Source organism: Litorilinea aerophila (assembly GCF_006569185.2).
Lineage (GTDB): Bacteria > Chloroflexota > Anaerolineae > Caldilineales > Caldilineaceae > Litorilinea > Litorilinea aerophila.
Genome location: NZ_VIGC02000026.1, coordinates 1 through 57,671 on the forward strand (window position 1 = coordinate 1; position 57,671 = coordinate 57,671).

At 65.1% G+C, this 57,671-nt stretch carries 46 protein-coding genes, 1 pseudogene, 1 CRISPR repeat array and 1 riboswitch (1 of these 49 running past the window's edge); of the genes and pseudogenes, 15 read left to right on the top strand and 32 right to left on the bottom strand.

The annotated features are described in order from the left end of the window. Positions 1-283, bottom strand: a pseudogene (locus FKZ61_RS17660) (IS1634 family transposase); the annotation flags it as partial. A gap of 96 nt (positions 284-379) precedes the next feature. On the opposite strand from FKZ61_RS17660, the gene FKZ61_RS17665 reads away from it, so the two are divergent. From FKZ61_RS17665 to FKZ61_RS17675, 3 genes are all read left to right on the top strand, one after another. After that, positions 380-1,393: an ABC transporter ATP-binding protein gene (locus tag FKZ61_RS17665; protein ID WP_141611464.1), complete on the top strand. Its 1,014-nt coding sequence runs from the start codon at positions 380-382 to the stop codon at positions 1,391-1,393. 124 nt (positions 1,394-1,517) lie between these two features. Next, positions 1,518-2,549, top strand: coding sequence for an ABC transporter ATP-binding protein (locus FKZ61_RS17670; RefSeq protein WP_141611538.1), 1,032 nt, complete (start codon positions 1,518-1,520; stop codon positions 2,547-2,549). A gap of 26 nt (positions 2,550-2,575) precedes the next feature. After that, the gene (locus FKZ61_RS17675; RefSeq protein WP_141611465.1) at positions 2,576-2,791 is read left to right on the top strand and encodes a hypothetical protein; all 216 of its coding nucleotides are present in this window, start codon (positions 2,576-2,578) and stop codon (positions 2,789-2,791) included. A 40-nt stretch (positions 2,792-2,831) separates the two neighbouring features. On the opposite strand, the gene FKZ61_RS17680 is transcribed toward FKZ61_RS17675, so the two are convergent. The 8 genes from FKZ61_RS17680 to FKZ61_RS17715 all read right to left on the bottom strand — a co-directional run bounded on the left by FKZ61_RS17680 (position 2,832) and on the right by FKZ61_RS17715 (position 9,790). Continuing rightward, complete coding sequence (locus FKZ61_RS17680; protein WP_141611466.1) at positions 2,832-3,998, bottom strand: nucleotidyltransferase domain-containing protein; 1,167 nt, start codon at positions 3,996-3,998, stop codon at positions 2,832-2,834. Continuing rightward, complete coding sequence (locus FKZ61_RS17685) at positions 3,961-4,383, bottom strand: lasso peptide biosynthesis B2 protein (RefSeq protein WP_170199928.1); 423 nt, start codon at positions 4,381-4,383, stop codon at positions 3,961-3,963. Before FKZ61_RS17685 ends, FKZ61_RS17680 begins: the two co-directional genes overlap by 38 nt. Before the next feature lie 73 nt (positions 4,384-4,456). After that, positions 4,457-6,337, bottom strand: coding sequence for an ABC transporter ATP-binding protein (locus FKZ61_RS17690; protein WP_141611468.1), 1,881 nt, complete (start codon positions 6,335-6,337; stop codon positions 4,457-4,459). Next, positions 6,334-7,338: a phosphoenolpyruvate carboxykinase (ATP) gene (locus tag FKZ61_RS17695; protein WP_141611469.1), complete on the bottom strand. Its 1,005-nt coding sequence runs from the start codon at positions 7,336-7,338 to the stop codon at positions 6,334-6,336. The genes FKZ61_RS17690 and FKZ61_RS17695 overlap by 4 nt, the downstream gene beginning before the upstream one ends. 146 nt (positions 7,339-7,484) lie before the next feature. Next, complete coding sequence (locus FKZ61_RS17700) at positions 7,485-7,595, bottom strand: lasso RiPP family leader peptide-containing protein (RefSeq protein WP_141611470.1); 111 nt, start codon at positions 7,593-7,595, stop codon at positions 7,485-7,487. Between the two features lie 121 nt (positions 7,596-7,716). Further along, a complete protein-coding gene (locus tag FKZ61_RS17705) occupies positions 7,717-7,998 on the bottom strand; it encodes a lasso peptide biosynthesis PqqD family chaperone (RefSeq protein ID WP_170199930.1) in 282 nt (93 codons plus the stop codon). A 329-nt stretch (positions 7,999-8,327) separates the two neighbouring features. Next, positions 8,328-9,182, bottom strand: a complete 855-nt coding sequence (locus FKZ61_RS17710; RefSeq protein ID WP_141611472.1) for an aminoglycoside adenylyltransferase domain-containing protein — start codon at positions 9,180-9,182, stop codon at positions 8,328-8,330. Beyond that, entirely contained in the window at positions 9,167-9,790 is a 624-nt protein-coding gene (locus FKZ61_RS17715) for a uridine kinase family protein (RefSeq protein WP_141611473.1), read from the bottom strand. The genes FKZ61_RS17710 and FKZ61_RS17715 overlap by 16 nt, the downstream gene beginning before the upstream one ends. Between FKZ61_RS17715 and FKZ61_RS17720 the strand changes: the two genes are divergently transcribed. Further along, positions 9,780-12,446 carry a CSLREA domain-containing protein gene (locus FKZ61_RS17720; RefSeq protein WP_141611474.1) on the top strand — a complete coding sequence of 889 codons (2,667 nt, stop codon included), beginning with the start codon at positions 9,780-9,782 and terminating at the stop codon, positions 12,444-12,446. The two genes, FKZ61_RS17715 and FKZ61_RS17720, sit on opposite strands and share 11 nt — an antisense overlap. Positions 12,447-12,786: 340 nt before the next feature. After that, positions 12,787-13,650, top strand: a complete 864-nt coding sequence (locus FKZ61_RS17725; protein ID WP_141611475.1) for a tetratricopeptide repeat protein — start codon at positions 12,787-12,789, stop codon at positions 13,648-13,650. Positions 13,651-13,653: 3 nt separating this feature from the next. Here FKZ61_RS17725 and FKZ61_RS17730 read toward each other — a convergent pair whose 3' ends face one another. The 6 genes from FKZ61_RS17730 to FKZ61_RS17755 form a co-directional block, all read right to left on the bottom strand. Next, positions 13,654-15,996: a hypothetical protein gene (locus FKZ61_RS17730; protein ID WP_141611476.1), complete on the bottom strand. Its 2,343-nt coding sequence runs from the start codon at positions 15,994-15,996 to the stop codon at positions 13,654-13,656. A gap of 11 nt (positions 15,997-16,007) precedes the next feature. Beyond that, positions 16,008-16,916, bottom strand: coding sequence for an ABC transporter permease (locus FKZ61_RS17735; RefSeq protein ID WP_141611477.1), 909 nt, complete (start codon positions 16,914-16,916; stop codon positions 16,008-16,010). A 54-nt stretch (positions 16,917-16,970) separates the two neighbouring features. Beyond that, a complete protein-coding gene (locus FKZ61_RS17740; protein WP_141611478.1) occupies positions 16,971-17,876 on the bottom strand; it encodes a DUF1028 domain-containing protein in 906 nt (301 codons plus the stop codon). A gap of 18 nt (positions 17,877-17,894) precedes the next feature. Then, positions 17,895-18,842: an ABC transporter permease gene (locus FKZ61_RS17745; RefSeq protein ID WP_141611479.1), complete on the bottom strand. Its 948-nt coding sequence runs from the start codon at positions 18,840-18,842 to the stop codon at positions 17,895-17,897. Between the two features lie 76 nt (positions 18,843-18,918). Next, entirely contained in the window at positions 18,919-20,538 is a 1,620-nt protein-coding gene (locus FKZ61_RS17750; protein WP_141611480.1) for an ABC transporter substrate-binding protein, read from the bottom strand. Positions 20,539-20,893: 355 nt separating this feature from the next. Further along, positions 20,894-22,339: a trypsin-like serine peptidase gene (locus FKZ61_RS17755; protein ID WP_141611481.1), complete on the bottom strand. Its 1,446-nt coding sequence runs from the start codon at positions 22,337-22,339 to the stop codon at positions 20,894-20,896. Positions 22,340-22,832: 493 nt separating this feature from the next. Beyond that, positions 22,833-22,998: riboswitch (FMN riboswitch) on the top strand. Between the two features lie 312 nt (positions 22,999-23,310). Here FKZ61_RS17755 and ribD point away from each other — a divergent pair. The 4 genes from ribD to ribH all read left to right on the top strand — a co-directional run bounded on the left by ribD (position 23,311) and on the right by ribH (position 27,085). Next, entirely contained in the window at positions 23,311-24,555 is a 1,245-nt protein-coding gene (gene ribD, locus FKZ61_RS17760; RefSeq protein WP_141611482.1) for a bifunctional diaminohydroxyphosphoribosylaminopyrimidine deaminase/5-amino-6-(5-phosphoribosylamino)uracil reductase RibD, read from the top strand. A 38-nt stretch (positions 24,556-24,593) separates the two neighbouring features. Continuing rightward, the gene (locus FKZ61_RS17765; RefSeq protein WP_141611483.1) at positions 24,594-25,217 is read left to right on the top strand and encodes a riboflavin synthase; all 624 of its coding nucleotides are present in this window, start codon (positions 24,594-24,596) and stop codon (positions 25,215-25,217) included. Between the two features lie 82 nt (positions 25,218-25,299). Continuing rightward, entirely contained in the window at positions 25,300-26,571 is a 1,272-nt protein-coding gene (locus FKZ61_RS17770) for a bifunctional 3,4-dihydroxy-2-butanone-4-phosphate synthase/GTP cyclohydrolase II (protein WP_141611484.1), read from the top strand. A gap of 40 nt (positions 26,572-26,611) precedes the next feature. After that, positions 26,612-27,085, top strand: a complete 474-nt coding sequence (gene ribH, locus FKZ61_RS17775; protein WP_141611485.1) for a 6,7-dimethyl-8-ribityllumazine synthase — start codon at positions 26,612-26,614, stop codon at positions 27,083-27,085. A gap of 306 nt (positions 27,086-27,391) precedes the next feature. Next, a CRISPR array of direct repeats spans positions 27,392-29,558; the repeat unit is 29 nt; unit sequence CGGTTCACCCCCACGCGTGTGGGGAATAC. A gap of 1 nt (position 29,559) precedes the next feature. On the opposite strand, the gene cas2e is transcribed toward ribH, so the two are convergent. The 8 genes from cas2e to cas3 form a co-directional block, all read right to left on the bottom strand. Next, positions 29,560-29,853, bottom strand: a complete 294-nt coding sequence (cas2e, locus tag FKZ61_RS24505; protein WP_141611486.1) for a type I-E CRISPR-associated endoribonuclease Cas2e — start codon at positions 29,851-29,853, stop codon at positions 29,560-29,562. After that, complete coding sequence (gene cas1e, locus FKZ61_RS17780; protein WP_141611487.1) at positions 29,834-30,796, bottom strand: type I-E CRISPR-associated endonuclease Cas1e; 963 nt, start codon at positions 30,794-30,796, stop codon at positions 29,834-29,836. Before cas1e ends, cas2e begins: the two co-directional genes overlap by 20 nt. A gap of 276 nt (positions 30,797-31,072) precedes the next feature. Beyond that, the gene (gene cas6e / locus FKZ61_RS17785; RefSeq protein ID WP_141611488.1) at positions 31,073-31,720 is read right to left on the bottom strand and encodes a type I-E CRISPR-associated protein Cas6/Cse3/CasE; all 648 of its coding nucleotides are present in this window, start codon (positions 31,718-31,720) and stop codon (positions 31,073-31,075) included. 36 nt (positions 31,721-31,756) lie between these two features. Then, a complete protein-coding gene (gene cas5e / locus FKZ61_RS17790; RefSeq protein ID WP_141611489.1) occupies positions 31,757-32,440 on the bottom strand; it encodes a type I-E CRISPR-associated protein Cas5/CasD in 684 nt (227 codons plus the stop codon). After that, a complete protein-coding gene (cas7e, locus tag FKZ61_RS17795; protein ID WP_141611490.1) occupies positions 32,437-33,570 on the bottom strand; it encodes a type I-E CRISPR-associated protein Cas7/Cse4/CasC in 1,134 nt (377 codons plus the stop codon). Before cas7e ends, cas5e begins: the two co-directional genes overlap by 4 nt. A 301-nt stretch (positions 33,571-33,871) precedes the next feature. After that, positions 33,872-34,387: a type I-E CRISPR-associated protein Cse2/CasB gene (gene casB / locus FKZ61_RS17800; protein ID WP_170199932.1), complete on the bottom strand. Its 516-nt coding sequence runs from the start codon at positions 34,385-34,387 to the stop codon at positions 33,872-33,874. 170 nt (positions 34,388-34,557) lie between these two features. Further along, positions 34,558-36,066: a type I-E CRISPR-associated protein Cse1/CasA gene (gene casA / locus FKZ61_RS17805; protein ID WP_141611492.1), complete on the bottom strand. Its 1,509-nt coding sequence runs from the start codon at positions 36,064-36,066 to the stop codon at positions 34,558-34,560. A gap of 59 nt (positions 36,067-36,125) precedes the next feature. Beyond that, complete coding sequence (gene cas3 / locus FKZ61_RS17810; protein WP_141611493.1) at positions 36,126-39,800, bottom strand: CRISPR-associated helicase Cas3'; 3,675 nt, start codon at positions 39,798-39,800, stop codon at positions 36,126-36,128. Between the two features lie 518 nt (positions 39,801-40,318). On the opposite strand from cas3, the gene FKZ61_RS17815 reads away from it, so the two are divergent. From FKZ61_RS17815 to FKZ61_RS17830, 4 genes are all read left to right on the top strand, one after another. After that, a complete protein-coding gene (locus FKZ61_RS17815; protein ID WP_141611494.1) occupies positions 40,319-41,659 on the top strand; it encodes an amylo-alpha-1,6-glucosidase in 1,341 nt (446 codons plus the stop codon). A gap of 455 nt (positions 41,660-42,114) precedes the next feature. Beyond that, the gene (locus FKZ61_RS17820) at positions 42,115-43,083 is read left to right on the top strand and encodes a carbohydrate ABC transporter permease (protein ID WP_141611495.1); all 969 of its coding nucleotides are present in this window, start codon (positions 42,115-42,117) and stop codon (positions 43,081-43,083) included. After that, complete coding sequence (locus tag FKZ61_RS17825; protein WP_141611496.1) at positions 43,083-43,988, top strand: carbohydrate ABC transporter permease; 906 nt, start codon at positions 43,083-43,085, stop codon at positions 43,986-43,988. The genes FKZ61_RS17820 and FKZ61_RS17825 overlap by 1 nt, the downstream gene beginning before the upstream one ends. Before the next feature lie 156 nt (positions 43,989-44,144). After that, the gene (locus tag FKZ61_RS17830) at positions 44,145-45,512 is read left to right on the top strand and encodes an ABC transporter substrate-binding protein (protein ID WP_141611539.1); all 1,368 of its coding nucleotides are present in this window, start codon (positions 44,145-44,147) and stop codon (positions 45,510-45,512) included. A gap of 103 nt (positions 45,513-45,615) precedes the next feature. Here FKZ61_RS17830 and FKZ61_RS17835 read toward each other — a convergent pair whose 3' ends face one another. The 9 genes from FKZ61_RS17835 to FKZ61_RS17875 form a co-directional block, all read right to left on the bottom strand. Further along, positions 45,616-46,236: a LysE family transporter gene (locus FKZ61_RS17835; RefSeq protein ID WP_141611497.1), complete on the bottom strand. Its 621-nt coding sequence runs from the start codon at positions 46,234-46,236 to the stop codon at positions 45,616-45,618. Between the two features lie 26 nt (positions 46,237-46,262). Then, the gene (locus FKZ61_RS17840) at positions 46,263-47,354 is read right to left on the bottom strand and encodes an alanine racemase (protein ID WP_141611498.1); all 1,092 of its coding nucleotides are present in this window, start codon (positions 47,352-47,354) and stop codon (positions 46,263-46,265) included. Between the two features lie 118 nt (positions 47,355-47,472). After that, positions 47,473-48,381 (bottom strand): CehA/McbA family metallohydrolase, encoded by a 909-nt coding sequence (locus FKZ61_RS17845; RefSeq protein WP_141611499.1) that lies wholly within the window; start codon positions 48,379-48,381, stop codon positions 47,473-47,475. Between the two features lie 40 nt (positions 48,382-48,421). After that, on the bottom strand, positions 48,422-49,519 hold the full coding sequence (locus FKZ61_RS17850) for a dipeptidase (protein ID WP_141611500.1): 1,098 nt from the start codon (positions 49,517-49,519) through the stop codon (positions 48,422-48,424). 133 nt (positions 49,520-49,652) lie between these two features. Then, positions 49,653-50,714, bottom strand: a complete 1,062-nt coding sequence (locus FKZ61_RS17855) for an endonuclease/exonuclease/phosphatase family protein (protein WP_141611501.1) — start codon at positions 50,712-50,714, stop codon at positions 49,653-49,655. Between the two features lie 32 nt (positions 50,715-50,746). Further along, positions 50,747-51,169: a pyridoxamine 5'-phosphate oxidase family protein gene (locus FKZ61_RS17860; protein ID WP_141611502.1), complete on the bottom strand. Its 423-nt coding sequence runs from the start codon at positions 51,167-51,169 to the stop codon at positions 50,747-50,749. 47 nt (positions 51,170-51,216) lie between these two features. After that, positions 51,217-52,710, bottom strand: a complete 1,494-nt coding sequence (locus tag FKZ61_RS17865) for a M81 family metallopeptidase (RefSeq protein ID WP_141611503.1) — start codon at positions 52,708-52,710, stop codon at positions 51,217-51,219. A gap of 61 nt (positions 52,711-52,771) precedes the next feature. Continuing rightward, a complete protein-coding gene (locus FKZ61_RS17870; protein WP_170199934.1) occupies positions 52,772-54,784 on the bottom strand; it encodes a metallophosphoesterase in 2,013 nt (670 codons plus the stop codon). Further along, entirely contained in the window at positions 54,781-55,578 is a 798-nt protein-coding gene (locus FKZ61_RS17875) for a sulfite exporter TauE/SafE family protein (protein ID WP_229964307.1), read from the bottom strand. The genes FKZ61_RS17870 and FKZ61_RS17875 overlap by 4 nt, the downstream gene beginning before the upstream one ends. Before the next feature lie 310 nt (positions 55,579-55,888). Between FKZ61_RS17875 and FKZ61_RS17880 the strand changes: the two genes are divergently transcribed. Together FKZ61_RS17880 and FKZ61_RS17885 are read left to right on the top strand one after the other, a co-directional pair. Continuing rightward, positions 55,889-56,419 (top strand): HAD family hydrolase, encoded by a 531-nt coding sequence (locus FKZ61_RS17880; RefSeq protein WP_141611506.1) that lies wholly within the window; start codon positions 55,889-55,891, stop codon positions 56,417-56,419. Next, on the top strand, positions 56,416-57,671 hold the 5' portion of the coding sequence (locus tag FKZ61_RS17885) for a glycerophosphodiester phosphodiesterase family protein (protein ID WP_141611507.1). Its footprint extends 373 nt past the window's final position; 1,256 of the gene's 1,629 nt are visible here — the first part of the coding sequence; its start codon is at positions 56,416-56,418; the stop codon falls past the right edge of the window. Before FKZ61_RS17880 ends, FKZ61_RS17885 begins: the two co-directional genes overlap by 4 nt.

Below are 57,671 nucleotides of genomic sequence, written 5' to 3' on the forward strand. Positions count from 1 at the left end.
CGTCGCTGAAGTCCAGGGCCCGCACCTCCTGGTCGCTGCAGCGGCTCAGCGTCTCCAAACGCTTCTCCGCCCAGTCCTGGACGTGGTTCAAGCGGTGGTCACCTTCCGAAAGGATATGGCCCAGCCATATGGTGGCCGTCCACCCCAGGCTGAGCCCCTGCCAGTTGCCGTGGGTGGGGAAGAATTCGTCCAGCAGGAATGGCACCCCCATCCGTTCCATCTGGACCAGCAGCAAGGGAATATCATCTACTCGTTCATTCGTTACTATCAGTCTCTCGCTCATGGCGAGAGTTTACTACAATCTGCTAAACCCATCTAGATTTGAGCGAACCATGAGTTAAAGGCTGTGAAGATTGAAGATTGAAGATTTAGGGAGAATGTGAGCTTGCGCCCGGATCAAAACGATACGCTTCTGCGGGTGGACAATCTGCAGCTTCACTTCCGGACCAGCCGTGGCGTGGTCCAGGCGGTGGATGGGGTGAGCTTTGAGTTGCGGCGTAACGAGGCCATGGTCATCCTGGGGGAATCGGGGTGCGGCAAGACATCCCTGGCCCGGGCCCTGTTGCGGCTGTTGCCCCGCAACGTGGAACGCTTCAGCGGCAGCATCACCCTGAACGGCCAGGAGCTGATGGGGCTGAGCGACGAAGAGTTCCGCCAGCAGGTGCGCTGGCTGAAGATCTCCTTCGTCCCCCAGGCGGCCATGAACGCCCTGAACCCGGTGCTGAAGGTGGGGGACCAGGTGGCCGAGCCCCTCATGGAGCACCTGCGCCTGGGCCGCCAGGAAGCCCTGCGCCGGGCCGCCGAGGCCTTCACCAGCGTGGGCGTCCCGGCCGATTTTCTCCACCGCTACGCCTTCGAGCTGAGCGGCGGCATGCGCCAGCGGGTGGCCATTGCCATGGCCCTGGTCACCAATCCGGACCTCATCGTGCTGGACGAGCCGACCTCGGCCCTGGACGTGCTGACCCAGGCCAACATCATGAATGTGCTCAAGCGCATCAAGCAGGAGTACACCACCAGCTACATCCTCATCACCCACGATATCGGCACCTCCAGCGAGCTGGCGGACCGGGTGGCCACCATGTACGCGGGCCAGATCGTGGAGTTGAACGACGCCGCCCATTTCTTCAGCCGGCCCTACCATCCCTACGCCCAGGGGCTCATGGCCAGCGTGCCCCGGCTGCGCCAGAAGCAGGACCCGGTCTTCATCCCCGGCCAGCCCCCCAGCCTGCTCCAGCCACCGGCTGGCTGCCGCTTCGCCGCACGCTGCCCGGCCCGCTTCGAGCCCTGCGACCAGGAGCCGCCCCTCTACGAGCCGGGCGCGCGGCAACAGGTCAAGTGCTGGCTCTATGCGGAAGAGCGCCAGCCCGTCCCCCTGTATGCCACGCCCACATGAACCAACCAGGCCCATCCCGACAGGGGACGCCCGCCGCTGTGTATCCGCCAGGAAACCCGGCTGAACAGCGCCCCTGGGGTAGACGAGTCAACAGATCGAGGAAATGACAGACGCCATGACCACCATGCCAGGGTCCACGCCAACGACCGCCATCCATCCCAATGAAGGGCCGCCGGCCGCGCGACAGCCGCTGCTCTCGGTGCAGGATGTACACACCTGGTTCGAGCTGCGGCGCTGGGGTTTTGGCCACGCGGGCTATGTGCGTGCGGTGGATGGCGTGAGCTTCGAGCTGGACGCGGGGGAGACCATCGCCATCGTGGGTGAGAGCGGCTGCGGCAAATCCAGCCTCATGAAAACCATCCTGGGGCTTCATCGCCCGACGAAGGGGGATATCTTCTTCGATGGCCGCAGCCTCAACAGCCTGGACCGGGCCGGCTGGCGCTGGTACCGATCCCAGGTGGGCTATGTCCAGCAGGACCCCTTTGGCGCGCTGCCGCCCTTCATGTCCGTGCGCCGTATCCTGGAGGAGCCCCTGATCGTCAATGGCATCACCGAACAGGCGGAGCGACGCCGGCGGGTGGCCGAGGTGATGGAGGAGGTACGCCTGTTGCCGGTGGGCGATTTTGTGAACAAATTTCCCCACCAGCTCAGCGGCGGGCAGCAACAGCGGGTGGTCATTGCCCGGGCCATGATCCTGCGGCCCCGGCTCATTGTGGCCGATGAGCCGGTCTCCATGTTGGATGCGTCGGTGCGGGTGGAGATCTTGCGGCTGATGGAGAGCCTGCAGGTGGCCCACAACATTGCGGTCATCTACATCACCCACGACCTCTCCACGGTCCGCTATTTCTCCCAGCGCATTTTCGTGATGTATGCAGGCCAGCTGGTGGAGCACGCGGCGGTGGATGACCTGCTGGCTGCGCCCCAACACCCATACACCCAGGCGTTGCTGGCGGCCATTCCGGACCCTGATCCTCACAACGCCACCGTGCTGCGGGAAGTGCCGCCAGGCGAGCCGCCCAGCCTGGTGCGACCGCCCCGGGGCTGCCGCTTTCACCCCCGCTGTCCCCACGTCATCGCCGGCCTGTGCGAGGTACAGGATCCCCCGTACTTTGAGCCGAGGCCCCAGCACTACACCAAGTGCTGGCTGTACGCATGATCGGAATGAAGATAAGGAGGGGCGCCATGGCACCCTTCAACCCAGTGCACTGGATGGTGACAGGCGGTGTCCTGTTGGTGGTAGGCGTGGTCCTTCCCCTGCTGATGGTGCTCCAGGTGCTGGAACCTACCTTCCTGCTGGCCTTCCTGAGTTTCGCCGCCTCCACCGGCGGCTTCCTGGCGGGGATTGCCGGCCTGGCCGCCCATGGCATGGGCCGCCGCGGCCCGCGCGATCCGTTCTGAGAGCCCCCTCACCTGGATGGCGCCATCGCCGCGGTTCCGCTTACAGGGAAGCGTGACGGACCGTCCTGGCCCAATCGGCCACGGCCCCGGGCGCCACCTTTCTCGCCAGGTGTAACAGGTAGCGTCCCCGATCGGCCAGCCGCTCCATGACCCGCACCTGGAAGGCAACGGCGGCTGGATGCAACAGATCCTCGTCCTGGCCCGCACCGTCCAGCAGGCCGGCCATTACCGGCCGGGCCAGGGAGCCCAAATCGGCCCGGCTTCCCATCTGATGCTCCACGGGTCGGGGCAAAGGCACCTGGAACAGGCTATGGGCCAGGAAGATCCCCAAACAGAGGCGGCGTTGGGTGCCCAATGCCCTGGCCCGGGCCATCAATTTGGACCAATCCAGATCCGGGCGGGCTTCAAGCAGGTGCGCCAGGTCACAGATCCAGGAAAGCCGCTGCCAGCGGTGTTTGGCCCCGTGGACGCAAAGGAACCAGAGCAGGTTTTCCAGGGAAAAGGTGAGAAGCACCTCATTCCCCAAGGACACAGCGTCCAGGTCTTCCCACAGGAACTGGGGGCTGGCCGGGAAGACATAGCGGGGCAGGGGCCGCCAATGCAGCTCCACCAGGACCTGGCGAGCCGGCTGCCAGAGCACCAGCTGATAGGCCCACGAGGAGCGGGAGACCAGATGGCAGACCCGCTTCATCTGAAGTGGCCGTTCCCCAGTGGCCACGGCGGCCGGCCGCAGAATCTGGTAGCCGGCCGCAAGGAGCACGTCCAGCGCCTGTAGCACATCCTGATCCCGCACCAGCAGATCCAGGTCCCCAAAGGGGCGCAGGGAAAGGTCGCCGTATAGACTTGTGGCCAGCACAGGCCCCTTGTAGGGGAGCACCTGAATGTTGCGTTGCTGGAACCGGGCCAGCAATTGCAGCAATTCCCGGGTCAGGTGGAGGCTGCTCTGGATGCTGACGTGCATCTGTTCGTCCAGCCAGCGGCGCACCGCCGCCGGCACGGCCTGGGGAGCTGCCGTTTGCAAGCCGCGAGAAAGCAACGGAACCACATGGTGGTGCTGGGCAAGATGGCAGAGAAGGGACCAATCGACGGCATCCTGCAGGCAGGCGCGAATACACGCTGCCTGCTGCTCGACCGGTCCTGGACGAGCACAGGACAGCAGGAGTCGCATCTCACCGTTCTGCTTGAAAGGCACCCCGGATGCCGACATATCCCTCCCTGTCTACCGAAGACAGCAATACGTAACGCCCCAGATCGGGCAGGTCGCCCACCAGCACACCGCTGTCATCCGCCACCCAGGCATGGGCTTCGAAGCGCCCATCCTCCCTCCGAGCCACGCCGATGTGGAACCGGGCGGCGTGTCCATAGAGCGAAAGCAGAAAATGGGCAGCCAGGGCCTGGGGCAGGCAGGTGCTGCCGGGCAAGTAGCGAGCAGCCAGGCGGATGGCTTCGGCGATGCGAGTTGGCGGTGGCGGCGGCTGGGGGAGAAAGCGGCCAAAGCGGCCAGCCAGAGCGGCCAATCCCCCCTGGACGCGATCCAGGGGGAGGCGGCGAAGGGCTACCCGCACACCGGCCAGCGCCAGCAGTGCCAGCACCAGAAGCAGCTGCTCCCTCCGGGGCAGTGTGAAAAAGCGACGAAGCCGGATCCCCGCCACCGCTGCCTCCTTCCTAAATCCCCGCAACCATGTCCAGGGCACCAGGACCGGCCGGCTTCAGGTCGGAGACGCCCTGCATCTGCTGCCGCCAGGAGCGGGCATAGCGGCCGCCCTGGGCCAGCAACTGGTCGTGGCTGCCCGATTCGACCACCTGGCCGGCTTCCATCACGTGGATCATGTCGGCGTACATGGCGGTGGTAAAGCGGTGGGTGATCATCAGAACCGTGCGGCCAGCCGCCAAGCGGCGAAAACGTTGCAGCCAGTCGTGCTCGGCCCAGGGATCCATGGCACTGGTGGGCTCGTCCAGGACGAGGATGGGGGCGAGGCGCCAGTAGGCCCGGGCCAGGGCCAGTCGCTGCCACTCACCGCCGCTGAGCTCGCACCCCTCCTTAAACCAGCGCCCCAGCAACGTTTCATAGCCATGGGGCAACCCGGCGATGAACGAGTCTGCGCCGGCGGCGCGGGCAGCCGCCTGGACGGCCGGGAAGCCATTCACAGCCAGCCGATCGCCCAGGACAATGTTCTCCCGGGCGGTATCCTGATATCGGATCGGCTCCTGAAAAAGAACGGTGATCTGGCGTCGCAGCTCCTGCAGGCGGAAGCAACGCAGATCCACATCGTCCAGCAGGATGCGGCCTGGATCGGGATCGTAGAAGCGGCAGAGCAGGCGGATGAGGGTGCTCTTGCCCGCACCGTTGGCCCCCACGATGGCGACAATCTGGCCGGCCGGTATTTCCAGGTGAAAGTTCTTCAGGGCAGCGCGCGCACTGCCCGGGTAGCGAAACGTCACGCCGTCGAAGCGAATCCCTTGGCGCAGGGGGGTCGGAACGGCGACCGGCTTCTCCGGGTCGGCCACAGCCGGTTTCAGTGCCAGGAAGGAGAACAGGTCACTCAAAAACAGGCTGTTGCTGTAAATGTCGCCCAGGCTCTCAAAGAGGGTTCCCATCAGGCGCTGGCCCTGTTGAAAGGCCTGGGCGAAGAGGGCCAGATCCCCCAGGCTGAAGAGGCCCTGCATCACTTTCCAGAGCATCCAGGCCAGGGCACCGCCCATGATCAGGAGGGAACCCGTTCCGGCCACCGCCTCGGCCTTGCCCTGATCCCAAGCCAGCCGGATCCGCTCGTTTCGCAGTTGCCGGCGGAGGGATTGAAACCGGGACTGGAAGTGGGGTCCCAGATCGAACATGCGCAGCTCGGCCGCCGGCTCTCGATCCGTCAGCAGCCAGTTGTAGTACCAGGTTCGTCGCTCGTTCTCGGTATTCTTCAGGCGCCAACAATGGAAGCGATAACGATGCTCCAACAGGACATAGAGGGCTGGCAGGCTGCTGGCCACCAGCGCCACGGGCAGGCCAACGCCGTAGGGGAGCAACACGGCAGCCATGGCCACCAGGGTCAGGCCATTTTGCAACACGGCCCCCAGGCTTTCCAGCAGGATGAGGGGCCGTTCCAGGGCATGATACTGGGCCCGGTAGAGGCGATCGTAATATTCGGCCCGCTCATAGAAGGAGAGATCCACCGCCATGGACTGGTCATGGATCAGCGCGCTGACGTGATCGGTGACCAGCTCGGCCTGGGCCGTTCGCACGAAGTCCGCCCCATAGGCCAGGAGTCGGGTCAACAGCAACACCCCAACCAGCCCCCCAGCCAGGGGAAGGACCGTTCCGTAGGCCATCCAGCCGGCCTGGTTCTCCAAAGCCAGCACCAGGTTGTCCACCAGAGCCCGGGTCAGATAGACCGTCGCTACCGGCAAGATCCCCTGGAGGATCAACAGCCCGATCCAGGCCAGGGTCCAGGGGCGGGCCGCAGTCCAAACCATGCCCAGGGTGCGGAGCAGATAGGGCCATTGGGCCAGCGCAAGGGCCAGCCTGGCACGCGCCAGGGCCAGATGATCTCTCATGGTGGGCTTGGCCGGTCCTGAAGTCGGCGGGAAGGGGTCGGCACGGGAAACCGATGGATGCTGCCGGTCTCCATATGCTGCTCAATGGCACGTTGAACCACAGGGAGAAGGGTATGTTCCCGGGGATAGGCCAGGAAGAAGAAGGGGATCCGATTGACCAGCCTGGCGTATCGGTGGAATGCAGCGGCCAGCCAGTCCCGGTCCGTCACATCCAATTGAAAGGCGTGGCGAATAACCTCCAGCATGGCCTCGTTGGCCGCCATGGGGCGGATGGTGACCTCCTGGCCGGCCGTGGAATCTCCTGGGGGGAGCAGGACGTAGACACGACTTAGCGGGGTCGCGGGCAGGGGGCCGGCGCGCTCCAGGAGTACCCGTTTTTTCTCAGTGTAGTGGGCCAGGGGCATGGGCGTCGCGCGCCCGTCCATCAGCGCGTCAATGCTCTCCGGCCAGAGGCGCACGCCGGGGTAGCTGAAGTGCACCTGAAACTGCCCCTCTGCCTCTTTCAGAAGCAGGCAGTCATCCGTCAGCACTGGATGGCCGGCCAACCCCAAACGGGTCACCAGGGTAGACTTCCCCATGCCTGTCCTGCCCACGAAGGCAACAGCCCGGCCGGAGATGGCACAGGCGGCCCCATGAAGCACCAGCTGCCCCTGATGGGCCAGCACCAGGGGAATCACCTGGTTCAACAGGAGATGACGTAACGTCTCCGGCGGGCAGTCTGAGTCGGGATAACAGCGGATGACCCGCGCGTCGGCGGACAGGGTGAACCGCGCCAGATCCGAGAAGTGAAGCAGATACCCATCTGCCAGTCTCCCGAAGGCCAGCCAGACGCTGCCATCCGGGTCATACCACTCGTTCAGACGCTGGGCTGGACTGGCCAAATCCGGCGGGTTGTTGCCCAGCTCCACGCGGAAGAGGGGCGAAGTGTCATCCCCGGGGATGAGTTCTCGCAGGGGAAAGGTGCAATAAAAAGTGTAACCACAAATTTGATAGGCAAACATGGGGGACGATCTCACAAGCCTGGCGATGGGCCGGGGATGCTCCTTCGGGAGCTATCCCCGGCCCATTTGTCGACCACACTGTGCCCGGACACCGGCAGGCACCGGCATCTACGCACACGACACGGCTTTCCCTGTATAGACGGCTATTACTTCTTTTTCTTCTTGCGGCCCCGGGCGGTGCTGGCCTGGGTTACCTCCCGTACTGCCCCGTATTCCTTGAGCAGCGGTGCCGCATAGGGCTTCTTAGATGGCTCCATCGTTTCTCACTCCTTTCTGGGGGGACACCCAATGGGGATCAGGAACTACCACAGCGAGATACTACAACCAATGCTCTACAACAAACCCTTGAATACAGGGAAAGGCCGTGTCAAAACCATGTCACAACGGAGGCTGGGCCAGGACCTGGATCAGATCTTTTTGGGCCAACTGCCTCAAAAAAGAGAGGAGATCCTGCTCGCATTGCTCTGGCGCCACGTCATACTCGGCACAGAGGCGATCCCGGATCTCGGCTACAGTCCGGGGCTCCTGGAGGAGATTCCAGATGGTTACGCCAACGCCGCCCAGGCCGTAGTAGGAACCTGTCTGGAAACCCAAAACGACCACTTCATCGCCGAATTGGGCTGCAATCTGATCCTTGGTGGCCACGACCCAGGAGGCCAATGAGAGCGAATCCGTAGAGTCGGTTAAATGCATCGGTTACTCCGGTCATTGTTCAGTCGAAGGCTGGACACCCAATCGGGAAATAGCAAAATAGCGCAAAGTCTATTGGTATACCGATGACGAGGTCAAAGTAGACTTACCGCTGCATAGGGCTACGGCGTTAAGGTGGCCCTTACCCATTTGAATTGTTACGGAATCAGCAGAAAGTCGGGTGGCAAGTTTGCTACAGCCGACAGGATCTACCTGGGTAATGAGGTCTGTTGCACATGCAGAGGAGGCGGCGATGGGTGCTTCTGACCATGCTCCTATTATAAGCTGATGGGGCCATCCTATTCCTTACAATTTTCTGTCTTTTTCACAGACAGGCCCGGCAGCCTGGCAGTTAATCCTTGTCCTGCCCCCCCCTGCTGAAAGCGCCCCACCCACAGCACAAAACGGCGGACTTCCCCGTTGGGGGAGAGATCCACCCGCTCGTCTGTGCGCCACGCCTGGGCACGCTGCACCAGCGCCCGCCAGTGCCGGGGCAGGTGTTGCAAGGCCCACTGCACAGCCTGGGGCTTGCTGGCCAGGCCCCCTGTTTCCAATGCATACAGGATGCGACACATGGTTTCAACCACGTAGGCCTTGTGCTTCAGGGGGAGGAACCAGTCCGGATCCCCTTCATCCTCGGCCCACGTCACCCAATCCCCCAGCCGCTCGGCCACTGCCTGCCGCAACGTCTGGGGCGCAATCGGATCGATGAGAGTGCGGGGATCCGGCCCCCACAGGATGCGGCCATGCTCCCGCACGGTCCACCGCTCCAGGATCCAGTTGGAACGATGCTCCTGCCACATCAGCCGCTCCCCCTCGCCCTGCCCCAGGGTGGGATGGCATAGGCTCGGCCGAAATACCCGCACGGCCTCCTGATCCACATACGCGATTTCCAGCCGCCGGGCAAAGGGGTTGGGTAATTCGGCCAGCCCTTCGTGCAGGCGGACCAGCCGTTGAAACGCTGGTTCATCCACCGGCGCCCCGGTCACCGCCAGCACGTCCACATCGCTGGTGGCCTCATCAAAATCCCCATAGGCCAGGGAGCCCCGCAGGTAGACACCCACCAGGTTGTCGGACAGCGCGTCCTGGATGCCCACCAGCAGCGCGCGCAACAGGTCATGGACCGACGGCGGCACCTTCACTTCGATATCCATGGCCCCTCCCCGCTGTTGTTCACCACCAGATCGAAGGAATCCCGGGGCCGCACCTGGGTGAAATAGTAATGTTCCAGGGCATCCCAACGGGCATGCCACTGGCGCAGAAACCCGGCCTCCTCCCGGCGGGCCAGGCGGGCATGCCGCTCCGCCACCGGCACATCCACCAGGATGGCCAGAGCCACCAGGTCGGCCAGGGCCGGGCCGGCCGAGTACGCCCCCTCGACCACGATGATCTCCGCCGGCGGGCAGCGCCGGGGCGTCTGCGCCAGGCCGTAGGTGCCGTCGGGGCGCAGGCCCCCGGCGAAGTCAAAGGGGTGCCACACGGCTTCCTGGCCGGCCAGCAGGGGCACCAGCACCTGCCGGCGGAGCCGTTCCCAATGGAAGACCCGTTCCAGCTTCTCTGCCACGGTAAAGGTGTCCCAACAGGCATCCGGGATATGGCCGGAGAAAAAGTCATCCAGGGGGATCAGGGCCAGGTCCAGTTCCCGCCGGAGTCGGCCGGCCAGGGTAGACTTGCCCGCGCCGCTGCCGCCGTCCAGGGCGACCACCAGGGGCCGGCTGTCTCGGTGGGAGACCGCCAGGCGCGCCTGGCGGATGGCCGCCACCAACGCATCCCATTGTGTGATGAATCTAGTGAACTCCATAAAACCCCTTCAGCATTTTCGGCAAAAATTCGACAGCAATTTGGCTGGCGAGTTAATAATCTGCCGGCCTATCCTGGAATGGGCCAGCACCGATTCCAAAGATGTGGTTTCGTTATCTGAATGCTTTGACCCAATGTGGAAATCGAACCGTTCAAATTCAAAATCGAGAGGGGGAACCATGAAGACGAAGGCCAAACAGATCCATATCCTTCTCATTCTTGTCGCCCTGTTAGTCGGCGATCTGGCTCAACAACCGGCTCAGGCGGCAACTGGCACGTCAATCGCAGTCAACACATTCCGGGATGAAATTAACGACAATGCGCAATGCTCCTTACGAGAAGCCATCTTGGCGGCCAACACGAACACGCCCATTGGTGGTTGCCCGGCCGGCCATCCCACCCTGGCGGACACCATTGAACTCTCGCCAGGGACCTACACCCTGACCATTTCAGGAGCTGACGAAGATGATGCCCACACAGGTGATTTAGATATTCGCGGCACTCTCAATCTGGTTGTCCAGGATGCAGGCCAGGCGACCATCCAGGGAGCAGAAGGTTGGAATGATCGTATCTTTCACATCCTTTCTGGCAGAGTCACCCTCTCCCACGTAATCATCCAGCATGGCCATAGGGAAGACTTCAACTCCAGTGACCCCAGTGCCGATGATGGCGGTGGCATTCTCAACGAAGGCGTCCTGACCCTGAATGATGCCATAGTCGTCAACAATGCAGCCAGAAATGGTGGAGGCCTCTACAACCATGGCCGGTTGGTCCTGAATCGAAGTATCATCAAAGACAACCAAACAACGAGCAACACCGGTGGCACCGGCGGAGGGGGCATTTTCAACGAAGGAACCCTGGTCCTCAACGATAGCCAAGTCTCCACAAATTCAGCAAGAACGAGCGGTGGCGGAATCTACAACCTTTCAGGGACAGTGACCCTCAATGCCAGCGCCGTTATCAGTAACACTGCTATCACCTTTAGTGGAGGGGGTCTGGTGAATGAGGTAGGGGCTGGAGCGATGGTGTTAAACCACAGCCTTGTAAGCGGCAACAGCTCTAGATTCGACGGCGCCGGCATCTTCAATCGCGCAACGCTAAAATTGAGCCATAGCACCGTCACAGAAAACCAGACCCAGCTGATCGGTGTTGACAGTGGAGGTGGGGGCATCTTTAATAGCGGCACGTGCACCCTTGACACCAGCACCCTCAGCCAGAACCATGCGGTGTTCGGCGGCGGACTCTATAACGTAATCTGGTACGTAGACTCTCATCATGGCCTCCTATGCCAGAACCATGCGGTGTTCGGCGGCGGACTCTATAACTCTGGCCAGTGCACTATTCTGGAGAGTGCCATACGAGACAACGAAGCAGTCTTTGGTGGCGGTGGTATTGAGAACTACATTGAGAAGTCTCTGACTGTAGAGAGAAGCACCATCAGCAACAATACAGCCGGCGGTAACGGTGGTGGCATAGACAATTTCTTTGGCCACAGCAGTTTGTTCAACAGCACAGTAAGCGGCAACCGGGCAGGCTTAAACGGCGGTGGTATTCACAACAATGGAGTCGTGCTGGCCAATCAACAATTAGTGACCAGTACAACCACCCTGAGCTTTGTAACCATTACCGACAACACCGCTGATGCAGACGAGGATGAGCACGGCGACGGGGGCGGAATCTTCAACGTCGCCCACAGTCTCGGTAATCAGGGAGTGGTTAGATTGCACCAGGCGATTCTGGCGGGTAATCATGACCGCAGCGCTGCTGACAAACACCCGGACTGCTCCGGCCCCATCGATTCGCTGGGGTTCAACCTGGTTGGAAACGACACCGGCTGCAGCGGGTTCAGCGGCCTTTTCACCATGCCTGGGGATATTGTGGGCACCGGCAGCAGCCCTATCGATCCTAAATTGGGGCCTCTCCAGGATAATGGTGGCCCGACCCTCACCCACGCCTTGCTGGCTGGTAGCCCTGCTATCGAAAACGGCAATAACACCACCTGCCCCGCCAGTGATCAACGGGGTTTCCCACGGCCGACCAATGCTTTCGAAGACAGTCTGGCCCGGGCCCGATGCGATATCGGCAGCTTTGAAATCAGCAGACGGGTAAGCCTGGGTGGCGTCGGCACCAGTGAACTAACGCCCATCGCCGGCACTACACTGCCAGATGTACGCTTGACCTTCACCTTGACCTGGACCCATCCGGTACAATGGCGGAAACTGGATGTTTTGGATCTGCAGGTGGGCGAGGGCCTGGAAACGGTCCTCTGGGTCCGGTTTACGGAAAGCCAGGACGATAGCGGCAATGATGCCAGCACGTTCAGCCTGATTGACGGGCATGGCAACGTTATCGGGAGCGGAAGCGCTGGCGAAGACACGGTACTGGAAACAGAAACAGCCCGGTTACACCTGGAGGAAAGCTTCTTCCAGGCTGCCGGAGTTCAAGATCCGACCGTCATCGTCCATTTCACAGTCAGCTTCAAACAGTTGGCGGCCGGCCATCACTATCCAGTTTTCCTGTCTGCAACAGACGATGACGGCAATAGCCAGGAAGCTGAAATGGCGGGCATGTGGGGCGTAGGGTCATTTGTCTACCTGCCCTGGACCAGCCAACCTTAAAAGTTCGCCACTCGAATCAAGATCTACACAGCAGCCCCCTCGGGGCGCACACCGAAGGGGGCATTCCAGGGCGCATTCGACATCCATGGAATGCCCCCTTTTCCCCCGCCCCATTTCATCTAACCAGAGACTCCTCTTGTCTCTTCTCTAAAAGTTCTATGTGCCTCTGCGTCTCCGCTAGCTAGGTTTTAAAACAGGATTGACACCGCACCCATTTTTGGCCATACTGGTACAGTCTGGCGTCAATACCACAGCAGAAATTCGGCGGCACTACCTCTGGCGGATACCATCGGCGAATTTCTGCCGGGATTTACCACCTTCCCACCAGGAGAGAAAACCCATGCAACCGCCCCATCCCAACCCGCCCCCCGAAGCCGAGGAAGCCGACCTCCGCCAACAGCTCCACCTCCTGGAGGCCCACGTCGCCCGCAACGACGCCGAAATCGACACGCTCCAAATCCAGGCTGCCCGCGCGGCACGCCCCTGGTACCGGGACGCCTCCATCCTCATCGCGCTGATGGCCCTCCTCTTTTCCTTCGGGACCACGGGCGTCTCCTACTACATGACCGCCCAGCAGGCGATTCAAAACAACCGGGCCGAACTGCGCACCTTTCTCCAACGCCTGAGCGCCCTGCCCCGGGAAAACGCGGAGCTGGCCGCTTACCCCGACCGCCTGATCGCCGCCCAGCTCTCCAGCATGATCAACGCCGAGGCCACCCTGTTGGCCAGCCAGGCGGTCGAAGTGATGAACCGCCTGCCGGCCAGCTACGTTTCGGCCAACGAATACAACCTGGTGGCCGGCATCCTCTTCAGTACCGGCGAATTCGAGCTGGCCGGCCAGCTGCTGGAACGGGCCCTGACCATCACCAAAAGCCCCAACGAAGAACGGGCCACCCTCCGGGCCTACGGCAACCTGCTCTTTGCCTCCGGCAACGCGGAAAAGGGCCGAGAGATGTACCGCAAAGCGCTGGAAGTCTCCCGCCTCTATCCCTCCCAGGTGCGCTACTACACCGACTGGAGCGATGCCTACACAGAGATGTTATGGGCAGGGGCCGAGTTGAGCCAGAAGCACTGCGGAGAAGCCCGGGAACACATACAGCAGGCCTTTCAACTGGCCCAACAACTGACCCCGGGCGCCGGCCGGGATGAGCTGATGGGCCAGCTGCAGCAGGCCAACCTGCTGGTGGAAGCCTGTACCCCCTGAAGGTCAGGCCCCGCCCTGCTTCGCCGTGGGACAGGATGTCCCCCGGGTGACCCGGGCCGTGTACCAGGCCGTGGCCGCAGCCAGGAGATACGCCACCAGAGCGGCCCACAACACCCCCGTGAAACCGGTGCGCAAAGCCAGGGCCACCCCGCCCACCGACGCCACCACGGTCAGGACGCCGTTTACCGCCCAGGCCAGGGCCACCTGGGAGCGTCCCAGCCGCCCTGCCACCCGCAGGCCCAGGGGAAAGGGCATGCCCATCAACAGGGCCAGGGGCAGCAGGGCCATCACCACCACCCCCAGGCGCACGCCCAAATCGGCCTGGAAGAAGGTCCGGCTGAGCCACGGCCAGCCCAGCAGCCAGGCCAGCCCGGCCACGGCCACCCCCAACACCGGCAGCACCGGCAGGGAGTCCCCGCGCCACCAACGCCCAGCCAACCCACTGCCCAGCCCGCCGCCCATCAGCAGGACGCCCAGCACCGCGGTCACCGCCAGGGTCGGGTGGCCCAGGAAGAGGCGGGTCTGCTGGATCAGGGCCACCTCCAGGGCCATGAAGCCCAGCCCCACCGCCGCGAAGTAGCCCGGCAGCCAGCGGGCCGCCCGGGGCCGGACCCGCCGCTGGATCACCCCCACGCCCACAGCCCCCACGGCCAACACGAATCCCAAAATCCAGAGCAGGGGCCGCAGACCACGGGGCACCCCCCGCTCGAACTGGTAGAAAAACGGCCGGTCATCCGTGGTGGGCGATATGTCGCTCTCGGCCGCGGCCACCAACTGATCGAAGGTGACGACGCCGGCCTCCACCTGGAGCAGGGGCGCCTCGGCATAGATCTGGGGCAGATAGAGGGGCAAGAACCCCACCTGGCGGGCCACCGCCGTCAGGGCGCTCAGTTGCTGGCGGGTGAAGGGCGACCGGCGCACCAACAGCAGGGGAATGGGCGGTTCCCCATCCGGGTCCAGGAAGACGGCGATGTGTCCCAGGGCCTGCCGCTCGGTGAGCCCTTCTTGCTCCAGGGCCGCCACCGCGGTGATCAGGGCGCGGCTCAGGGTGAGCTCGTCGTAGAGCTTGATGGCCAGCTGGCCGTCGGGCTCCAGATGCGCCAGGTAGTCGGTAAACGCCTCCAGGGTGTAGGTGCTGTTCTCCACCAGGGCGTAGCCGGTCCGCTCCGCAGCCAGGGTCACCACCTGGGAGAGGAAGATCAGGTCGTAACGGGTCGCCTCCCGCCGGAGGACGCTCCGGCCCTCATCCACCAGCACCCGCACCGACGGCCGGCGATAGAGGTCGCCATTGTAGGCGGCAAAGCGGTTGACCAGCGTCACACTGGCCGGGTTTACCTCCACGGCCACCATCTCCCGGGCCTGGCTCTGGAGGCCAAACCAGATGTCCAGGCCGCCGCCCGGCCCGATGATGAAGACCCGCTCGGGTTGTTCCGTCGCGAAGGGAAAGAGCCCAATGTCGGACCAGAGGTAGTCGTTGTCCTTGGCCGGCGGCATCACCGACGGCGCGGCGCCGTCCAGGTACAGCCGATACGGGCCGCCGTCGCCAGGCGCCACCAGATCGGTCCGGGCGAAGGCATCCCAAACGGTGGCCACTATGCGGCCGCCGCCGGCCAGTCCCTCCACGATGGGCTTCCCCGACCCCAGGGAGGCCATGTCCGGGCGCAGCCAGCCCATGGCCAGGTTGCTCCCCACCAGCAGCAGGGCTGTGGCCAGGCCTGCTGTGGCCAGCCGCACCCCGTGCCCCCCTGGGAGCCCGCCGGCCATCCACCAGGCCGCCGCGGTCAACACGCCTGCAGCCAGCAGCGCGCCGTTCAAGGCCCCCAGGGCATTCAGGGTGGGGACCAGAAGCAGGGCGCCCAGGCCGGCGCCTGCCAGATCGGCCAGGTAGAGGCGCGGGCTGGCCTCGGACGCGGCGGCGAAGAGGCTGGCCAGGGCCAGGCCCATCCAGATGTAGGGCAGGGCCACCAGCCCGACCAGCACAAAACCCAGAGACAGGCCCGCGGTCCACACGGAAAGGGCAACGACGCCCAGCGCGGAAAGGCCGGCCAGGGCCATGTAGCGGGGTACGTGGCGAAGCCGTCCCCAGGCAGGGCGCCACGCCACCCCGGCCGCCCCCAGGCCAATGCCCAGGACCGCCAGGGAGAGCACCCCGAAGACATAGGGCGGATAGTAGAGGGTGGAGAGCAGGCGGGTCAGGGCCAGCTCCAGGAGGATGCCACCGGAGGAAAACAGGCCCAGGGCCACCAGCACACCCGGCGAGGCCGCAACCCGGGGCCGTGTCCGCAGGCCGTCCACGCTGCGCGGCGGCAGAGCATCCGACGCTGCGGCCATCTGTCCGTCGTCCATGGCCGGCACGCTCACAGATTCTTGAGACGGGGATCCAGGACGTCCCGCAGGCCGTCCCCCAGGAAGTTGAAGCCCATGACGCTGAGCATGATGGCCAGGCCGGGGAAGATGCCCATCCAGGGGGATTGCTGGAAGTAGGCCCGGCCCTCGGACAGCATCCGGCCCCAGCTGGGATCGGGCGGCTGGGTGCCCAGGCCGAAGAAGCTCAGCGCCGCCTCGGCCAGGATGGCAAAGCTGAGGCTCAGGCTGGTCTCCACAATGAGGGGAGCCAGCGCGTTGGGCAGAATGTGGCGAAAGAGGATGCGGGCGTCCCGCGCGCCGATGGCCCGGGCGGCTTCCACAAACTCCTCGTTGCGCACGGCCAGCACCGTCCCCCGGGCAATGCGGGCGAAGATGGGGATATAGACCACGCCGATGGCCACCATGGCGTTCAGGATGCCTTTCCCCAACGCAGCCAGGATGGCGATGGCCAGCAGGATGGCCGGAAAGGCAAAGAGGATGTCCATGGCCCGCATGATGACCTCATCCACCACCCGGCCCGCATACCCCGCCACCAGCCCCAGGAGGGTCCCCACCGTGGCGGCGATCCCCACCGCGATCATCCCCACCTGCAAGGAAACCCGGGCCCCCACCATGATGCGGCTGAGGATATCCCGGCCGAAGTCATCCGCACCCAGGGGGTGGCGCAGGGTGGGAGGTGAAAACCGGACCGAAAAGTCCATCTGGTTGGGATCGTAGGGGGCCAGATAGGGCCCAAAGAGCGCGGTCAACACCAACAGGGCCACCAGGGTTGCGCCCACCATGCCCGTGCGATGGCGCCGCAGCCGGTGGATGGTATCCTGCCAGAAGCCACGGGGGGCCGTCCGCCGGGTCGCTCCTTCCTGGCCCAGGGCCGGGGCCACTACCGCCGGTTCCGCCATCCCATCTCCTTCCTGCTGTAAAATCAAAGACTTTGCCGCTGTCGTTCTTCCCGTTCAAGGTTCCAGGGCATCCAGCAGCCGCTGACCCAGGCCCGGGTAGCCGCAGTGGTCCACCTGGGCCTCCCGGCGCAGGTACTCCCGCCACATGGGATCCTGCCGGATGAGCTCCCCCAGCAGGGTCAGCGCCTCCTGCTCCCGGCCCAACCGACCGGCCAGGTGCATGGCCCGCAAGAATTGGAGATAGCCTTCCCCAGGGGCCAGGGTCGCGATCTCCTCCAGCCATGCTTCCACCTGGGCCTTCTCCCCGGGCGCACCTGGCTCCTGGGTGGAACGGGCCACGGCCCGCTCCGCGCTGTAGGCCCGGTGAAGCCGGAGGAGACGATGCAACTCCTGCACCGGCCGGGGGTGGTGGTCCACCCGCAGATCCACCAGAGGGAAGGGATTGGGCGCAGCGTCCACCACCAACAGGGCGGCCGTTTGCTGGCCCCGGATGTCCCCGCCCTCGGCCTGGGCTGCGTCCAGCGCAGCCAACAGGCGCTCGGCCAGGTCGCCCCGAGCTTCCTGGTAGGCGACGGCCATGGCCTCCCAGACGGTATCCCGGGCCATCATGTTGGCCTGGGTACAGAAGCCTGGGCCCACGTGACTGCCGGCCTCGGGCATGCACCGGCGTCCGGTGTGGGTGGCCACCCGGCCTGCCCGGTCCACCAGGGAGACCTGGCGGAATTCCCGCTGGGGGTCGGCCGCCAGCAGGGCTGCCAGGGCCTGGGGCGCGGTCATGCCCCCCCGCAGCAGGGCCAACCCCAGGGTACCATAGCGGCGTTCGGCCAGGGCCTGGGTGGCCACCGCGCCCACCCCCCCTTCTGCCCAGGGGACCCAGGTGCCCACGGCCAGGTTGCAGGTCTGGACGGCCACCCCCATCTGGCCGGTGTCCAAATCGCGGGCAACGATGGAGTAGGTCATGGCAGGCTCCCCATTCCCCTATGCGTATTCGATGCGGGGATCCAGGAAGAAATAGATGAGATCCACCGCCAGGTTGACCAGCGCCAGGACCACAGCCATGGTGAGCACCGTGCCCTGGAGCAGGGGATAGTCCCGATCCAGGACTGCGTCCAGGGCTAACCGGCCCAGGCCCGGCCAGGCGAAGACTACCTCCACCACGACCACGGCGCTGAAGAGGGCCGTGAGCTGGAGGCCCAGGATGGTGACGATGGTGATCAGGGCATTGCGCAGGCCATGGCGCAGGATGACCACCCGCTCCCCTAGCCCTTTGGCCCGGGCCGTGCGGATGTAATCCTCGTTGAGGACTTCCAGCATGGCGCTGCGCACAAATCGGGTCTGGATGGAGCCGCTGATCACCCCGGCCGTCAGGGCCGGCAGCACCAGGTGGGCCAGCCAGTCGCCGAAGTCCACCGAGATGGGCGTGTAGCCGCTGGGCGGCAGCCAGCCCAGGGTGAGGGAGAAGAGGATCACCAGCAGAATGCCCAGCCAGAAGTCAGGGATGGAGACCCCCACCTGACTGAACAGGGAGGTGATCACGTCCAGCCGGCTGCCGGGCCGCAGGGCGGAGACGATGCCCGCGGGCAGGCCGATGAGCATGCCGATGAACAGAGCCGCGGCGGCCAGCTGCAGGGTCGCCGGCAGCCGCTGGAGGATCTGGGGCAGCACGGCCTGGCCGGTGATCAGGCTGCGCCCCAGATCCCCCTGCAGGGCGTGCCACAGCCAGCTCCCGTACTGCACCAGGAACGGCCGGTTCAGCCCCAGGCGCTCCCGGAGGGCAGCCACGTTCTCCTCATTGGCCTGCACCCCCAGGATCACCCGGGCGGGATCGCCCGGCACCAGGTGGATGATGAGAAAAACCGCAAAGGTGACTCCCAACAGCACCACCACCGTCAGCAACAGGCGTTGAATCAGATATCGGGTATTCATCTCCCCACGCCCCGCAGATGCCCTACCACTTCAACCACCAATCTTCAATCTTCAACCTTCAACCTTCCCCCACCTCCTACTGGTCCAACCACACCGTCCAGAAGTTGTTGGCCTGGTCCGGCCGCACGGTGAAGCCCTTCACGTAGGGACGATAGGCCCGGATCTCCTGCTTGTTGTACATGTAGACGTAGGGCGCATCATCCACCAGGATCTTGTTGGCCTGCTCGTAGATCTTGTAGCGCTCTTCAAAATCGCTGATGGAGCGTCCCTCCTCCACCAGCCGGTCGAACTCGGGGTTGCTGTAGCCGGTGAAGTTGAAGATCAGGCCGGTGTGGTGCTGGAGGTAGTAGTACTGGTCGGCGTCGATGAGGCCATTCCAGTTGCAGATGTAGGCGTCGTACTGGAAGTTGCCTTCCTTCTCCAGCCATTCACTCCACTCCAGGGCGTTGATAGTGGCGGTGATGCCCGCCTCAGCCAGCTGCTGCTGCAGGACCTGGGCGGCGCGGACCGTCTCCTGGTACTGGGTGGTGGGCATCAGCTCCAGCTCGATGCCGTCCGGGTAGCCGGCCTCGGCCAGGAGCTGGCGGGCCTTCTCCACGTCCCGGTCATAGGGCGCGTAGTCAAAGTACCAGGGGCTGCCCGGGCCGGTGGGGCCCTGGATGGGAACACACAGGCCGAAGAAGCCGGCCTCGCAGAGCTGCTGGCGGTCGATGGCGTAGGCGATGGCCTGGCGCACCCGCACATCGTCGAAGGGCGCGCGGGTCAGGTTGATGCCGATGTAGTCGTAGGAGAGCTGGGGCGCCCGGGCCACCACGATCTCCGGATCCTGCTCCAACAGGGCCACGTTTTGGGGCGCGACACTCAGCACCCAGTCCACCTCGCCGCCCCGCAGGGCCGTCTCCCGCACGGTGTCATCCGGGATGGGCTGGATGATGATCTCATCCAGGCAGGGGTAGCCCTCCTGCCAGTAGTGCTCGTTGCGCTGGAGGACCAGCCGGGTGGTGCCTTCCAGTTCGGTGATCTTGAAGGGGCCGGTGCCGATGGGAATGGTGACGTTGCCGTCTTCGTCCACGCTCTCCGGCGCCATGATGCCGGACGACTTGTCAAAGCCGATGGACTGGGGGAAGATGCCGAAGGGCTCGGGATGGGTGACGGAGACGGTGTAGTCGTCCACCACTTCGATGACCGTATCAGGCGGGCCCACCCGGGCCGCGTTGCCCGAACCGGTGGCCGGGTCGATGAGGCGCTCCCAACTCCACTTGACATCCTCGGCGGTCATCTCCCGCCCGTTGCTGAACTTCACCCCCTGGCGCAGGTGCAGGGTCCAGGTCCTGCCGTCCTCGGAGCGCTCCCAGGATTCGGCGAGCCAGGGGATGAGCTGGAGGTCGTTGTCGTAGAAAGTCAGCCCTTCCAGGACGTTGTTGAGGATCTGGTAGCTGGAATAAGAGCTGGTGGTGTGGGGATCCAGGCCGGCCCACTCGTTCTGGAAGGCTGCCCGCAGGGTGCCACCTGTTTTGGGGCACTCGCCGCCCATGATGGGCATGGCCTCCTCTGGGGCAGCGGCGGCTTCCGTCGCCGCGGGGGGTTCTGTGGCGGCCGCCTCCTCGGCGGTCGGTGCAGCCGCCGGGCCGGCACAGGCGGCCAGCAGAAGCAACAAAATCAGCCAGGTCAAGGTTCGTTTGTGGGTCTTCATCATGGGCTATTTTCCTCTCTGGTGAAGCATTCCGCCGATTTCGAAACTCGTGTCCTCAGCACACGAAACGACCGGACGGCCGCGGCGCACTGAATGAACTCCATGGTTGCGTCGCCTGCTTCGTCGATACAGCCTCCTTTCTGTTTCCCGGTTCTGTTTCCCGGTCTTTCTGTTTCCCTGTGTACGGGGGGAATGGGCCGGGGAAAGGGCCAGCCAGTTACGCCGGCTGCCTGGGAGCATGGAGCCTCAGGCAGCCGGGAAAGTCCATTCGCGCGGCCCGTGAGGGGGAACCACTGGGGCTATTATGGTCAGAGCCCCTGGGGTTTGTCAAGCCACCCCAATCGGCCCCGGCCTTCAGTCACGGGAAGACCTCGCGTAACCAGCTGATCACCGTCAGGTCACCGGGCGTGGTGCGTCTGGCAACGCTTGGGTAAAAGTCAAACACGCCGCAGACGGGCGAATTGCCGCCGCCGTCGCACTCCGACGCCACGTGGACGGCATCCACCACAGGAACGAGTTTACCGAGGCTGTTGTCGAAGAAGTATTGATAGATGGGGCTGCCGCTGTGGCCACCGCTGGTGTCGCAGGCATGGTTGAAAATGCGATTCCAACCGTCCGGCCCCTGGAAACGGAACGTACCCGGGTAGCAGTTGGCGGTGTCGCCGTAAAGGCGCCGGGGCTGGCAGTTCACCGGCACATCGGGCCGCATGCCGCCGCAGGCAGGGTAGCCGCGATTGTACTGGTTGTTCGCCTTCAATATTATGGCAGGAAGCGCCACATAGCCCATCCAGCCTGTCTGGTCACCTAACCGGTCGGGAATCACGATCAAACCCCAGTCCCATTGCCGGGCATTGGTAGTGGCAGGATTGCGCCACTGGGGATGGGTGAAATACCACGCGGTCTGCCCCGGCGCCGGGTTAGGCGAGATGGTCGAAGAACCGTAGGGGAGATTGTTGCCATCGCGACCGGGGCTCACGGTAAAGGTGAACCAGTTGTTCGTTCCCCGCCGGTTGATACAGTGGGCCGCCGTAATCAGGTGACGAGGACCGATCAGGGTCCCGGTGCAGTTGTTGCTGAAGTGGGAAATCGTGCGCCAGGGCCAGGCAGTCGTAGGCGTGCGGATGACGCGCGTGTCGATGCCGTTGCTGCGCGCAGCCGCCTGCACAGACCCGCTCTCTGCGCCGGAAGCCTGGCTTGCCATGGTCTGAATGAGGGGCAGGAAGATCCGGCGCAGATCTTCACGGGCCGATGGATCGTCGAGCCCCTCGGTGGCACTGGTCAGCCCGGCCTCGATGCGACAGCGGTGGATCTCTTCCAGCATGGTTCGATGCATGCTGATGGCGAACTCATGGCGGGTCGCCGTGTTGAAGACGTGCAGCACGGCGTCCTGCACAGGGACGGTGTCCGCAGGCCGCTCGACCGGGTCGGTTTCGCCGGGGTCATCGGGAACGGGGTCGATGGGCTCGTCCGCCGGATCCTCGATCAGCGCACCGGTTGCAACATATTGTACGGAGAGAAAGCGGTTGATGAACACCGGCGCCGACGGTGGCGGATCGGAGGAAATGACCTCGCGCAATGTCTCCAGATCGTAGGGATCGTTCGGGAGGCAGGGGTCGGATGTGTCCAGAAGCCCGGAGGTATCGTCATGGGACAGCGGTGCCCCAGTCGCCAAGGCGCTGGCCACCGGCCTGAGTATCGTGAACAGAAGGACGCCAACCATGACGAGCAACCAGAGGCGCCGCAGCCGAGACGCCCCTGCACCAACAGAAACCACGCCAACGTTGACCAAAGTGGGTGCCTGCATCTTGATGCTCCTTTCTGGTGCTGAAATCCTGCACTATCTCTGTAGATTGGATTCGATCCACAGATTCCGCAGATGAACACAGTCTTGGACTTGGGCCGATGATTGAAATCATCGGCTGGCACACCACAAGTGCGTTGAAACGCACTCCACGGGGCGGTTGGCACCTGGCTTCAATCCGTTTGGGACGGATTTCCTGCCCCGGCAAGCCATTTCCATGCTTCGTCATCGGGTGGATGGATCACGGTTGAATGTGGTCCTACCCATCTGTGTCATTGAAGTAGGGGGGAGCCGAGACAACCATCCAGAATAGAGAGCGTTGGAATCCCGTGTTGAGAGAGGCTTTCAGGATACTGTCAGGATACTCCTGAAAGGGTGTTGGATCAAATAGCCGTGCGCACACCCCGGATGTATCGTAGAACACAGATGAACCTTTTTCATCAGCCCTGGTTTGACAGGAAAGGGAAAACTCGATAGAGTGGCTACCAATTGAATACCGTACCTTCGGGGCAGGGTGAGGAAGCCCGCAGGCTTCCAATTCCCGACCGGCAGTGATCCAGCCCTGGCTGGCTAGCCTGCGAGCGGAGGCAGTCCATCTGCCGATGCAGGAGTGCGGTGCGATTCCGCCGCCGACGGTATAGTCCGGATGGGAGAAGGTGCAACGGTGGGTGCAGCCCGGTGGATGCGCCGCGCCGTTCATGCGGCTGGTCCGTTTCGCGCCGGCCGGACGATGGGTCCGGCGGGCGGTTTGGGTATGCCCAAAAGCAGCAGACGGTTCGCCAGCCCCCACAGCCTCGGAGTTTTCCTCCGAGGTTTTTTTGTGGCGTGAGCGCGCGGCAGCCGGCTGCGTGCGTCCGTGCATGGCCCATGCCTGAAACCGGCCCCGTGGTACTGCCACGGGGCCTTTTGATTGGTCCCCACGACTACAAGCGGGGCCGGGCCATCCTGGCCCCGGCAGGAGAGGAAACCAGCGCATGTCTGAACCGGTCATCTCCGAATCGATAGAAGCCGAGACCCCGATCGCCCTCCCCTACCCCTGGGGCGATCCGGGCCAGCCAGACAACCCGTCCCCCATGGGCCGGGCCCTTTCCCTGGCAGCCCTGGCCCGGGGCCACTGCCACCCCAACCCCATGGTGGGCTGCGTCCTGATGCAAGGGGACGCCACCGTGGGCGAGGGCTGGCATCGGGCCAGGGGTACGGCCCACGCAGAGGCCGTGGCCCTGGCCGCAGCCGGTCCCGCCGCCCGGGGCGCCACCGCCTACGTCACCCTGGAGCCGTGCAACCACTGGGGCCACACGCCCCCCTGTGCCCAGGCCCTGATCCAGGCCGGGGTGGCCCGGGTGGTGGTGGCCATGGCCGACCCCAACCCCCTGGCCCGTGGCGGCGCAGCCACCCTGCGGCAGGCCGGCATTCAGGTGGATGTGGCCCATCCAGACTCCCAGGAAGCCCGCTGGGCCCGGCAGCTCAACGAGCGCTGGCTCACTTTTCTGCAGGCGAAGCGCCCCTTTGTGCACCTCAAAGTGGCCATGAGCCTGGACGCCCGGGTGGCCACCCATACCGGCGCCAGCCGCTGGATCACCGGCCCGGCTGCCCGCCGCCTGGGCCATGCCTGGCGGGATAGCCACGAGGCCATCCTGGTGGGGGCCAACACTGTGCGCCAGGACAACCCCAGCCTGACCTGCCGCCTCACCCCCGAAGAGCTGCCCGGCCCCCTGCCCATCCGCCAGCCCCTGCGGGTGATTCTGGCCGGGGAACGCCCCCTCCCTGCCACGGCCCGGGTCTTCCAGGACGGCGGTCCCACCCTGGTGATCACCGGGGAGGCCCACTACCGCCGCCACCGCCAGGCGCTGGCCACAGTCGGCCCCCAGGTGGAGGTGGTGGCTGTGGCCAGCACTCGCGCCACCGGCTATCCCGATCCCGAAGCCGTGCTCCATTGCCTGCACGAAAGGGATGTGGTGGGGCTGCTGGTGGAGGGCGGCCCCACCGTAGCCGCCACCTTCCTGGACGCCGGGCTGGTGGACCGGATCAGCGCCTTCGTCGCGCCCATCCTGCTGGGGCCCCAGGGCCTGCCCGCCTTTGCCCAGGCCGATGTGGCGGACCCGGCCGCAGCCTGGCGCCTGACAGAGGTGGAAACCCGGGCCGTGGGCCGAGACATCCTGCTCAGCGGACGGGTGAAGGCGTCGCCCAGGACGCTCCAGGCCGGTGCGGCCGCGCCTTGAGCCTGGAGACCGGACATCCATTCCAGGAGGTTCTCACCATGTTTACCGGAATCGTGGAAGAAGTCGGCACCGTGCTCCAGCTCCAGCGCCGGGGACAGGACGCGGTGCTCACCATCCAGGCCCGCCAGGTGCTGGAGGGCACCCGGCCAGGCGACAGCATCGCGGTCAACGGCGTCTGCCTCACGGTCATCGACCTGGGCCCGGCCCGTTTCAGCGTGGACCTGAGCCAGGAGACCCTGGCCCGGTCCACCCTGGGCCGCCTGCTCCGGGGCGCCCCGGTCAACCTGGAGCGGGCCCTGGCCGTGGGCGGGCGCCTGGGGGGACACTTCGTCCAGGGCCACGTGGACGGCACCGGCGTGGTCCAGCGGGTGACCGGCGCAGGACGGGGCAAAGTCATCCGCATCCAGGCGCCGGCGGAGGTGCTGCGCTACATCGTCCACAAAGGCTTCATCGCCGTGGACGGCATGAGCCTCACCGCGGTGGACCCCGACGGCGGCGGCTTTCAGGTGGCCTTCATCCCCCACACCCTGGCCCACAGTGTGGCCCAGTTCTACCGGCCGGGCACCCGGGTCAACCTGGAGGCCGATATCCTGGCCAAGTATGCGGAGCGGCTGCTGGCCGGGCAGGAAACCGAAGACCTGGCTGCAAAGATGTTGACATAAACACATGACTCTCCTGCAAGAAGGGCATTTTTAAACGCAAAGGCGCCAAGAGTGGAGGTTAAGACAAAGTTTGAGGATGAACATGAACCAGTGGCATACGAACCAGAGCAGCGCCCTGCGGGCCGGGGAAGCCGGCCAGGTCGACTTCCCCCGCAGCACCGTCGCCCAGGCGGTGGAGGCTTTCCGGGCCGGGCGCATGGTCATCGTGGTGGATGATGCGGCCCGGGAAAATGAAGGAGATGTGATGGTGGCCGCGGAGCGGGTCACGCCGGGGGCCATCAACTTCATGGCCCGCCACGCCCGGGGGCTGATCTGCGTGGCCCTGCCCCCGGAACGGCTGCAGGCGCTCCAGCTTCCGCCCATGGTGGCAGACAACCAGACCCACCACGGCACGGCCTTCACCGTGAGCGTGGAGGCGGCCCACGGCGTCACCACCGGCATCAGCGCCGCCGACCGGGCCCGCACCATCCAGGTGCTGATGGACCCCCACAGCACGCCGGCAGACCTGGTGCGGCCGGGGCACGTCTTCCCCCTGGCCGCCCGGCCGGGCGGTGTGCTGGTCCGCCCTGGCCACACAGAGGCCGGCGTGGATCTGGCCCGGATGGCCGGCCTGCGTCCCGGCGCGGTGATCTGCGAGGTGATGAACGACGACGGCACCATGGCCCGCCTGCCGGATCTGGTGCGCTTTGCCGACCGCCACGGGCTGCCCCTCATCACCATCGCGGATCTGGCGGAATATCGGTTGCGGACCGAGCAGGTGGTGCAGCCGGTGGCCCAGGCCGGGCTGCCCACCCACTACGGTGACTTCCGGCTGCACCTCTTCCACGACCCTACCGGCGACCAGCAACACGTGGCCCTGGTGTTGGGAAGCTGGCAGCCCCACGAGCCGGTGCTGGTGCGGGTGCACAGCGAGTGCCTGACGGGTGACGTCTTCGGCAGTCAGCGGTGCGACTGCGGCGAGCAGTTGCAGCAGGCCCTGGCCCAGATGGGGGCCCTGGGGCGGGGGGTGCTCCTCTACATGCGCCAGGAGGGCCGGGGCATTGGCCTGGCCAACAAGATTCGGGCATATGCCCTGCAGGAAACGGGCCTGGACACGGTGGAGGCCAACGAGCACCTGGGCTTTCCGGCGGACCTGCGCCACTATGGCATCGCCGCGCAGATCCTGCGGGCGGTGGGGGTGCGCCGGGTGCGCCTCCTGACCAATAACCCGGCCAAGATCCAGGCCCTGGGCCGCTACGGGCTGGAGGTGGTGGAGCGGGTGCCCCTGGTGGTGCCGCCGGGCCGCCACAACCGGCACTACCTGCAGACCAAGCGGAGCAAACTGGGCCACCTGCTGGGAAGCCAGGAACGGTGAAAGAGACGCCAATCCATGAAACCACAGAAGGGAGCCAGAGATGGGCAACAGCTACACCGGCCACTACGTGGCTACAGGCCACCGCTACGTCATCGTGGTGAGCCGCTGGAACGAATTCATCACCGCCAAGCTGCTGGAGGGCGCGCGGGACACCCTGGTGCGCCATGGGGTGGAGCCGGCTCAGATCGATGAAATCTGGGTGCCGGGCAGCTTCGAAATTCCGGCCGTGGCCCTCAAGGCGGTGCGCAGCGGCCGCTACGACGGGGTCATCTGCCTGGGCTGCCTGATCCGGGGTGGCACCATCCACTTTGACCTGATTGCGGCCGAGGTGGCCAAGGGGGTGGCCCAGGTGGGCCTGCAACAGGGCGACGTCCCTGTGACCTTCGGCGTCCTCACCACCGAGAACATCGAACAGGCCATCGAGCGGGCGGGGAGCAAGGCCGGCAACAAGGGGGCCGAGGCGGCCCTGGCCGCCATCGAGATGGTGAACCTGTACCGGGCGTTGGCGACCTGAGGGAAAAAAGCCCCCTGTCCGGCCAGGAGACCGGACCTACGACGGGATGTGAACCCGCCTATGCACCCGCCGCTCTCCACCTGGGACACGGCGACGGACGACGGGGCGTAGGTCACCCATCCTTGCGTGACAGCGGGGCAGGGCCCCTGTCCGGCCAGGAGACCGGACCTGCGACGGGATGTGAACCCGCCCATGCACCCGCCGCCCTCCCCCGGGATACGGCGGCGGACGACAGGACGTAGGTCACCCATCCTTGCGTGACAGCGGGGCAGGGCCCTTCCATGGTTAATGGAATGGGACCGACATCGGTTCACCCCCACGCGTGTGGGGAATACGTGTCCTGCATGTACTGAAGCATCTGCTCAATCGGTTCACCCCCACGCGTGTGGGGAATACGTGCCGTTCAGCCAGGCCGTGGCAGCCTTTTTCGGTTCACCCCCACGCGTGTGGGGAATGCGTCATTGTGGAACGTGCGTTCGCTAACCTGGATGGTTCACCCCCACGCGTGTGGGGAATGCGTATCCTGCATGTACTGGAGCACCTGCTCAATCGGTTCACCCCCACGCGTGTGGGGAATGCGGTGAGGGGCCGGGAGAGATCGGGGCCGGTGCTGGTTCACCCCCACGCGTGTGGGGAATGCATGCGCTTCCAGGGCCATGCGCCGCAGCTCCGCGGTTCACCCCCACGCGTGTGGGGAATGCATCAACAAATGGAACCGAATGGCCCGGGAATTCGGTTCACCCCCACGCGTGTGGGGAATGCAAGCGCGCCAGTGGCTGCCACAATTGCGCCTGCTGGTTCACCCCCACGCGTGTGGGGAATACTGGCCCGCACCGCGCCATTGCGATGCAGGCCACGGTTCACCCCCACGCGTGTGGGGAATGCGTCCCGGCTCCGTCGCATGGAGCCGAATGCGACGGTTCACCCCCACGCGTGTGGGGAATGCCCTGTTTGTGTTTCTTCGCCACGCCGACGCCGCGGTTCACCCCCACGCGTGTGGGGAATGCTCTCAATATCGATCCTGCTGCGCGCCTATCGCCGGTTCACCCCCACGCGTGTGGGGAATACATAACTGCGCTTATGTTGTAGATTGTAGCACACGGTTCACCCCCACGCGTGTGGGGAATACCAAGGCCACCAACGTGGAGGGCGAGACGGACGCGGTTCACCCCCACGCGTGTGGGGAATACTTGTAACGGCGTCGCGCTGCCAAATCTAGCCCCGGTTCACCCCCACGCGTGTGGGGAATACCGGCACGTTTTTGACCAACAGAACGGTCCCTTCGGTTCACCCCCACGCGTGTGGGGAATACAAGGAGCTGTAGATGCCGAAGACCTACCTGGACGGTTCACCCCCACGCGTGTGGGGAATACATTTCTCGTCGTGGCTAAGCGAGAGCAGCCGCGGTTCACCCCCACGCGTGTGGGGAATACTGGAGATCATCAACCATGAGGAAGCCCAGCCGCGGTTCACCCCCACGCGTGTGGGGAATACTCGCCATCGAACCAGAATTGGTAGCGGTCCAACGGTTCACCCCCACGCGTGTGGGGAATACGTCAATTCGCCGGATGGGCCGCGGCACAACAGCGGTTCACCCCCACGCGTGTGGGGAATACGCCTTCTCCGTGGTCTTCAGCTTCCCACGCACCGGTTCACCCCCACGCGTGTGGGGAATACTGAGTGAATGGACCCATTCCCTATTGCCTTGGCTTCGGTTCACCCCCACGCGTGTGGGGAATACTATCCGGCCGGGGGCGCCGCGGCAGCATCCGCGGTTCACCCCCACGCGTGTGGGGAATACGACTTCCAGCGCCTGGGCAATCTTGTGCGCCACGGTTCACCCCCACGCGTGTGGGGAATACGATCCCTGTGTCGGTGTCATACCAGCCCCCCAGCGGTTCACCCCCACGCGTGTGGGGAATACGACAAGGTGGTAGCATCTGACCTGGGGTACTTCGGTTCACCCCCACGCGTGTGGGGAATACGCCTTGCCCATGGCAGCCACCGTCGATACCGGCGGTTCACCCCCACGCGTGTGGGGAATACGACACCTCCGCCGTTTCCGGCGGCGACACCGCTGGTTCACCCCCACGCGTGTGGGGAATACGATACCGGCAACAAGAGGCCGCCGTCGCCTGTCGGTTCACCCCCACGCGTGTGGGGAATACGCGGATGCCGTTACCGCTGATGACCGGTATCTCGGTTCACCCCCACGCGTGTGGGGAATACGACACCTACGGCGAAATTATGAGCACTGGGGGCGGTTCACCCCCACGCGTGTGGGGAATACACCTTCACGTACTCCCTATCCCTTTCGGCCCGCGGTTCACCCCCACGCGTGTGGGGAATACCAGGTCATCGCAGAACTGAATTGGCGGGACATCGGTTCACCCCCACGCGTGTGGGGAATACTTGTTCTTGCGCCGCCTGTTTGCTTCCCGCCACGGTTCACCCCCACGCGTGTGGGGAATACTCTATTTGCGCGAGTTTTGCACAGGTTTCACGCACACCAATTGCAAACCTTCAAAATCCACGATGGCCCGCCGGGTGTCCCCGTAGGTCCGTATTGTAAACCGCTGCTCGTTGTTTGTCGACCACGCCTGCAGAATGCCCCCTGTGTCCCGACGCCGACAGCACTTCTCCCACAGGCGATCCCGCACCATGCCCGACACGTGCCCGATGAATACCCCCGGGTGGGGCTCGATGAGCCAGCGGCTCAGTTCACCCCGCAACGAGGCAGGCACCCGCTCAAGAATCATCACCACCATAGTTCACGCCCCCCGCCACGGTGTCGTCTTCCTCTTCCGGTGCCCACAGCTCGCCCGGCAGGGCCGGGTCCGCATCCACATCCACGGTCAGATCTGCCTGCCCCCGGGTCATGGGCCGGGTCAGGTTTAACAACTGGTCGATGTCGTCTAAAATGCGCCCCAACAGCCGCTCCCGGTGAAAGAGATCCCGACAGGCATGGCGCACCCGAGTCTCCACCTGCATGGGCGATTCGGCCGTCAGCCGGAAGGCCAGGGGCACCGTCAGCCGGGTTTTGTACAGGTCGGCCACGTCGTAGACAAAGGAGAGCATCTTGCCCGTGTGGATGAAGCCCAGGCCGGGCGAGTAGCCGGCCGACACGATGGCCGCATGGCAGAGGCCGTTGAGGCAGGCGTTGGCCGCGGACAGGGCCCGGTTGATGGGGTCCGCCGCATACCAGCGCCCCCGGTCGTAGGCCCGCCCCATCCAGAAGACGCCATAGCGCCGGCTGGCCTCCGCGTAGGCCCGGCGCACCCGCGCCCCCTCCATGCCCCGGATCTGTTGCAGGGTCAGGGCAGGGTCCAGCTCTTCTTCAAAACGAAACTGATACATGCGACGGACGACTTCCAGCCGGCGGGCGGGGTCGCTCACCAGTTCCGCCTGGCGGATCAGGCGATACCCCTTGCGGGTCTCGCCCACCCCCTGGGCGTAGAAACGCACCCCTTCTTCGCCACACCAGTTGACCAGACAGCCGTTGTCCGCCAGCGTCTTGATGGCCTCGTGGGTGATGGAGGTGCCCGGCCCCAACATGAGCACGGCCAGGGAAGCCACCGGGATCAGGACCCGGCCCTCCTGGTTGATGAATTCCACAGCCCGGGCCCGGCGGTCGATGCGGCCGTGCTCCAGGTACAGGTAGCTGAGCCCGTCCCGCAGTTTGGGCAGCTCGTGGAGATCTTGGATGCGCATGGTTGTTCCTTTCTACTTCCGGATCATCAGCCTGGGTCTTCTGACCTGGGGGAGTTCGAAGTTCGACTTCCCGGTGTGTCCCATTTGGGGAAAAGGCATGTGCCCTGGCGACCGCGCCATCCACACCGCCGGTCCCGTTTCCATACGGGACAGCCCCCGTGCGGTTTGGACACCGCACCTACGTCACCGACAGCCGCCGGTCCCGTTTCCATGCGAGACAACCCCTGTGCGGCCAGGAAGTCGAACTTCGAACGCAGCCCACAGTCGGGCCACCCCTCAGCGGGGCGGCGCCAGGGAGAGGAGGCCAAAGCCAAAGGCCTTGCCACTGCCGATGCCCTGGTGGACGGCCGCCAGGAAGCGCTCCGGCTCCAGCACCTTCAGCACCCCGTCGAAGCAGACGCTGAGGAACTTGAGCTGACGCCGGTGGTCATCGGTCCGCCGTTGGGCCGTGGGGATGGCCGTGAGCACCTGGAAGCCGTGCTGTTCCCCCTTGCGGTGGAGCCAGGCCAGTTGCTCCTCCGGCCGGTAGAGGCCCACCCGCTTGCCCTTGTCCGGGCCGGCCTGCTTTCCCAGGCGTTTGGTGGGGTTGGCCAGCAGCCGGAAGGCCAGCATCTGGCCGGGACGAAAGGCCAGCTCCACTTCCTTCACCCCGGGATTCACCTCCCCAGGGGGCAGCAGATCCGGCGGCAGCAGATACGACCCGGCGGCCAGGTGAGACCAGTCCGGCCCGGTCTGGGACTGGACCAGCAGGGTGGGCAGGCCGGTGCGCGGGTGGACGTCCAGGCGGAAGAGGACCCGCTCCCTGGTCTGGGAGAGATCCTCAGCGAAGGCCCGCAATACCGTCCGGTGCATCTCGTAGGGGTGGGCGATCTCCGCCTGCACCTGGCGGCTGCGGGGGTTGAGTATCAGGCGTGAGAGATACATGGGCGTTCCTCCACGTTGAACAGGGTCGGCCATCGCCTAAGCCCGGTCTGTGTCCGGGGGTTCGGCGTCGTCCGGCCCGGCGGGCGGCGGGTCGATGAAGGTGACCCGCACCCGCCGGGGCGCGAAGCGACGCTGGGCGAAGGAGATGGGCTGATCGGGTCGCACTTCGCTACCGTTGGGATCCTCCAACACCAGGCGCATCTGGGGCCGCTCTCCACGCCGGGGTGAAGCGAGCCGGGGGTACCGGGCCAGGGTCTCCAGCAAGTCTTCACCCGGCCGCAGGCCGTCGGCCAGCCAGGGAGGTCGACCGGGCACGAAGGCCTTGCGCCCCAGGTAGAGGGGCCAGTGGGGGTCCCGCAGGGCCTGGTGCAGGCGGCGCAGCAGGGCGTCATCTTCCCCTTCCAGCCCCACCAGGAAACAGGCGTCGGCCAGATAGTAGCGGGTGGAGAGCTCCGTCTCCTTGATGCCACCCTTGGCCCGGTAGACGTTCTGGGCGGTGTGGTAGTCAACGGCCAGCCGCCCCTCCCGGTCCACCCGCACACCCATGCGCAGCGCGGCCAGGTCCGCCACGGGCGCGATGCGGGGGCGCCCCAGCGCGGCGCAGAGCAGGCCCACCACTCCACTCTTGGAGGGTTCCAGGCCGGTGTCTCGCACGGTGAAGCGGCTCTGGACACCCCAGGACTGCATGGGGCCGCAGAGACGCAGCAACAGCACGCTCATGATGCCTCCTCGGCGGCGGGCAGCCCGGCCAGGACCCGCCCGATCCAGGCCTCCAGGTTGGGCGTGCGGTGTTGACCCAGGCCGTTGAGGGGCAGGTCGGGGTCCAGATCCAGCGCCGCCACCTGGCGGATGGTGTCGCCGCCGTAGACGGTGACCAGCCGATCCCAGTACTGCCCCAGGGCCTCCACCGACGGGGCCACGTAGCCGGTCCCGGCGCGGGGATAGACGGGGCGCTCGAAGGCGTTGGCCAGGTTCCAGCCCATGCCGTCCTCCCGGACCACGGCCAGGAGGAAGCTGGGCGGGTTGTGGGCGGCGAAGCTGTTCTGCTTGCCCGTGGGCACCGCGGCCACGGCCGCCCGCAGGAAGCCCTCCACCGTGCGCCGGGCCAGGGCCACATCGCCGTCCAGGTTCTTCAGGAGCTGTTCCCAGTCCAGGCGGGCGTAGCGGTAGAAGCAGGCGCTGTCGTAGCCGATGAAGCCCATCATGCCGGCGCCTGCGGTGTCGTCCGGGTTCAGCTCGTCCACCGCGGTGTAGAAGTCCATCTCCATGCTGACCCGATGGGTGGAGATGGCATGGGCCACCTGGCAGGCGGCGTCCAGGTTGAGGGAGGGATTACTGGCCAGCATGCGGCCGAAGAGGGCGATGTCCGGCGCGCTGGTGCGGCCTCGGAATGCCCTTTCCAGCTCTTTGGCCATCTCCTTGATAGCGCGGCTGCGCTCCTTGTCCGTCACCGCCATCAAGGCCTCCCATTGGGCCAGCACCCCGTCCACCATCTGCTGCAGCTCTTCCGGGCTGATGAAGACCAGGACCTGGGTCTTGCCGCTCTTCTCCAGCTTGCTGAGGAGTTCACTCACCAGTTCGGCCAGCACCGGCTCCGCCTCTGCCGGCTGGGCCCGGTTCACGGGCCACATTTTCAGCATCTGCTCCACCAGCCGCTTGGTGCGCACGCCTTTGGGCGTGGCCACGGTCCGCTCGAAGACGGGCGCCTCCCGGATGGCCCGCTTGAGGCACTGGGAGGAGATGCGGGCCCGGCGCACGCCGCCGAATTCGCAGTCCTTGGGGCTGCCGGTGTCATCCCGGTTGAGGTTGGAGGGGACGAAGTTCTGGATCATGTGCAGTTCGATGAACATGGTTTGCTCCTTCCATTGGATTGGTTCTGCTGGACAAAAGATAACTTCGCTGAAGAAACCACAGCGCTCACAGATGAACGCAGGCACCACGAACGCTGTACACCCTGATGGACAAAAATCAGGGCGCAGATGCATGCAGGCTTCCGCACGCAAATTTCTTTGCTTCTTTGCGCCCTGGCGTCTTTGCGTTGGATTTATAGAGCAGATTTGGCCAGATTGCTCCCTGGGAATTCTCCGCGCCCACTGCGGCATTGGGTTACGCAGCAGGATCAGCAGCAGGATCAAAGGTGATTGCCAAACGCTATTCTGCCTGTGTTTCCTGTTCTGCCGCCTCCGGCCGCCGCTGCCAGAAGGCCCGGGCCCAATTCCGCTGAACGTAGCCGGAGGGATGATCCCAGTAGCGGATATCGCGGAAGAGCGTATGCCAGTTCACGGGTACTTCCTTGCTGCGCAGGAAGCCCACGGCCTGGCGCAGGAAGACGGGCAGGTCTTCCCGGTGCGCGGCCAGGAGGGCGGTGAAGCGCCGTTCGATGGCCGTGTCGTCGCCGTCGGGTGTGCGGGCGCGGGCGAAATGGTCACCCATGTTGCCGGTGCCGCCCGGCGCGGGGTGATAGGCGAAGAGGGCGGCCACCAGGAAGTAGGCATCCTCCTGTTGGCGGGAGGCGCCTTCGGGCAGCCACGGCACCACGTAGGGGAACATGCTGTGGGCGGTGCCCGGGGCGCCCAGGCCGCGCCGCAGGGCGGCCAGCGCGCCCCGGTCCTCTTGATCCCGGAGGGATTCCAGGTAGGTGATGAATGGAACTTGGCCTTCGCTCATGGGGTTCTCCTTTCTTCGAGCGACAGTCGAATGCCCGATTCCGCTTCCATGCGGGGTCATTCTTTACATCTCGTCCGTGCGGTTTGGAAACCGCACCGGCACCACCGTAGGTCCCGTTTCCATACGGGACACCTATGCCCGCCCACATCCGTGCGGTTTGGAAACCGCACCTACATGGCGGGCAATGTCTTGGCCAGGCCCGCGGCCAACTGCCCCTGGGCCTGGACCCAGGCCCGGAGGCTGCGGGGGGTGTTGTCCAGGCTGTCGGCCACGTGGTTGAACGCGGACCAGGCGGCGTTCAACAGGCGCTGGCGCCACTCCCCCAGGGCCGCCACCCGGTCACTGGGCAACGTCTCCATGGTCAGGCGGAAGGGGGTCTCCAACTGCGCCCAGTAGATGCGCCCCACGCCCCAACTCTCCAGCAGGGGCCGCCAGTCGTCCCGGTGGGCCTCCTGGTCCTCCGCCGGCGCCACCAACTCCCTGGCCAGGGTGGCCGTGGCGCCCCATAACTGGCTGGCCGTGCCTTCGGCCATGGCCAGGGCTGTGGCCAGATCCTCCACCAATTCCTGCTGGCGCAGGTAGTCGGTGGGCAGGGGCAGGCGTTCATGGCGGAAGAAGACCATCTTGGCCTTGTCGTTCAGCAACCCCAGGGCCTGCAGCCGGTAGCTCCGGTGGCGCTCCAGGTAACCAGACAGATCCAGCCGGGCCAGCCACCCCAACACCTGCGGAGGCCGGTGTTCGCTGCTGTGCAGGCGGAAGAGGGCAGCGCTGTCCCGCCAGAGGGAACGGGCTTCCGAAAAGCTCAAGGGCCGGGGGCCCCGTTTTTCATCCCGGAAGTAATGCATCATGGGATCCAGCACGCTGTCGTTCAACACCAGGGCCGGGGACATGGTCATCTGCTGCACCACCACCTGCCCCCCTTCCACCCGGGGCAGGAGCAGCACCCGCCGGTTCAACCAGGTCAGGTAGTCCAGGTAGCCCAGGGGTGTGTCCCGCGCCGGCAGCAAGGGATCGTCGGCCTCCCAGATAGGCCGGTCCTCGCCCTGGTGCGCCATGATCTGCTCGTCCGGATAGGGCAGCAGGTTAAGGGTCAGGGTCTCGTGCAGGGTATCCCCCAGAGCCAGAAAGAGGATGCCATCCACACACGGCCCACCGGTGAAGTAGAGCTTCATCTGGGGGTTACAGGGGCCGGAGAGTCCATAATTCACCACCGCCAGCAGTCGGCGGGCGGCCTCGGCCGGCGTCAGGGAGATGGGGAGGTCGTCCACGTGGTGGTCGAAGAGGGTGGCGTTGTTGCCCGAGGCCGCCTCGTGGATCATGGCGGTCACGCTGCGGGGCTCCATCCGCGGGTCGGCCATCTGGTAGAAGGGCCGCTCCGGGTGGAAGAGGTCGAAGCGATCGTGCCACCGCTCCAGGTAGTCCACGATGGCAGCCGCGTCCCAGCCCGCCTGCCACAGGCGATGCCACGCGCGGCTGTCCGCCGGGCCGTTGTGGATGCGGTGGAGCAGGGCCAGGAGCAGGCGGTAGAGGGAAGCGATCACCAGGGGCGATTCACCGCCGATCTCCCGGATCGTCCTGGCCTCCAGGAGCAGCTCTCGCAGGCCCAGTTCCGCGGCTGAGCCGTCCTGGCGGATGACCGGGATCCAGGGCTGGTCGATGAGGTTGAAGCTCGGTTGCATGGTGCCTCCTTAGTTGGTCCGTTGGTTGAAATGGCGCTGAGAAAGGGTCGGTCCACGATTTACGCCGGTTCCTGGCGCAGGATTTCCAACCCCAGGGTACGGTCCAGGCGGAGCCGGTAGGGCAGGCCTTCCACCTGGGCTTCCCCTGCTTCGAAGATGACGACATGATGGTTGCGCAGCAAGGGATGATTCTGCCACCCCGTCGGCGGCCGACCTGTGTCCAGGAAGTGGCGCACCAGCCCCTGGTGGCTCACCTGCACCGTGTGCATGGCCAGGGCCCGGACCAGGGTGCTGTCCGGCTCTTCGTCCAATTCCACCTGGGGACCGCTGCCGTCTGGCTCCGTGTAGAGGCCACCGTTGACCCGGTGCAGGCAGACCAGGGAAAGGGTGGGCGGACCCAGGCGGGTCAGGGCCTGGAAGGCGTCGTGGATGGCAGGGTTCTCCTCCTGCAGATCGTCGCTGCCTCGCCACAGCAGATCCGGGTGGTCCGGCGGTGGAACCAGCCGTCGGGTGGCTTCGAAGTGGGCTTTCCGCTCCCGTTCCTCCATCTTCATTCGGGCTCGCTCCAGGGGCTCCACCCAAGCAGGCGGCGGGGCCGGGAGATCCTCGGGCCCGTCCCCGTAGACCGCCTCGATCAGGCCGGCGGTGTCCTGGGGAGTGGCGATGTGGCGGCGCTCCTGCAGGGCCAGATACGAGCGGAACAGGACGTACGGTTCGTAGACATAGCCGTCGTTTTCCCACGCCGGTACACCGGCCTGGTCTACGTCGACGGCCACATGGAGGGTGGGCTGGGCCAGGGACTCCGGCCGGCCGTCCCGTTCGTGGCGGTGCAGCCGGCCCATGCGCTGGAGCAGGAGGTCCACCGGCGCCAGGTCGCTGATCATCACGTCGAAATCCAGGTCCAGGCTCTGTTCGATGACCTGGGTGGCCACCACCACGGCCCGCTGGGGTCGCTGGCCATCCTTGCCGAAACGGCCCACCACGGCCCGTTCGGTCTCATCCCGCCAGGCCAGGGGCGTGCGGGCATGGAAGAGGAGGAGCTCCTGCTCGTCCAGGAAGCCGGCCGCCTGGAGGGCCTGGAAGAGCGCCTGGGCCCGGCCCACGGTGTTGCAGATCACCGCGGCACAGCCCCCACCCTGCAGGAGCGCCTGCAAGGTATCGACCATGGTCTGGGGCGAACGGTCGATCCAGCGGAGCTGGACCAGCCGTCCTGGCGGCTTCGGGATCTTACAGGAGCGGGCGCCCTGGGTCCGGGTGGCCCAGGTGATGGCCGGGTAGGCGACGTCGGGCATCTCGGCCGAATCATCGCCCAAGTAGGCCCGGACGAACTCTTCCCGGGTGCGGGCGGGCAGGGTGGCCGAAAGCAGGATCACCGAGGTGCCCATGGCCCGCAGCCAGCCCAACAGGCGCCGGAAGAGGTGGTTCATGTAGGTGTCGTAGGCGTGGACCTCGTCAAAAATCAGGGTCTTCTGGCCCAGGCCAAAGAGCCGCACGAAGAAGTGGCGGGTCTGCAGGACGCTCAGGAGGCCCTGGTCCACCGTGCCCACGCCGAAGGGAGCCAGCAGGCTGCGCTTGCGGGGGAGGAACCATTGCATGTCCAGGACGGCGGGCCGCTCTGCTTCTGCATCCGGTTCTTCTTCCGTCTGGAGGGAAGGCGGCGGCGCGTCCTGGAGCCAGCGGGCCTGGCTGTGGATCAGGAGGGGGTCCACTTCATTGAGGCCCAGGGCCTGGAGGAACGCCCGGGTGCGGCGGTGCATCTGGTTGCTGGTGGCCATGGTGGGCATGGCCACGTAGAGGCCTCGCTGGCGCAGCCGGTGGCCCCAGCGGGCCGCCAGGTAGAAGGCGGCCTCGGTCTTGCCCTGGCCGGTGGAGGCCTCGATGATCACCAGGGCAGGCTCCTGGATCTGGTCGGCCAATTCCATCGCCACCTTCTGAAGGTCGTTGGGCTGGAACGGGAAGAGCTCGGTGAAAGGCCGCAGGGGATAGGTCGCCACCCCGTCCCAGCGCAGGCGGCGAAGGGCGCGCCGGGCCCGGTAGGCGGCCAGCTCTCCGTACTCGTCCACGTTGACCGGGGCCATGGCAAAGGGGAAGGCGTCCTCCATGGAGCCGATCCAGTCGGCCACCGAAACCCACCCGGAGAAAAGGGTGAGGACGGCGTGGGCTTCTTCCTGGTCGGCGCCCAGCCGGGTGACCGGCGCGGGCTGCAGGAGTTGTTGCAGTGCCTCCACCAGGGTGCGTCGCACTTCGTCCCAGGCCTGGTCGCCAATCTGGTTCTGTTTGGTGTTGCGCACCTGCAGGGCCGTGGGCCAGGCGCCGTGGTGGCCGCCCAATGCCCAGGCCACGGACGTGGCCAATGCCTGATCCAGCCCGGTGACCTGTGCCAGCAGACGCCCCAGGGTGCAGGTGGTGATGGTCGCGTGGTAGCAGGGCTCGTCGGCGAAGGCGGGCGGAAAGGGCAGGCCCGTGGTCTCCAGCTCCGTCACCGCGGGTTTGTACTTGCGCTGAAAGCCGGGGCTGGCCTTGCCCAGATCATGGAGGCCGGCCCAAAAGGCCAGGGTCCGGCCGGCGGCGTCCACGTCCAGATTCAGGGCCTGGGCAAAGCGCTGGCGGAGCCCCTCGGTGAACGATTCTTCCCACAGGGCCAGGGCGGCCTGGGCCACGTCGATCAGGTGGCAGATCAGGGGGTGGGTTTCCCCGGTGCGGCTGTTGGCCTTGGCCCACAGCCGTTGATAGCGGGGAACCTGGGCCTGGGTCGCCACGCCGTACCGAACGGCCAGCCGGCGGGCCTCCGCGGCCAGCTCCTGGCGCAGCCAGGTGGGCTCCATCACTTCACAGTCGGCGCCCCATCCGCGAATCCACGGTACCATCTCCCGGGGCTGGGCCACGGGGGCGGACCACTCGCTGCTGCCGTCATCCAGGACGTGCAGGAGCTCTTGGGGATGCCAGATGGTCTCCCGCACCCGAGGGGTCACGTAGCGGCTGAAGCGCAGGCGCACGGTGACCGGATCGTCGTCCGCGTGCCAGATGCCCCAGGCGTGGTTGAGCAAGGTGTGGATGTCGAAGTCCTCGGGGATGGTGTAGGTGCCCGTGGCAGGCACGGCCCGTTCGATGCGCGCGATCTTGAAGGTGGCCAGCTTGCCGTGGTAGTCGCTGTAGCCGATGAGGTAATTGCCGTCTCCCCACACCGACGGCTCGATCTGGTACGGGTGGACCAGGTAGCGGCGGGGCTGGCCGTGGAGGGTGCGATGGGTGATGCGCACGGGGATCTGCTCCAGCCAGCATCGCACCAGGGTGGCGAAGACGGCCTCCTGCTGGGGATCCTGTTCCTGCGCCAACACCACGGCCGCGGCCCGCACCAGCTTCTCGGCCAGGGGGCGCCCCAGGGCCGTGGAGAGCTTCTCCAGCGCGTTGGCCACGTGACGCTGGCCGGTGCGGGTCTGCTGCTGGAGGCGACGGCCGGCCAGGTAGAGGGCCACGGCTTCCTCGCGGCTAAAGGGGATGTGGGCGATCTCCTGGCCGGGCAGGAGGTAATACTTGCCTCGCTCCTCTGGGTGGGCCACGATGGCCAGGCCCAGCTCTTCGGTCATCAGTTTGCGAATGCGGTAAATATTGGTCCGGTCGGTGCCCAGGCGCTCGCCCAGCTCGGCGTCGCTGTACGCGCCCTGCCGGTAGAGGCGCTCCATTTCATAGATATAGTAGATGCGATGGTGGTCTTCCCGTTTCTGTGAAGCCATTGATTTCCTCCTGACACGGAACCTGGTGGCATGGCCTTGGGCCGCTGGCCGGTGTGTCACCCCTGCCCGGCCGGCACGTTCTATTCACCCTGGGCTCAGCATACGACGGGTTTGTTGCCAACGGCGCAACATGCCCCTAAAACCCGGCAGAAATCTGGGATTGGTTGGCAGGAAGGCGTCTACGGCCGGCCGGAAAAGCCCGAGCAGGTGCAAAGGCAGGCAGCCGGTCCCAAGGATGGGTTGGGCACAGGGATCAATCTGGCGCCGTATGGCGTGAAGGAAGGTCGGGGGTCGGGGATGGAATGGCATCAATCAAAACATGGAATGGGACTGGAGCACACGCTGGCGTCGAATGTTGTGGTATCCAGCCAGTATACTTTGCACTCTGGAAGCAGCCAAATGGCCGCAGACAGGCCCTCAGGCCCCTTCCTTTTCTCTTTGACATTTTCTAGCATCGTTTCTAAACTGAGCCAGAGGATGAAACCGTCTGTCCTTGTTTCCCTGGAGACCTTTGGCCGATGCCAGCACGTATGGAGCCGCTCATTGAGGAAGCCCGTCAGCGGGCGTTGGAGGTGGTCCACAGTTGCGTGGTGCCAGGCGGATACCGGGCCTCCGCGCTGGCCGCGGGCTACCCCCAGATCTGGGCCCGGGACAGTGTCATCACCTTCCTGGGCGCGGTGGCCACGGGGGACGCCACCCTGCTGGCCGCCGGCCGGGCCGCGCTGGAGACCATGTCCGCCCACCAGTCTCCCCTGGGGCTGATCCAGCTCAACGTCAACCCGGACACCGGCTACGTCAGCACCGAAAACGCCGGCGCGGTGGATTCCAACCTCTGGTACATCCTGGGCCACTACCTCCACTACCACTGGACCGGCGACCGGGCCTTTCTGCAGCGCCACTGGCCCCACATCGACCGGGCGTTGCTCTGGCTGAACTACCAGGACATGAACGAGTGTGGCCTGCTAGAGGTGCCGGAGGCGGGCGACTGGATGGACCTGCTGGCGGTGCGCTACAACGTCCTCTACGACAACGTGCTCTACTATGGCGCGCTGCTGGCCCACCAGGAGCTGAGCCGGATCCTGGGGGCAGAAGGGAGCTGTCACCGTCCCCGGGTGGATGCAGCGGGTGTCCACGAACGCATCAACGCACTCATGTGGATCGACCGCTGCTGGGTGGCGGAACACTTCGCCGAGCACCTGGAAAAGCTGAAGGCCATGCGCCTGGAGTGGTTCATGCTCTACCACAACGTGGGGACCATCTCCAGCCGGCCCTTCTACCTGCCCTGGGTGGCCTTTCGGGAGTACGGCGACTGGTGCGACAGCCTGGCCAACGCCCTAGCCATTCTCACAGGTGTGGCGGACGGCCACCGCACGGAACACATCCTGCGCTACATGAAGCAGGTGGGCATGGCCGAGCCCTACCCCACCAAGGCCATCTATCCACCCATCTACCCGGGCGAGAGCAGCTGGCGGGAGTACTACCGCAGCCGCAATCTGAACCTGCCCAACCAGTACCACAACGGCGGCATCTGGCCCATGATCGGGGGTTTTCACATCGCGGCGCTGGTGCGCCATGGCTGGCGGGGGGAAGCCGAGCGGCTGCTGGCCTCCCTGGCCGAGGCCAATCGACAGGGCATCGCGGAGGAGTGGGAGTTCAACGAGTGGCTGCACGGCGAGAGCGGCCACCCCATGGGCTTTGCCCGCCAGGCCTGGTCCGCGGCCATGTACCTCTACGCCTACCATGCAGTGGAAAGCGGCCGGCTCCCCCTCTTCGACCAGCTCCTGGCCGCCAAGCCCCAGTCTGCCCGGGAACAGGAGGTCAACGACGTGATCATCCGCCCCGGGGGCGGCCCGGTATAGAAAGCGGTGCGGAAACCCTTTTGTAGTAGAGCCATCCGCGCTTTTAAAATGAATTTGCGGCGATTGTCCCATTGTGCTACAATTCGCCATGACTCCGGTATGGGGTCACACACAAACCCTTGTTTCCCAGTTTTCAGCGCCATTTTCAGTCCCCATCTGTTCCCGGTTGATCTCGGCAGAAGTGCCCGGTGATCCCTACGGTGCTCTCTACCGCAGGTAGCACTGTTTAATGGCTACCGCCCTTCTGCCGTGGTTTGGTTGTTTAGAATCATTCCCGTTGGTAGATCCCTACATCGTCCCGCTTGCTCGTCTCGAAAGCTCCCCCCTGGGGACGTGATGTGGGAAGCTGGCTGTTTCCCTCCCGCCACAAGGCGGTCGCTCAACACCAAAGCACCCGCCTCGATTCCACAACCGGTCTACGGTGGGTCATCCACAGGAGAAGCGAAGGAGAAGCTATGGCCGTCGTCTCAACACAACTCCCGGCACAGAGACGCTCCCCAGGCCTGGTGGCACGCCTGGTCGGAGCTAAATCGCCCCTGGAGACCAAGCAGGCATTGTGGGGGTACGTCTTTTTAATGCCCTGGCTCCTGGGGCTGACCATCTTTCTGGTAGGACCGATCTTGATTTCGGCCTATCTGAGTTTTACCGAATATGACGTACTCTCCTCTCCCCAATTCATCGGACTGGCCAACTATGCCCGGGCCTTTACCGGGGACAAACAATTCTGGCCATCCCTGGGGCGCACCCTGTACTACTCCATCGTGGTGGTGCCGGTGGGGCTCATCGGCTCCCTGGCCCTGGCCATGCTGCTCAACCAGGGGATCAAGGGGACCAATATTTTCCGAACCCTCTATTTCTTGCCCCACCTGACGCCGGCCGTGGCGCTGGCCGTGCTGTGGGTCTGGATCTTTCACCCCTCCCTGGGGCCGGTGAACACCATGCTGGGCTGGATCGGTATCGACGGCCCCGGCTGGTTGACCTCCAAGCAGTGGGCGCTGCCGGCTCTCATCATCATTACCATCTGGGCCGGGGTTGGAGGGAACACCATGCTCATCTTCCTGGCCGGCCTGCAGGGGGTGCCCAAAGAGCTGCTGGAAGCGGCCGAAATTGATGGAGCCGGAGCCTGGGCCCGCTTCCGCAACGTCACCCTCCCCATGATTTCGCCCACCATGCTTTTCAACCTGATCCTGGGCATCATCGGCGCCCTCAAGGTCTTCACCCTGGCCTTTGTGGCGACCAACGGCGGCCCTTCCTATGCCACCTGGTTCTACGCCCTCCACATCTACAACCAGGCGTTCCACTACTTCCGGATGGGATACGGCGCCGCCCTGGCCTGGATCTTCGTCGTGGTCCTGATGGCCTTCACCTACCTTCAGCTCCACCTGTCCCGTCGCTGGGTGTACTACGCAGGAGAGTCCGACTAATGGCAACCCAAAGCAACGCCCTCCGCGGCCTGAACCGGGCCCAGAGCACCGGTCGCAGCCGACGGGCCCCCTTCCGGGGCCGAGACGTAGCCCTGTTTGTGCTGGCCTGCGTCCTGTCGGTCATTTTCCTCTTTCCCTTTTTCTGGACGGTCATGAGTTCTCTGAAGAGCGTCCAGGAGCTGAACACCTTCCCACCCACCTGGATCCCCCAGGATCCCCAGTGGGTGAACTACCCCAAGGTGCTACAGCGGGTGCCCTTCCTGCGGTGGACCTATAACAGCCTGCTGGTGGTCTTTCTGGCCACCCTGGGGACGGTGTTGTCGGCCTCCATTGTGGCCTACTCCTTCGCCCGTTTTCGCTACCGGGGGCGGGATCTGATCTTCATGATCACCCTGGGCACCATGATGCTGCCGGCCCAGGTGACCCTCATCCCCCAGTACGTGCTCTTCCACAAGCTGGGCATGGTGAACACCCTCTACCCCCTGTGGTTGCCGGCATGGTTTGGCGGCGGCGCCTTCGCCATCTTCCTCATCCGGCAGTTTATCCTCTCCCTGCCCCGGGAACTGGACGAGGCGGCCCTGATCGATGGGGCAGGCTATTTCATGATCTTCTGGCGCATCCTGCTGCCGCTCTGCAAACCGGTTCTGGCCACCATCACGGTGATCACCTTCATTGCGGTCTGGAACGACTTCGCCAATCCCCTGATCTACCTCCAGTTGCCGGAGAAGTTCACCCTGGCGGTGGGCCTGAACTACTTTAAGAACTTCCCCGAGATGGGCGGTGAACCTACCCAGCATCTGCTGATGGCAGCCTCGGTCATGATGACTGCGCCCATCATCGCCCTGTTCTTTGCCACCCAGCGCTACTTCGTCCAGGGCATTGTCCTGTCCGGCATCAAGGGCTGATCCGGGCCCGGCGGGCCAGAAATCCTGGCGGTGCGCATCCCAGAACGCCGCAGAAGTCAGTCAACCTGTGGGAACAGCCCCCCCCTGTTCACCCAATCACATTCGTTTTTTTCAGAAGTTCACAGAAAACAGGTTTCACAAGAAAGAGGAGGAACCATGGAGAATCGCAAGTTAAGTCGCCGCAGCCTGCTGAAATGGATGGCCGCCGGCTCGGCTACGGCCGCCCTGGCTGCCTGTGCCCCGGCCGCGGCCCCAGCGGACAGCGGCAGCGGCCAGCAGCAGAGCGCCGAGTCCGCCGCGGCCCCAAGCAAGGACAAGGTGCAGATGAGTGTCGCCACCTTTGCGGCTGAGCTACACGACTGGCAGCGGGAGTTCTCCCGCCGCTGGGCCGAGGAGCACGCAGACCAGGTGGACCTCCAGATCGAAGAGGTGGTCTACAACGAGATGGCCAAGCTACAGCTGGCCCGCTCCGCCTCTGGCACCCTGTGGGACGTGGTCTTCAGCGGCATCAAGTGGTTCCCCTTCTCCGCCTCCAAGAACATGTTCCTGGTGCTGGACGACTTCCTGGCCAACCGGGAGGATGCCAACCTGGATGACTTCTTCTCCACAGCTTTAGCAGGCGGCTACCTGGACGGCAAGCTGTATGGCCTGCCCTACGAGATTCATCCGGGCAACCCGGCGCTGGTGGCCTTCAACGTGGACATGTTGGAGGAAAAGGGGCTGCCTCTGCCCACAGACGACTGGGATGTGAACCAGTACGCCGACCTGGTCGCCCAGGCCACCGATCCCGACAACAAGATCTACGGCACCAACTATCTGCCGGGCAACTACTACGACTTCGAGTCCCTCTCCCGGGCCTACGGCACCGACATCATGGACCCGGAGCGGAAGCAGTTCTGGTTCAACACCGACGAGCTCAACCGGGCGGCGGCCCGCTGGATTGTGGACCTGCGCACCAAGCTCCATGCGGCGCCCTCCCGGGAGGATGCCCAGGGGCTGGACTTCACGGCCGGCGTGCTGGCCACCGCCGTCACCGGCTCCTACAGTGTCAACGGCTGGGGGACCACCATCGGCGACAAGTTCCGTCACGATTGGGCCCTCTTCCCCAAGGGGCCGGATGGCAAGCGGGGCTACACCGCCTTCACCTCCAACTATTCCTGCTCGGCCCAGACCAAAGCGCCGGACCTGGCCGTGGATCTGCTCCTCTACCTTACCTCCACCGAGGCCGGCCTCTGGTCCGCCCTGGAGCAGGGCACAGGGCAGCCCAACGCCCGCCGCTCTGTGTGGGAGAACGAGGAGTTCCTCAGCAAGTCCCATCCCATCTTCCGCCGGATCCTGGACATGTACAACAACCCGGACATTCCTGGTCCGTTCCCCATGCCCTACAACCTGCGCTTCCAGGAACTGCAGGACAACTGGGCCAACACCTCGCCGGACCTGTTCTACGGCGATGTGGAGTATGAGGAGGGCATGCAGATGGTGCAGGAGGCCTGCCAGGAGATCCTGGACCTGCCGCGTGCGTAAGAACGTTCGCTTGGCATAAAGGGTAAAAGCAAAGGGGGCACGGCCAACGGCCATGCCCCCTTATGCTTGTATGCTTGCCCGAACAGATCGAACCAACAGGCGGTCAGGCAGCCAACGCCCCCACGGCCTGATACACCTGACTGCCCCCGATGGCGACCATGGCAAGGGCAGCCACCGCCAGCAACAGCCGGGTGACCTGGGGATTCAGCCGGCCGGCAGACGAAAAGAGAAGGATCAGGGCAAACAGGCCGCCGATGAAGACCACATAAAACCCCAGCACAAAGCTCAGCCCGACGCCCACCGCCTGTTGAAGCCCCTGCATCATGATGGGGCCGGCCACCAGCCCCCAAAAAAGGTAGGGATTCGGGTTCAGAAAGTTGACAATCACCGCCTGCAGCAGGTTCTCACGGACAACCTGCTCGGCCGGTTGAAACTGGGGCGCTGCCCGCCGCAGGGAGAGCAGCAGACGGGCAGCCAGGTAGAGGAGGAAGAGCCCCCCACCCAGACGCAGCAGGTGGAGGAACCAGGCAGGCGTCTGGGTCAGGACCAGGAGCACCGCTGCAATGATGGGGCCATCCGTGATCAAAGGGGCGAAGATAGCCGGCAGGGTACGCCGGAAGCCATGTTGCAACGCCTGGGCAATGACGTACAGTTTAAACGGGCTGGGCGTCAGCACCGTGGGCAACGCCAGGGCCGCCCCCTGCAAAAAATAGAGAACCATCATCGCTTTCTACCCTCTTCAAGTTTTCCTCAGCGCAGTTGTCCACGCCCCTGGATGTTCCACACCACCTCCACCGTCCCGTCCCGAATGCCATAGAGACGGTCGTGGAGGCAGACGGTGGCATCGCCGTAGCCCACCACCATGTCGAAGGCCTCCCCCACCTGCCAGCCCTCCTCAGCAGCAGGCAAGGTGATGATGCCATGCTCGGCCGACAACAGAAAACGCGCCACGGCAAAGGGCAGCGGCTGCGGAGGCGGATACCCCCGGGGGGCGGTCTTAAAGCCGGCATCGCAGATGATCCGATCCGGGGCCGGCCGGCTGGTCACGGTGGTGCGGATGAACAGGGCCGGCTCCAGGGAGATCCCCCACGCCTGGTACGACTGGTCACAGAAGATGGCGCCGCCCGCCTGAATCTCCGTGACACCCGGCAGGAACGGGGTGATCTGATAGGTGCCGCTGCCGCCCGCGCTGACCACCTCCACGGGGATGCCGTGCTCCCTACACAGGGCCACGCTCTCCATCAGCAGCCCGATACTTCGCTCCACACATCGGCGCCTCTCCGCCGGGTCCTCCACAGCCAGGGCGTGGCCCTCCCACGTCATCAGGCCCAGAAAGCGCACACCCGGTGTCTCCAGGATGTGGCGGGCCAGGGCCCGGGTAGGTTCCCCCGGCTGGGTCCCCGCCCGGTGCATGCCCGTGTCCACCTCCACCAGCAGCCCCACCTCCACCCCAGCCGCCCGGGCGGCCGCGGCGATGGCCGCCACATTGCCGGCGTTGTCCACCGCCACCTTCACATCGGCGTGGCGCTGCAGATGTACCAGCCGGGCGATCTTCTGGGGCGTGACCACCTGGTTGGCCACCAGGATGTCCCGGATGCCGGCGGCCGCCATCACCTCGGCTTCACCCAGTTTGGCACAGGTGATGCCGATGGCCCCCGCCGCCAGCAGTTTATGGGCGATGGCCGGCACCTTAATGCCCTTGGTATGGGGGCGCCATTTCACCCCAGCCGCCTGGAAATGGCGGGCCAGCGCGGCAATGTTCCGCTCCAGGCGGTCCAGATCGACCCACAACACCGGCGTATCCAGCTCCGCCTTCCGCAGCCCCACTTCCACTTGCACCATGCTCGGCTCCTTTTTCTATTAGGGGAATTGGGTGATTAGGTTACCAGGGGATTAGGGAATTGGGTGACTGGATGATTGGACGAGGTGTCATCCCCCAATCATCTAATCCCCCCAGTCACTACCCTTCCAGCCAGATGGGGTTGGTCCACGCGCGACCGCCGTGGGCATCCCGCACGGTGATTCGACAGTAGGGGCTGTTGAAGTTGGCCAGGCTCAGGGTGGCTTCCATCAGGCCCGGCTGCGCGGCCGAAACCGAGGCCGCCCCCTTGCCGGTGACGAAGATGCGCTCCGCCGGCGAGCAGCGGACGTAGACCTCCTGGCCGGGGACAACCCGAACATCGAAGATCTGGGGCCCGGTGCTGGAGTAGAAATGGCCGGCCTTCAGCGCCGCCAACAGCGCCTCCGGCGTCAGGTCTTCACTTTTGACGTAGACCCAGCCCCGGGCGAAATCGTGGCGCTGGCGCACGCCGTGGAAATCATCTGCGGCGTAGACGAAGTAGCGATGCCCCCGGCTCAGGAGTACGTCGGTGATGTGCCAGCTGTCGGCCCGGTCGTTGTGGTCCACAGCCACCCCGTTGAAGACCTCGATGGCGTGGATGGGCCCCAGGGCCAGGATGTCGGCCTCGGTCAAGGTATACCACTGGGGATGGGCCGCGGCCACGAAGGCCCCGGCCGCCAGGGCCCGCTGGGCCAACTCAGGCCCGCTCTCCTCCTCCGGCGTGGCGGCAAAATCCAGGGGCAGGCCCACAGCCAGGATGTGCCAGAGCCCGCCCAGTTCGGTGCTACCGCTGTGCAGCTCGGCCCCCAGCAGAGTGGTGAAGTCGTCGGTGCGGTAGGGACGGGTATCCACCAGGGGGAACTCGTAACGGGCCATGAAATGGTCGGTCAGGGCGATAAAGTGGTAACCGTTTTCCCGATACAACTGGCAGACGGCTTCCGGCGTCAGTCCGCCGTCGGACCGGGTGGAATGGGTGTGAAGGTTGCCGCGCCAGAAGCGGCCGGGCAGGTGAAACGGTAAATGCTCCATGGTTGTCCTTTCTGAGCGATTACAGCCTATGATGGCCTGTTTACGCTGTTGTGTACGAATGGCTCCACGCCTGGCGGAAGAGGCGCAGCCAGTTGCCGTGGAGAATGGCCCGGATGTCATCGTCGCTGTAGCCCCGATCGGCCAGCAGACCGGTGAGCTTTTGGAGGTCGGCGATGGTATCCAGGTCGCTGGGCGACTGCTCCCGGCCATAGCCGCCGTCCAGATCGGTGCCGATGGCCGCGTGGCGGCTGTTCCCCGCCAGCTGGCAAATGTGGTCGATGTGATCCACCACTGTTGCCATGGTGACGTCTTCGTTGCTGGTCACGTTGTTGATCCAGCCAGGCTTCAGCATCCAGGCGTCAAAGGCCGCACCGATGACCCCGTCCCGCTGGAAGATGGCCTGGAGCTGTTCGTCGCTGAACTGCCGCTGGTGGGGCACCAGCGCGCGGCAGTTGTTGTGGCTGGCCAGCACCAGCCCGTCGTAGTGCTCCAGGGCCTGCCAGAAGGCCTGGTCGGAACAGTGGGTCAGATCCAGGAGGATGCCCAGGCGCGCCATCTCCCGGAGCAGGGGAACGCCCAGCTCGGTCAGGCCCAGCTCTGTGCCGGTGCCACCACAGTAGCGGCCCGGGCCGTAGTGGGTGGGGCCCAGCAGGCGCAGGCCGGCCTGCCACCACGCCTCCAGCTGTTCTGGATGGAGGATGGGGTCGGCTCCCTCCATGCTGATGATGAAACCCAGGGGCGGCGTCTGGTCCGTCTCCTCGGGGTGGGCGGCGTCCCAGGCCTGCCATTCGGCCACATGGCGTTCCAGCCCCTCCAGGTCGGTGATGATGCGGGCATGTCCTTCCTGTTCCAGCGCCCGGTAGTAGGCCAGCTGGCCGTGGGCCATGCCGTAGGCCTGGGTGGGGGAGTCGTAGTCGATGTGGGGGGCGGGGCGGCCGGTGGAGCGGGCGATGAGGGTGGCGACGCTGAGGAAGATGCGCCCCCGCCGCATCTCCGGGAAGGCGACCGTCCCCTGGGCGCGCCCCTTGCCCGGCACCCGCTGCTCCGTGGTGCGGATGGTGTAGACCGAGCGGAGGAGATCCCGGTTCCAGTTCAGGGCGTTCATGGACAGATCCAAATGGGCGTCGATAATCAACATGGTTGGTTCCTCCTTTTGAATGTACAAATTGAATGTACAAAAATCCCCGTTCTTCTGTCACGCAAGGATGCGTGACCTACGCAACTGCGCACCAGGCCGAAGGTCAGGAGTCCATCCTATCCAGGGCAGGCCGTCAATAGCGCAGAACAGCCGTCACCGGCAGGTGATCCGAGGCGCCCCGGCGGGTGCGCCGGTTGAAGGGCCGGGGCCGGCCGCTGCGGGTGGCCACCAGCGGGTGCCGGAAGATCTGGACGCTCTCCCGATCCAGGGTGAGGCCCCGGCCGGAGACCAGCCCCCGGCTGGCCACGATCTGGTCCAGGATCTGGTACCGGTTGGGGAATTTCTCACCTGTGGAGAGGGAGTCCAGGAAAAAGGTGCCCGTGTTGGGCTGGTGCAAAAATTTCCACATGGCGTTGTAGAGGAAAACATCCTGGGCCCGGTAGTCGGCCGTCTCCCGGCGAAAGTTGTCGATGTCATTGGTGGGCCCGATGACCCGATCCAGCTCGCTGGAGGCCCGCAGGTGGTCGATGACGCTGCGATCCGCCGGCTCATCGTTGAAATCCCCCACCACCATGACCTTGTTCTCCCAGCGGGCCCGCACGGTGGCCAGATCATTGGCCGCCCGCAGGCGCTCGTACTCCTCGGGGCTCACCTTGACGTGCTCTTCCACCAGCAGGGCGATGTGCTCCGCCACGGCAATGCGCAGGGGCTCGCTGCGGTAGCGCCCCAGGCGGCGGGATGGCCAGTGGCTGGCGATAAGCACCAGCCGTTCCCCGGTGGCGTTGATCTCAAACTCCACCTCGAAGACGTCCCGGGTGCGATAGCGGAGGTGAACCAGGTGAGAGCGCATGGCCAGGAGGCTCAGCTTACGCCGGTCGTAGGCCACGGCCACGTCAATCCCCCGCAGATCCCGGGTGCCGCTGGGATCCCGGGCCACGGTCAGGTGCGCATTGCCCATGGCCTCAACCAGGGCAGCCAGCAGATCATCCTTTTCAATTTCTGCCACAGCCAGCAATTCCGGACCGGCGCCGTTGTGGGTGGCGTTCAGCCCCGCGGCCAGGTTGGCCATCTTGGCCCGGAATACCTGAGGGGTCCAGCCGTGGGCAGCGGTGAACTGGAAATCCCGGGAAATGGGATCGTCGTCCGTGTCGAAGAAGTTCTCCAGATTCCACCAGACAAAGCGAATGGTTCCCATGAGAGGTAAGCCCTGCTCGTGTTCAGCTATGCTCAATTGAAGTCTTCGCCGATGATGCGTTCAGGCTCCACCACCAGGAGGACCTGGCTGGCGTCCCGGGTGGCTTCGTGATAGACCCGGGCGCTCTCCTCGTCTTCGTAGTAGCGGCGGATGATCCGCCAGCGCATCTCCTCCTGCAGGGGAGCGCCGTTTTCCACGATGGCCACCCGCCCGCGAATGAGCACGTAGCGGTAATCGGGTGGACAGCCATCCACGCAGATGGTCACCCGGGGATCCCGGCGCAGGTTGCGCACCTTGGCCGTTCGGCTGCTGGTGCTGATGTAGAGGCGTCCCCCTTCGTAGAGGTACCAGACGGGGCTCACCTGGGGCGGGCCATCCCCGGCGTTGGTGGCCACGATGGCGTTGCGGGGCGCCTGGAGAAACGCCTCGATCTGGGTCTGGGTCATGGATGCCATGGTAAGCAGTCACTCCTTTCTGACTGAGCTCCAGAGAGCACCAGGGATTACGACGGGAGCGGACGCCGCAGGTGGCGATAGGGAAAGCGGCTCAGGTTGGCGGTGCAGAGGCCGGATGTGTCCATCTCGATGACGCCGGCTGCGATGGGCAGATAGGCTGCCCGGTAAGCCACGGCCGACTTCACCACGATCATCTTCTGCTGCTCCGGGATCACGCCGACCCCTCGCAGCTGGGCCAGGTCGAAGGGAGGAATTTTTCGCTCAGTCAAGATGATGTTCACGCCGCCGACCCGCAGCCAGACCGTACGCCCCATCTGAATCACGTTGCCGAAGAAAGAGGCGAAATGGTTATCGGGCAGCTCGCAGGTGAAGGTGCCGGGGCTGAGGCGCCGCACTTCTCCCTGGACGGCCACCGGCTGGCCGTGCCAGCGGTCCACTTTGCCGCCCACCGATAGCGACACCTGGGCGCCTTCGCCTGCTTCCCAACAGGCCGCCACCGCCTCCGGGTCGGCCAGGACGATGGTCCCCTCCTGGACGTCATGGGCCAGCATGGCCCGCAGCGCATCGGTGCCGTCACCGGGCGTCCCCCCGCCGATGTTATCGGCCGAATCCACCAGGATGTACGGCCCGCCGGGGCTGGCCAGGGCCTGGGCCACGGCCTCTTCAGGGGGCAGAAAGCGGGGCAGGGCGGCATCCCGGTGGGCCAGCAGGATGTCTGCCAGCTCCTGGGCGTAGCGCCGGGCCAGGGCCGGGTTGTCGTCGGTGGTGACGATGAGGCTGGGGCCGGTATCCGGCGTGTCGGCGTAGGCAAAGCCCCCCATGACGCAGATGGAGATCACAGACGGCTCGGCCCGCATCTCCGCCGCCCGGGCATGGACGGCACGCAGGGGCAGGTCGTCGGTGCCGGTGGCCTGGGGCGCCAGGAGGAGGGGCGGCTGCACCAGGGCCGCGGCGGGGCGGATCTCCCCCTGCAGGAGTTGGGCCATCACCGCCGCCGACTCCAGCCCCCGCGCGTGGGGATCCACATGGGGGTTGGTGTTGAAGGCGATCAGGACGTCGGCCAGCTCCACGGTGGGGCGACCGATGTTGCCGTGCATGTCCAGCACCACCACGATGGGTACGTCTGGCCCTACCACGCCCCGCACCGCCTCCAGGGTGTGGCTTTCCGTGTCCAGGCTGATCTCGGTGACCATGGCCCCGTGGAGGGCCAGCAGCACGCCGTCTACGGGCAGGGCGGCTTCCAGCCGGGCCAGCAGTCGCTCCAGGAGGGTCTGGTAGGCGTGGGCAGTGACGATGCCGCCGGGCATGGCGGCGCCGTAGGCTGTGGGCAGCAGGGTCCATCCCCGTTCCTGTGCCCCCTGGATCATGCCCCCGATGGCGGAGCGGGTTTCGGCCATGGCCGTCAGCATGTCCGCGCCCTCGTGGAGGGACTGGGCGGCGAAATCGGCCAGGGTGGTGGGTGTCTCGGCAAAGCTATGGGTCTCGTGGATGATGCCTCCCAGGGCAATACGGGGGGAGCGCCGATCCGCAGATGCGTCCATGTCAACATCCTCCTGGGCTGAACAGGGGCAACGTTTGGGATAGATCTGGGGGAAGGAAACTTCAGGCAGCGCGCAGCAGCAGCGCTGTCGGCTCTTCTAAATTCAGGGAAACGGCCGACGGTAGCGGCGGCAGCACCTGAATCTGGCCCGAGACCAATCCATACAGCCGGCCCTCTAGCGCCCCGTGTTTCAGGGGGGCATACCAGCGGGCATCCAGGGTCCATGGGCGTCCATCCCCTTCCGGCAGCAGCCAGAGTACCTGATGGGGCCGGGCCAGGCCGAGAACCTGTTGGCCATCCACCCCAGGGGCGGGGAGAAGGTGCCAGCGCTCCGGGCTGCTGAACAGCAGGGTGTTCAGGTGGCGCAACAGGTGAAAGAGGGGCCGGGGATTGCAAAGGCGATCCAACAGCCCCGGTGTGACGTCCATGGTGCGGTCCAGATCCATCAGGGGCTCCCCATAGAGGCGGCTGTCGGCCTGGGTCGCCACCGCGGCCAGGGCTTCCACAGCCGCCCGCTGGGCCGCCGCTTCGACCGAGGGCCACTCCATGAGCCAATCCACGGCGCCGATCTGGCGCCACGAATCCAGGGGCAGGTGGGGCACCGTTGCCCATGCCTGGGCAGGATCGAGCCGGCAGAGCACCCGGTGGACGTGGAGATGGGCGGCGGCCAGGCGCGCGTTGAGCTCCTGCAGCTCCTCCGGCATATATCCCAGACGGGTTCGCCGATGCTGTTTACCCGGCACAAACTGCCCGGGCAAAGCCACCGAGAGGCACACCGGCCTGGCCAGCGTTTCCAGCCCGGCGGCCAGGGCTGCCATGTCCGGCCAACGGGTGCCCAGCAGCACAACTTCCACCGTATCCGCCATCTCCGGAATGTCCCGGGCAGGAAACGGATCGCCAGGGCGCCAGAGGCAGGTGGCCGTGATGGAGATCCCCTCCCGCCGCAAAAGGTCCAGGCGCTCCCGCTGAAGGCTATCCTCCAGATCGGAAGCCGGCACCCGTAGATGGCGTACGCCCAGTTCGTAACAGGCCAGGGCAGGGTAATCGTTGCGGGCCGGCTGACGAACCAGGGAAGGCCAGGCGGCCGGCAACGCGGTGCGCCAGGCCAGGGGATGGCGCAGCGACACGCCCAGCGGCGAGTGGGGCAGATCGGGAGCGACCCGGGTTAAGAGGCGCCGGAAGGTCGCGGCCCCGGTCGCGCCACCGGTCCGGATCAGGTGAAGCCGGTAGTCGCCGTCCTCCCCCCGGCGGACCAGGTAAAAGCCCAACTTGGCCACGTCATCACGGCCCTGCTCTGGGGGAGGCGGGCTGGAGAAGAGCTCACCAAAGCCGGGGCGGGTAAAGGAGACGGACGGAACCACCACATAGCGGGCGCCGTGCAGCCGATCGACAAAGGCAAAATGTACGTGGGCCGCAAAGAGCAGCTCCACCCGATGCCGGGCCACCAGCTCCAAGAGCCAGGAGCGGGCCGGCAGGTCGATGTTATCGTAATGGCCCAGGCCGGCTTCCTGGGGATGATCCAGGTAGGGCGGCAGGTGCAGGAAGAGGACCACGGGACTATCGCCCTGGGCTGCCAGGTCCGCTTCACACCAGCGCTGCTGCTCGGCCGCAGCGGGCAATGGGCTGTTGAGAAGCTGGGAATTAAGCACCACAAAGTGGATCCCACCCTGATCCCAGCTATACCAGGAGCGGCCAAAACGACGGTGATAGGCCGCCAGGGATTCCCCGGTCACCCAGGCCGTGGGCATGGTGGGGTCCGGCTTGTCACCCACGTCGTGGTTGCCGGCCACCAGCCGTGGCCGTAGGCCCTGGCTGGCCCATTGGGCGCAGGCCGCATCCACGGCCTGGGGGAAGTCGGGCCGCTCTGGGAATGTCTGCACCAGGTCGCCCAGGTGGACCACCAGGGGAACATCCAGGGCCGCCACCAGCTCCAGGGCGAAGGCCGTGCGGGCACTCTGTTGACGGCGGGAAGAGAACTCCGTCGCCGCCCCGTCAGATTCCAGCATGAAATGGGTATCGGCAATGACCACCCATTCCATGGAGGCCGACGGCAAGAAGGATCGATCCAGGGTCATCCCCATTGCAACAAAAGATCCAGCAGATTGCGGCCCAGGATGAGCTGGACCCCCGTCAGGAACAACAACGTATAGACCAGCCGATTGAACCAGCGGTCGCTGAAGCGTCGGTTGAGGTAGACGCCCAGGCGAACGCCCAGGTAGGCCAGGGGGGACAGGATCAGGATGGTGGTCAGGTTGCCCACCCGCAGCAGGCCCAGATAGGCATACGGAATCAGCTTGATCAGGTTGAGGGCACTGAAGAAGATCACGTTGGTCCCCACGAAAATATCCCGGGGGAGCCGCTGGGGCAGCAGGTAGATGGTGGCCGGAGGTCCGCCCGCGTGGGCCAGGGTGGAGGTAAAACCCGCCGCCGCGCCCAGGAAGACGCCGGCGATGGCTGGCGGCTGGGTCTTGGTCAGCGCGCCCAACAAAAGGGAACGCCCCGCCTGGTAGGCCACAAAGGCCAGGGCCAGCACGCCGATGCCCACCTTGAGCACCCGCTCGTTGTCGCTGAAATAGCCGAAAAAGAGGGCCCCCAGCAGGATGCCCACGATGGCGCCGGGCAACATCCGCTGGATGCTGGGCCGATCATAGGTGTGCCAATAGTGGCGCAAAGAGAAAATATCCGCAATAATGAGAAGAGGCAGCAACAACGCTGCTGCATCGGTCACCGAGATGGTGAGTGCCATGAGCGGGGTGGCGATCACACCGACACCACCGCCGAATCCAGCCTTGGCCACCCCGATGAGCACAATGGCCAGAACAGCGGTTACCCAAAACATGGGCGGATAATGGGGCAACGACAACGACACAGGGTAGCTTTCTAGTTGGGTGTGTCTGAAAGAGTTGAAGCCAGTTTCGAGAAAAACGCTCGAGTTTGGTACAGACCCGCTGTTGCAATTTGTACCAGAGCCATTGTAACATTGCCCTGGTGAAGTAGCAATCATCCAGGGGGCGTGTGCCAGAGATAAAGACCCGGCCAGAACCGATGAGATCCCCTGCTCCAGTGGTTCGGGCCAAGGTACGCTCCTCACCCCCGACACCCACGCTGATCCACGAAGACGTGCCCCAAGGCCGCTTTTCCAGCGCCGCGGGCGCGCAGAAAGAGGGTGAAGACAACCCATGGCAGGGAGGATTCTGGCCATCTGCTTCGACTGTGGCGACACTTTGGTGGATGAAGGGACCGAAGTCAAAGATGACTCTGGTGTGACCTTACGGGCAGAACTGATTCCAGGAGCCGCCGAGACAGTGCGAGAGCTGAAACGCCGCGGCTATCCCCTGGCCCTGGTTGCCGATGGGCCGGTGGGCACCTTTCACCATGTCCTGACCCAGCACAACCTGCTGGATCTCTTCGATGTCTTCGCCATCTCCGGCGAGCTGGGCGTGGAAAAGCCCCACCCGGCCATCTTCCACTACGCCCTCTCCCGGCTGGGGATCCACCCACCGGACTACCGGCGCACGGTCATGGTGGGCAACAACCTGGCCCGGGACATCAAGGGCGCCAATCACATGGGCATGATCAGCGTCTGGCTGGACTGGGCCCCCCGACGGGCCAAGGTACCAGCCGACCCCGGTGAGGTGCCCCAGTTCACCATCAAGGAACCCCTCCAACTGTTACAGCTCATCGATGAATTGGAAAAGGCACTGTCATGAGCCAACAGCCATCCCAGCCCCATCGTCCCTCGGGCCGACGCACCATCCAAATCGTCTGCCACAAGGGCGCCAATGAGTACGCGCCGGAAAATACCTACGCCGCCGCCCAGCTCTGCATCGACTGGGGCATGGACTACGTGGAAATCGACGTCAACACCAGCAAGGACGGCGTCCTCTACCTCTTCCACGGACCCCAACTGGAGGAGACCACCAACGGCGTGGGCTACTTTTCGGATCTCACCGCCGCGGAGATCGACCAGTTGGATGCAGGCAGCTGGTTCGACCCCCGCTTCGCCGGCGAACGGGTCCCCCGGCTGGAGGAATTCCTGCGCTGGATCAAGGGCAAGGCCAAAGTCTTCCTGGATGTGAAGGCCGCGGATCTCTCCCGGCTCATCGCGCTGATCTACGAAATCGGCCTGGAGGATGACTGCTTCTTCTGGTTCGGCAAGGACGAAGACGCGCTGCGCTTCCGCCAGCTGGACCGCCGGCTGGCCCTGAAGATGAACGTGGCCAGCGTGGAGGATGTGATCCAGGCCCACGAACGCTACCACGCCAACATCGTGGAAGTCTCCCTCCAGGACATGAGCCAGGCCCTGGTGGATGAATGCCGCCGCCGGGGACTCCAGATCATGATCTATCACCGACAAAAGGATCCCGTCGGTTTCCGCCAGATCCTGGACTGGGGGGTGGACATGGTCAACCTCAACCACGGCGACCTCTTTGCCCGCATCGCCGCCGAATACGTGCCATCCGGCGGCGGCGCCAGCCAGACGACGCCCCGCCCCAGGCGGGTGGTGCTCTTCGTGCTGGGCGGCTGCCGGGCTGATGCCATCTCCCATGCCATCTCTGCCGCCACCGCCCCCACCCTGCACCGCCTGATGGCCCAGGGCGCCTGGACCCTCTCCGCGCAGACCGTCACCCCGGCCATCGCCCTGCCCTGCCTGGCGTCCCTTTTCCTCTCCAGCCACCCGTCCCGCCACGGCATCACCACCAACCGCTGGACGCCCCCGTCGCCGGCCATCCCCAGCCTGGTTCAGGTCATCAGCCAGGCCGGCTACCAGACCGCCGCCTTCTACACCTGGGAGCCCCTGCGAGACCTGGCACCCCCCGGCACCCTGGAGCTGGCCTTCTACCGGCGGCTCAGCGAAGATGGCTTCCACCAGGTGGGCCAGATGGCGGCCACCACCATCGCCCGCCTGCTGCCCACCTTCGCCTTCGTCTACCTGGACGCCACCGACGGCGTCGGCCACCG

Coding starts and splice junctions, on each gene's coding strand:
- FKZ61_RS17740 (WP_141611478.1), bottom strand. CDS start 17,876: ATGACCTACTCCATCGTTGCCCGCGATTTGGACACCGGCCAGATGGGG.
- cas3 (WP_141611493.1), bottom strand. CDS start 39,800: ATGGCTTCACAGAAACGGGAAGACCACCATCGCATCTACTATATCTAT.
- FKZ61_RS17835 (WP_141611497.1), bottom strand. CDS start 46,236: ATGATGGTTCTCTATTTTTTGCAGGGGGCGGCCCTGGCGTTGCCCACG.
- FKZ61_RS17675 (WP_141611465.1), top strand. CDS start 2,576: ATGGCACCCTTCAACCCAGTGCACTGGATGGTGACAGGCGGTGTCCTG.
- FKZ61_RS17755 (WP_141611481.1), bottom strand. CDS start 22,339: ATGCAGGCACCCACTTTGGTCAACGTTGGCGTGGTTTCTGTTGGTGCA.
- casB (WP_170199932.1), bottom strand. CDS start 34,387: ATGAGCGAAGGCCAAGTTCCATTCATCACCTACCTGGAATCCCTCCGG.
- FKZ61_RS17815 (WP_141611494.1), top strand. CDS start 40,319: ATGCCAGCACGTATGGAGCCGCTCATTGAGGAAGCCCGTCAGCGGGCG.
- FKZ61_RS17735 (WP_141611477.1), bottom strand. CDS start 16,916: ATGGCGGAACCGGCGGTAGTGGCCCCGGCCCTGGGCCAGGAAGGAGCG.
- FKZ61_RS17820 (WP_141611495.1), top strand. CDS start 42,115: ATGGCCGTCGTCTCAACACAACTCCCGGCACAGAGACGCTCCCCAGGC.
- FKZ61_RS17870 (WP_170199934.1), bottom strand. CDS start 54,784: ATGACCCTGGATCGATCCTTCTTGCCGTCGGCCTCCATGGAATGGGTG.
- FKZ61_RS17840 (WP_141611498.1), bottom strand. CDS start 47,354: ATGGTGCAAGTGGAAGTGGGGCTGCGGAAGGCGGAGCTGGATACGCCG.
- FKZ61_RS17825 (WP_141611496.1), top strand. CDS start 43,083: ATGGCAACCCAAAGCAACGCCCTCCGCGGCCTGAACCGGGCCCAGAGC.
- FKZ61_RS17770 (WP_141611484.1), top strand. CDS start 25,300: ATGAACCAGTGGCATACGAACCAGAGCAGCGCCCTGCGGGCCGGGGAA.
- FKZ61_RS17700 (WP_141611470.1), bottom strand. CDS start 7,595: ATGGAGCCATCTAAGAAGCCCTATGCGGCACCGCTGCTCAAGGAATAC.
- FKZ61_RS17855 (WP_141611501.1), bottom strand. CDS start 50,714: ATGGGAACCATTCGCTTTGTCTGGTGGAATCTGGAGAACTTCTTCGAC.
- ribH (WP_141611485.1), top strand. CDS start 26,612: ATGGGCAACAGCTACACCGGCCACTACGTGGCTACAGGCCACCGCTAC.
- FKZ61_RS17745 (WP_141611479.1), bottom strand. CDS start 18,842: ATGAATACCCGATATCTGATTCAACGCCTGTTGCTGACGGTGGTGGTG.
- FKZ61_RS17695 (WP_141611469.1), bottom strand. CDS start 7,338: ATGTTTGCCTATCAAATTTGTGGTTACACTTTTTATTGCACCTTTCCC.
- FKZ61_RS17880 (WP_141611506.1), top strand. CDS start 55,889: ATGGCAGGGAGGATTCTGGCCATCTGCTTCGACTGTGGCGACACTTTG.
- cas7e (WP_141611490.1), bottom strand. CDS start 33,570: ATGTTCATCGAACTGCACATGATCCAGAACTTCGTCCCCTCCAACCTC.
- FKZ61_RS17680 (WP_141611466.1), bottom strand. CDS start 3,998: ATGTCGGCATCCGGGGTGCCTTTCAAGCAGAACGGTGAGATGCGACTC.
- casA (WP_141611492.1), bottom strand. CDS start 36,066: ATGCAACCGAGCTTCAACCTCATCGACCAGCCCTGGATCCCGGTCATC.
- FKZ61_RS17845 (WP_141611499.1), bottom strand. CDS start 48,381: ATGGAGCATTTACCGTTTCACCTGCCCGGCCGCTTCTGGCGCGGCAAC.
- ribD (WP_141611482.1), top strand. CDS start 23,311: ATGTCTGAACCGGTCATCTCCGAATCGATAGAAGCCGAGACCCCGATC.
- cas5e (WP_141611489.1), bottom strand. CDS start 32,440: ATGAGCGTGCTGTTGCTGCGTCTCTGCGGCCCCATGCAGTCCTGGGGT.
- FKZ61_RS17720 (WP_141611474.1), top strand. CDS start 9,780: ATGGCCGCCACCAACGCATCCCATTGTGTGATGAATCTAGTGAACTCC.
- FKZ61_RS17710 (WP_141611472.1), bottom strand. CDS start 9,182: ATGGATATCGAAGTGAAGGTGCCGCCGTCGGTCCATGACCTGTTGCGC.
- cas2e (WP_141611486.1), bottom strand. CDS start 29,853: ATGGTGGTGATGATTCTTGAGCGGGTGCCTGCCTCGTTGCGGGGTGAA.
- FKZ61_RS17750 (WP_141611480.1), bottom strand. CDS start 20,538: ATGATGAAGACCCACAAACGAACCTTGACCTGGCTGATTTTGTTGCTT.
- FKZ61_RS17765 (WP_141611483.1), top strand. CDS start 24,594: ATGTTTACCGGAATCGTGGAAGAAGTCGGCACCGTGCTCCAGCTCCAG.
- FKZ61_RS17830 (WP_141611539.1), top strand. CDS start 44,145: ATGGAGAATCGCAAGTTAAGTCGCCGCAGCCTGCTGAAATGGATGGCC.
- cas1e (WP_141611487.1), bottom strand. CDS start 30,796: ATGCGCATCCAAGATCTCCACGAGCTGCCCAAACTGCGGGACGGGCTC.
- FKZ61_RS17865 (WP_141611503.1), bottom strand. CDS start 52,710: ATGGACGCATCTGCGGATCGGCGCTCCCCCCGTATTGCCCTGGGAGGC.
- FKZ61_RS17730 (WP_141611476.1), bottom strand. CDS start 15,996: ATGGACGACGGACAGATGGCCGCAGCGTCGGATGCTCTGCCGCCGCGC.
- FKZ61_RS17690 (WP_141611468.1), bottom strand. CDS start 6,337: ATGAGAGATCATCTGGCCCTGGCGCGTGCCAGGCTGGCCCTTGCGCTG.
- FKZ61_RS17850 (WP_141611500.1), bottom strand. CDS start 49,519: ATGTTGATTATCGACGCCCATTTGGATCTGTCCATGAACGCCCTGAAC.
- FKZ61_RS17670 (WP_141611538.1), top strand. CDS start 1,518: ATGCCAGGGTCCACGCCAACGACCGCCATCCATCCCAATGAAGGGCCG.
- FKZ61_RS17725 (WP_141611475.1), top strand. CDS start 12,787: ATGCAACCGCCCCATCCCAACCCGCCCCCCGAAGCCGAGGAAGCCGAC.
- cas6e (WP_141611488.1), bottom strand. CDS start 31,720: ATGTATCTCTCACGCCTGATACTCAACCCCCGCAGCCGCCAGGTGCAG.
- FKZ61_RS17860 (WP_141611502.1), bottom strand. CDS start 51,169: ATGGCATCCATGACCCAGACCCAGATCGAGGCGTTTCTCCAGGCGCCC.